Raw genomic sequence first — 56,307 nt, 5'->3', positions numbered from 1 at the left:
CGACCTTTAGGTCGACCCCAAAGGGAGAGGGGAGCTGCGCCCCTTGACCCCCCAGCTTGCGCAAAGACAATTGTCGGGCGGCTCTAATGCGAGCGAAGCGAGGCTTAGAGCCGTTCTAAGTGAAAAAAGCCTTCATGTTTGGCTTGACCATGGTGCATTCCAAAGGAATGCACCCTACGCGTCCGCTTAACCGTCCGCCCTCGGATGTCTTGCGGGCAAGGGTGTGGGCAGGACGGTGGATGTGGCGCGCGCGACGAGTTTGCCGTCGGCGTCAAACAAGTCGGCCTCTAAAAAGGCGGCCTTATTGCCCCATTTAACCACGCGGCCTTCGGCTTCCACAGGGCCAGCCGGGCAGGGGCGCAGGAAGGTGGTTTTAAGTTCTAAGGTCGGGACGGCAAAGGCCATTTGCCCCGCAACAATGCCCGCAATCGCCATGGCTTCATCCAGCATGGCCGTGACAAAGCCACCTTGCAGCGCGCCGCGTGGATTGCACCATGCCGCCTGGCCGACCATCTTGATCCGCACGCGGCCTAAAGCCTGATCAATCGACAGGACTTCTAAGCCCAATGTGTCAGAGCAGGCGGGACGGGATTTGGCTTGGGTAAATTTTGCCAGAACTTCCGCATCGCTGCGGGCTGGGCGGGCCTCTTCGCTCACTTCTTACGCCGGAATGCATCGAGGCTGACAACAGCGCCCGTGCTGGGCGCTTTGACGACGGTATCTTCGACTTCGGTTTCTAATACGTCGTCGTCCATATCCGCGTCGGGCGAGAGATCGTCGACCACGTCAAACGGCAAGGCAAAGCGCACCGATGGGTCATAGAAGCGGGTGATGGCTGCAAACGGAATCACAATGCGTTGCGGCACGCCACCAAAGTGCAAGGTGATGGCGAAGAAATCGTCGCGCACTTCCAGACCTTCATATTGGTGCTGGATCACAATGGTCATTTCGTCGGGATATTTCGCCGCCAAATATTGGGCAACTTGCACACCGCGCGCCCGGGTGCGGAAGCTGATGTAGAAATGGTGGTCCGCAGGCAGGCCTGTCAGCGCGACTTTGATCGCGTCGCGCACGACGCCGCGAAGGGCGTCTTGAGTTAGTTTCGCATAGCCGATGAGGTCTTCCGACATCTGGCCCGTCTCCTGCAGTTTGCCACTTTTGGCGTTATGATTATGCGAGTCTTCTTAATCCCGCTTTCGCCCGCGCGCAATCGACTTCGGTGTCCAAGCGAACCCTAGCACCCATGGGGCGAGTGCTCGGCCGCCCGTGTCCGATGCGGTGGATTTTGGTGGCCCAAAAGATCTTTTGACATGTGAGTGGGCCGGTTTAAAAAATCTTTGAAATTATCGATGAAATTCAATGGCCTATAATATTTGAAAAGGAGAGCTTTTTGGTCACCATGGGTAATATTATATTAAATTTACCCTTTGGTTACTGTTTCGGGTAAGTCTGCTTCATTGAGCGTGCGTAATTTTCATGAGCAGAGCGGATTTGGAGATTGCGGGCTCTATGTTGATCCAAGGTGATGCCGGTCCCAATTCGGCTGGACTGACGGCACTCAAAAGAAGGCTTTCGGCGGTCAAATTGCATATGGTGCCCCGACAGCCCCTTGTGTGGGCGCGGCCTGGCCGCTGCTATTGGAATGTGCGCGATTGTCTCGCCCAATCTGGCGGGCGGATTCGATTCGGCTGGTTGGTTATCGAGATCAAGGCCCTGACCTTGCTGGCCTGGCACCATGCCGTCTGGGAACAGGCTGACGGCCAATGGCTAGACATCACCCCCCATAGCTTAACAGGGTGGGAAGCGGGAAAAACGGCCTTCTTAGAGGACCCAAAACAGACCTATGATCTGTCCTGGCCGCCTGCGCAGATTCAACATTTTGAGCCCTTGGTGGCAGACCCGCGCTTGGATGCCTTCATCAAGGCCTATCAAACCCAATTTGGGTTGCAACGCGCCTATCTTGAGAAACAGCGCGAAATCGCGGGGCTCACGTTTGACGTGGTGCACATGCGTTTACATGCCCTAGACCCCGTAAGTGGGGCGATGCTGCAAGAGCTTGAAGGGATTTGGAAGCCAAGGATCCGGGCCGCCGATCAGCGCCGCACGGATTTGCTAGAAGCCCTACAGGCCTGCCAGAGCGAGCTGACACGCCAAGCGGCCTGACGCGAAACTTAGCTTATCCTCGTGTCCTGTTTGAAAGTGGAGGGGGTTGCTGTTGCCGGGCCCCCCTCCGTGCCCCGCCTTCGGCCGAAGCCTTAGGACTTAGTCGGATGTCAATCAGACCGCATTACGCAGCCAAACGGACTTCCTGTGCAAAGTTATCGTTTGCATTTGTGAAAATGGGCGGTTGACGAAGCCCACGCGGGTAAAAGTAACGTCTTTACACATCCGTCGATCCTGATCGGCCCCACACTCGCGTCGATACACGCTGAGAGTTTGGTGGAGCCGCGGGGAATCGCACCCCGGTCCGGCCTGCTTATTTCACGCACGTTTATCACCATAGTCCGGCGAACCGGACCCCACTACTATAGGCCCTCTTTCTGGCAATGGGAAGGGTGAGGTTCAATCCACCTTCTCGCCGCGTTTAAGCCAAGCCAGAAGGTCCCGACACACGCGCTCTGGATCTTCCAATTCTGGCGTATGGCCAAGGTCTGGATAGAGGATGTAATCAACGCGGTCGGCCAAGCGGCGCGGTCCTTCGGCATTTTCTTTGGGATGGCTGCGATCAGCCCCGCCCCAAAAGGCCAAGAGGGGCTGCTTTGGTTGATCCAGCCGAATGCTTGGGTCCATATAGAGCTGATAGGCGCTGGCCAGCGACCACATGGCCCCATGATCAAACGAGCGACACGCGCAGGCGACAAGCTGGTCCAACATCTCCTTGCGGCCGACCGACAGGCGATACCACTCGGGCATGCGCTTGGGGGCCAGTTGTTTCATCACCATTTGGCCGAGGAAAGGGCGGGCCAAGATACCTTTCGGGTCACGCCCGGCTTTCCATACCGCAAACGCGGCCACATCACCCGCTTGTAACAAGGCGAGGCGGGAGACCAGTTCCGGTCGTCGGCACGCCAAATCAATCGCGCACAGGCTGGCCACGCAGGAAAAGGCCAGGATAGCGCCTTCACCGGCCACATCCTTCAAAAAGCGGGCGACATCGTCATTGGTCTGATAAAAATCAAACCGATAGGATGGATCAACCGCGCTGAACCCCATGGCCGGTAGTTCGAAAATCACGACGCGAAAATGCGGGCTGAACGCGTCTAGCAGCGCGTCGTAATTCTCCAATGTCATCGGCGGGTCGGCTGAGAAGACGAGCGTCGGCCCACTCCCCCGGACCCGATAGCGATATTGGGTGAGCGGGGTTCTATAAAAGCCGATCTCAGGCGAGGTGTGGGCCGCCCAACCAGAGCGAAAAGTGGCCATCTTGCGACGGCCACCCCAGGTATCGAGCTTGGTTCCAAGTTCGCGCAACACCTTCATGCTAGTGCTTCTTTGCTTTGGCAGGTTGGATCAGGGTGACGGGGGCCTTCAAAAAGGTAACAACCCCGTCATGGCCATATTTTTTGGTCACGCGGGCGTGCCAAGCCGGGCCGAAATGGGCCTCTGCACTGGCCTGATTTTCCCACAAATAAATGCCGCCAAAACTACGCTCAGCCCCTTGGGTGAAGTATTTGTAGATCAGATGCGGTGTTGCGGCATAGGTTGGGACCGCGTCCTTCAAGCCCTTTTTGATCCGCGCATCGCTGGCATACCAAGGCGCTTTGACTTCCACGATGGTCGCGACATTGGCTTCAGATGGGGCTGCTTGAGACGCCCCAGCGGTGACGGCGGGGACGGAGAAATAGACGGGGCTTGCTTTCACGCCATAGGTCTTTTGGACCCGTTCCAACCAAGCCGCGTTGAAATGGGCCTTTGCGGCAGCTTCCGTCTCAAACAGATAAAGGCCGCCAAAGCCTGTTTGCGTATAGGTGAAATATTTGCGCTCAAGGCCCGGCACTTGGGCATAAATTGGAATCGCGCGGGTGAATTCGGCGTTTAGTCGCGCATCGGTGACCCCTGCGGGGCGGGGAATGGAGACATAGACAGCGACCTTGCCTTTGGCTTCTTCTGCAAGCGCCTTTTGGGGGGCCATGCCAAATAAGCTGCCGAGGGCCAATAAAGAGACGATCAGTTTCATCTTGAGCTTCCTTTCAACGCGGCGGCTAGCGCCCGTTGGCCTCAGATAGACCTTGACCGATCGGTCTAGCTAGGCCTAAACTTGAAAAATGGATTTTCAAAAATGATAAGTGAGCAGGCGATAGACTGGGAGGCGATCCGGTGTTTTGTGGCCGTTGCGCGCCGTGGTTCGCTGTCGGAGGCCGCCGAAGACTTGGCACTATCGATCCCGACGCTTAGTCGGCGTATCGATCAGTTGGAGGTGCAGCTTGGCCTACGTCTCATGCACCGTGGACCACGCGGCGCGCGCCTCACAGAGGCGGGGCAGGCGATTTTGCAGGTGGCAGAGCCCGGTGCCCGCCAATTGAGCCAGATTGCGCGGCGTGCCCGCGCGCTGCAGGAAGGGCCCAATCTGCCCGCCGTGCGTATTTCGGCGACCGAGTCTGTTATTGCCGATGTTCTGGCCCCGCGCTTGGCAGGGTTGCGGGCGTTGGACCCCTCCATCTCGATTGACCTCGAAGTCTCAAACGACATCGCTAATCTGAATGCAGGGCGCACGGATATGGCGATCCGCATGGTGCGCCCGGTGGCAGAGACGCTGATGGCGCGCCGCTTACCCATGATCCGGCTGGGCCTGTTTGCCTCGCAAAGCTATCTTCAGGGCCGCGACCCAGACCGCTTGGTCTTGTCTGATGAGCATCTGATCTGGTTGGACCGCCACTATGGCGAGATTGCGGAAAATGTCTGGCTGAAGGGGCAGGGCTTGGAGGCAAGCATTCGCTTTTCCTCCTCCAGTGTGCGCGCCCTCCTCAATGCGGCAGTCGAGAGTGTGGGCATTGCGCCCTTGCCCGTCCATGCCGCGCGCAAGGCGGGGCTGATTGAAGTGGCCCACCGCCCGATGCCAGAGCGGCAACCCTGGCTGGTCTTCCACCGCGACACCAAGGCCAATGCCCGCTTGCAATTGGTCCGCGACTGGATTGTCGCCTGCTTCAAGCACGAGATTGCAGCGTCTTAGGCCTCAAAGCGGATGACAGGGGGTGGCTTGATCTCTTGGTGCAGCAAGCCGTCATAAATGTGGGCGGCCATAGACAAAAAGGCATTGGCCGTTTCACTGCCGGGGGCCGCTACGACATAAGGCACACCGCCGTCGCCACTTTGGCGGATACCTACTTCTAAGGGGATTTCGCCTAGGAACGGTAGGCTTAGGGTTTCTGCCGTCCGCTTGGCACCGCCTTCGCCAAAGACATAAAGGCGGCTGCCATCTTGCTGGGTCAGCCACGCCATATTCTCAATCACGCCCAAAACAGGCACATGGGTTTTGGCAAACATGCCGGCACCGCGCCGCACATCGGCTAAAGCCACTTCTTGTGGCGTGGAAACGATGACAGCCCCATTCAAGGGCACGCGTTGGGCCAGCGCCAATTGCGCATCGCCCGTGCCCGGCGGGGTATCCATCACCAAAACGTCTAACGGCTCATCGGCTGTGCCCCAGGTCACATCTTCCAGCAATTGCCGGATCGCACTGGTAACGATGGGGCCACGCCAGATCATGGGCGAATCCCCATCTACCAAATAGCCAATCGACATGGTTTTGAGGCCATAGGCCAAGACGGGCAACAGCCTCTTGTCCTCCCCCACCTCGGGTTCGGCGTCGACTGTTCCCAACATGGTTGGAATGGAGGGGCCGTAAATATCGACATCGAGGAGGCCGACCCGCAAGCCAAGCGCTGACAGGGCTGCGGCCAAATTAACCGCCACGGTAGACTTTCCGACCCCGCCTTTTGCGGATGCGACAGCCAGAATGGAGGTGATGCCCACAATGCCCGCTTTGACCGGTGGGGCTTGCGCACTGCCTTGGGCAAGCGCCGCGTCGGTTAGGCGTGCGCCCTTGCGAACGCGTTGTTGGCCTGCAGCTGGGGCCTCTGTTTCGGGTGGGTTTTGCGCAGGCCCGACATGGGCGGTTAACACCACAGTGACCTTTCCAGCGCCGGGCAGACCCTGGATGGCCGCACTTGCAGCCTGTTGCCACTGACTAGCTGCACTTTCTTCACCTTTTGGCACTGAAATTGTTGCGAGCACGTCCCCCCCATCCGAGACGCGGACATCCTCAATAAGCCCTTTATAAACAATGCTTAAGCCGTCTGAAGCGCGGATGGTGTCGAGAATTTTTAACACATCCTCGCGTTTGAGTGATCGTTTGATTCCAAACACCTTCTTGATCCCTTTAGCTGAGCACGCACATAAGGGACTGTAACGCCCGCTTGCAAGTCTTTGGCATGTGCCTTTGCCTAGGTTTAGCGGCTTTGGAATGGAAACACGTCTATATGCCTTGGAATGATAACTCGTCTGGCGGCGGTGGTGGCCCGTGGGGTCCCAGTGGTGGATCGAATGGTAATCAGCAGGGCGGTGGCTCTGGCCCAAAAAATCCTTGGGGCAGCGGTCCTAACCAGCCCCCACGTCGTCCGGGCTCATCCGGCGAAAGTGGCAATCTGGATGAATTGGCCAAGCGCGTCGAAGATCGCTTGAAAAGCGTTCTGGGCGGCGGCGGTGGCGGCGGCGGCCTAAAAGGCGGCGGCGGTGGCGGCGGTGAGCCCATCCAGTTTGATAAGCGCACCATTGGTGCCATTGCCCTTGTTGCCGTATTGGGCTGGGCTGCAACCGGCGTCTATGTGGTGGATGCGGGTGAAGAGGCCGTGATCCAGCGCTTTGGCAAATATGTTTACACCGTCGAGCAGGGCCTGCAGTTCCATTTGCCAGCACCGATTGAGACGCGTCAGATCGTCGATGTACAAAATGCGCGCTCTTTGACCGTTGGCGGTGGCTCAGAAGCCGGGGCCAATGACGGCTTGATGCTGACGGCGGACGAAAACATCGTCGATGTTGGCTTCCAAGTTTGGTGGCGCGTTGAAAACTCGCGCGATTATTTGTTCCAAGTCGCCCATGGGCCTGAAGGCCGGGGCAGTGCGGAGGAGACCGTCCGCGCAGTTGCCGAATCTGCCATGCGCGAAGTTGCTGGTAAGTCGCAGCGCGAGCAAGTGCTCTCAACCGGCCGTGCGCAAGTGGAAGCCCAGACGCGCGACCTGATTCAGCGTACCTTGAACGAATATAAGGCGGGCATCCGCATCACGCAGGTCAATTTGACCAAGGCTGAACCCCCGGCGGCCGTGAATGACGCGTTCCGGGAAGTGGCTGCAGCCAGCCAAGAAGCGGAAACCAAGATCAACCAAGCCCGCGCCTACCGAAATGCGGTGGTTCCCCAAGCGCAAGGTGAGGCGGCACGCTTCAACCAATTGTATCAGGAATATAAGCTCGCCCCAGATGTGACGCGTCAGCGGCTCTATCTTGAAACCATGGAGCGGGTTTATGAGCGGGCCAACAAAGTCTTGCTCGACTCCGGCCGCGCCGGGGCCAGCCCCATGGTGGTCCTGCCACCTGAACTCTTGCGGGGTGCGGCCGGCACGGCTGCTGCTCCTGCTGCGCCAGCTGCGCAAAATGCAAATCCACAGGGAGTTGTCCGATGAACGCGCGTACCCTTCCAATTCTGGGTGGTTTAGCCTTTGGCGCCTTTGTCTTGGCCAATGCGTCCTTGTTCACCGTTAGCGAGACGCAACAAGCCATTACCTTGCAATTTGGTCAGCCCAAGAATTTCTTCAATGTCGATGGAACAAGCCCAGGCTTGAAGGTCATGATCCCCTTTGTTCAACAGCGGGAGATTTATGATCGTCGTATCCTCGATCTGGCACCCTCGGGCAAAAGCGAAGTTGTGACTGCCGACCAAGAGCGTCTGGAAGTGGATAGTTTTGCGCGCTGGCGCATCGTTGATCCGCTGCGCTTCTATCAGGCTGTGCGCACCGAAGGCCGTGCCCGGGATCGCTTGACCAGCTTGCTGGAAGCGTCTCTGCGGCGCGTTTTGGGTTCGGCCCAATCGACCGACATTATTTCGGGCCGCCGTTCGGCCTTGATGAACTCCATTCGGGCTGAGATGAACCGGGAAGCCGCTGCTTTGGGTATTCAGGTCGTGGACGTGAAGATTCGCGCAGCAGACTTGCCGCCCGCGAACCAAGAGCGTGTGTTTGAACGCATGCGGTCAGAACGTCAGCAGGCCGCCGCCAGTGTGCGGGCTGCCGGTGATCGTCAAGCTCAAGAGATTCGCGGTGGTGCAGACCGGGAACGGGCAAAGATTATTGCCGACAGCTATAATCAAGACCCAGGCTTTGCGGCCTTCTATCGCTCCATGCAGGCTTATGAGAAGGCTTTGCCAGCTGGCACCACAATTGTGACCACGCCAGACAGCGACTTCTTCCGCTTCTTCAAGAGCCGCGGTGGCGAAGGCGGCCAGTAATAGCTAGGTAGGGTGCATTCCAGCAATGGAATGCACCATCTTACCGCGACCGCAAACGGTGCATTCCTGTCGGAATGCACCATCTTACCGCCAACGCAAACGGTGCATTCCTTGCGGAATGCACCCTACGGCTTAAAGCGCATTGCTCAAGCATCTTGCGAAAATAGGTAAAGCAAAAGCTGGCCGTCGGGATCCTCTAATTCAACGTCAAGTTTGCCGCCCGCCGAAGCATAAAGTGCTCTAGCTGGGGCATTTCCGGCCTCTGTGACAACCCACGCGGTTCGACAGCCAATCGATACGCCATGCTCAAGAAGACAGGCAATTATCCGCTTGCCAATTCCACGCCCTAGGTGGGTTGGCGCAACCCCGACCTCATTGATCCAAAGCTCTGCGGGCTTATCGGGATGAATATAGTCGACGCCCGATGCAAAGCCGACCACAACTCCGTCGTCGATCGCCACGGCAATATGATGCCGCGGATCGGCTAAGAATGCCGAGGCAAGTTCTGGGTTGATAGGGTTGTCGAATACCTCGTCTGCGACCTTATCGAAGAGCGCAATATCTCGGGACGTCAAAATTCGAACTTCAACCATTTCTTGGCCACTTCGCACCCGCTTTTCGTAAAATGTAGAATGCGCTTTGCCCTGTAGGGTGCATTCCATCTATGGAATGCACCATCTTACCGCGAACGCAAACGGTGCATTCCTTGTGGAATGCCGCCGACGATCTACTTAAGCCGCGGCGCGGATGGCTTCGAGGCGGGCGAGCTTACGCTCTGCTGCTGCCTTTACGTCGGCATCCTTGGCGTCGCGCACGTCTTCGCGCGCATTCTGCAGGTCCTTTTCAAGGCCAGCTGCATCCAATTGCGCCAAGTCCACGGCATCTTCTGCCAAAATGGTCAGGCCTTGCGGCGTGACGTCGGCAAAGCCACCGCCGACGAAAATCTTACGCTCACTCGCCCCATCAAGAATGCGAATGGCACCTTGCTGGATCACCGTCATGAACGGGGCATGCTGGCTCAACACGCCAAACTGTCCATCCACGCCGGGCACCACAACTTGATCGACTTCACCCGAATACAGGGCGCGCTCAGGGGAGACCAAAGAGAAGTGAAGTTTGCCGGTGGTGGCCATGGATATGCTCGCTGATTGCGGGAAGGAATTTGTTGCGCAGCGTTTAGCATTTGAGCGCCCAGCATGCAAAGCACTGCAACAGTCGGTGTATCACCTCCGCGTGATCAAAAATGTTCCGTGCAGTCGATCACATTTTTCTGTTACCCAAGCGTTATTGGGGCGCGTCGCACGCATGGTCGACACCGAGCGCACCTGATGCAGGAGAGGGAACAAGAGATGCTCAAAGAAATCATGATTGGACTGGGTGCGTTAGCGGCTTCAGGTGCCGCTATGGCGCAAACCGCGCCGACAGCAGATGCCTTATGCGCAAAGGGCCAGGTTGTTACGGTGCGCTTTAATGAGATCAAGCCGACTGGCACCATTGAAGGCTTCAATGCGGCAGCCGTGGCGAACCAGAAATTCTATCGCGACAAGGGAATCAAGGGGAATGTGCAATTGGTTGGTCGCGCCATGGTGCGCGATGCCGCGACAGGCACGTGGTCCTTCTCGGATAAGCGGGCTTCCACCGCCCATGTGAATCCCCCCGGTGGTGGACGCGGCGACCCGAATGACCCCGCTTGGAAAGCGTTTGTCGCCCAATATGACGCCAATTCCACGGTCACAGCCCAGCAGACGTTCTGCTACATGCCCGCAATTGATGAAACTGCAACCATCACCGCAGAAATCAAAAAGTTTGAGCAAGTGTGGGCCGATAAAGCCGCCGCAGGCGATGCCGCTGGCTTGGGGGCGCTCCTGGATGACAGCTATATGAGCTATGGCAAAGCCAAGCCGGAGACGAAGGCCGATATCTTGGCCAATACGGCTGACCCGAAAAAGCGCCCAGCCTCTGTCAAAATCAGCGATGTCACCGTGAAGGTTGATGGCGGCTATGCCTTCGCACAGGGCGTTTGGACCGAGACTGCCAAGGACGGCAAGGTGACGTCTCTGTCCTTCCAGGACATCTGGAAGCAAGACCGCGAAGGCAATTGGAAAGCCATGATGAGCCAAGTTGGGCCCGTCGGCTCCTGATTTAGGACAACCTCCAAAGTCCTAAAACTAAAAGGCCCCGTAGCAGCGCTACGGGGCCTTATTTTGTTTGACGTCAGAAGCGCTTAGGCGGCTTCAGCGGCCATCTTTTGGGCCTTGGCAATCGCTTCATCGATATTGCCGACCATGTAGAAGGCTTGCTCTGGCAGGTGGTCATAGTCACCGTTCACGAGGCCTTTGAAGCCACGGATGGTGTCTTCCAACGACACGAGCTTACCGGGCGAACCGGTGAACACTTCTGCCACGTGGAAGGGCTGCGACAAGAAGCGCTCGACCTTACGGGCGCGCGACACGACCAATTTGTCGTCTTCGGACAATTCGTCCATGCCCAAGATCGCGATGATGTCTTGCAGGGCTTTGTATTGCTGCAGGATTTCTTGAACCTTACGAGCGGTTTGATAGTGGTCTTCACCCACGATGCGTGGTTCCAAGATCCGCGAGGTGGAGTCCAGTGGGTCCACAGCAGGATAGATACCTTTTTCAGCGATCGAGCGGTTCAACACCGTCGTTGCGTCCAAGTGGGCGAACGAGGCGGCTGGCGCAGGGTCGGTCAAGTCGTCGGCAGGAACGTAGATGGCCTGAACCGAGGTGATGGAGCCCTTAACCGTCGAGGTGATGCGCTCTTGCAAGCCACCCATGTCGGTTGCCAAGGTTGGCTGATAGCCCACGGCCGAAGGAATACGGCCCAGAAGTGCCGACACTTCCGAACCAGCTTGGGTGAAGCGGAAGATGTTGTCCACGAAGAACAACACGTCTTTGCCTTCTTCGTCGCGGAAATATTCGCACTGGGCGAGGCCGGTCAAAGCCACACGGGCACGGGCACCTGGGGGCTCGTTCATCTGACCATAAACCAGCGTACAACGCGAACCTTCGGACGAACCATTGTTCTCCTTTGGATCGACGTTCACTTTGGATTCGATCATTTCGTAATAAAGGTCGTTGCCTTCGCGGGTACGCTCACCCACACCGGCCAACACCGAATAACCGCCATAGGCCTTTGCGATATTGTTGATCAGCTCTTGGATCAAAACGGTTTTGCCCACGCCGGCACCGCCGAACAGACCAATCTTACCACCCTTGGCGTAAGGGCAGAGCAAGTCCACAACCTTGATGCCGGTGGCCAGAACTTCTGGTGCAGGCTTTTGGTCGACGAAAGCGGGCGCTGCTTGGTGGATCGAGCGCTTGCCTTGAGCCGACACGATTGGGCCAGCTTCGTCGATGGGCTCACCAATCACGTTGATGATGCGGCCGAGGGTTGCAGGACCAACGGGCACCATGATGGGGTTGCCGGTGTCGGTGACTTCTTGGCCACGAACCAAGCCTTCGGTTGCGTCCATCGCGATGGTGCGGACGGTCTTTTCACCCAAATGCTGGGCGACTTCCAACACAAGGCGCTTGCCATTGTTGTCGGTTTCCAAGGCGTTGAGGATGCTTGGCAATTCGCCATCAAACTCAACGTCGACAACGGCGCCAATTACTTGGGCGATCTTGCCTTTAACATGGATGCTCATCTGATTTGCCCTTCGTAGTCTCTTGCTGCGCGATCTGTGCGTGGCTTAAACCGCCTGCGCACCCGCGATAATTTCTGTCAATTCGGTGGTAATCATGGCCTGACGCTTACGGTTCATTTGCAAGGTCAGTTTCTTGATCAGGTCGCCTGCGTTGCGGGTTGCGTTATCCATGGCACCCATTTGGGCCCCATAGAAACCAGCCGCATTTTCCAGCAAAGCGCCCAAAATCTGGCTGTCGAGATAGCGTGGCAGCAAAGCTTCCAAAATCGCTTCTTCGCCCGGTTCATAGCTATAGACGCCACCGCCCGTGTCCGAGGTGGCAACCCCTTCGGGCGCCACAACTGGGATCAATTGCTGGACAGTCGCCACTTGGCTGATGACCGATTTAAAGCGCGAAAACACCAAATGCGCGACGTCAAACTCACCCGCGTCGAACATTTCAACCAGTTTATGGCTGACTTGTGCGCTCTGGGCCGAACCCAGGGTGCGAACGCCGGCAAATTCAATATGGCCAACTGACAAAGACGCATAAATGCGCTTTAATTGGTCGCGACCCTTCTTGCCCACGGTCAAGATTTTGACGGTCTTGCCTTGTGCTTGCAGGCCGACGATCAGGTCACGTGCCTTTTTGACGATATTGGTGTTGAACCCGCCGCACAGGCCGCGCTCTGAGGTAGCAACCACCACCAGATGGACCTGATCATTGCCAGAACCCCGCAACAGCTTCGGCGCTGCGTCAGAGCCCTGCACCGAACTTGCCAGATTGGCCACGGTCCCGGCGACTTTTTCACTATAGGGGCGCGCTGCTTCGGCGGCCTCTTGCGCACGCTTCAGCTTTGCCGCCGCCACCATCTGCATGGCTTTGGTGATCTTCTGCGTCGACTTCACCGAAGCGATGCGCGTGCGAAAGTCCTTTAAGCTGGCCATGGATTGCTTCCTTCAGCCCCGCTCTTAAGCAAACGTCTTGGCGAAATCATCAAGCGCTTCTTTGATGCGCGCTTCGATGTTGTCGGCCTTGATGTCCAGCTTGGTTTTGATCGCGTCAGACAGGTCCTTATACTTGCCGCGCAACGCTGCCTTCAATTCGGCTTCATAGCGCTTGATGTCGCTGACGGCGACATTGTCCAAATAGCCTTTGGTACCTGCATAGATCAGAACAACCTGATCTTCGACGGCCACGGGCGAGAACTGGTCTTGCTTCAGCATTTCGGTCAAGCGGGCACCGCGGGCCAGCAAGCGCTGGGTCGAGGCATCCAAGTCCGAACCGAACTTCGCAAAGGCGGCCATTTCGCGGTACTGGGCCAATTCACCCTTAATCGGACCGGCCACTTGCTTCATCGCCTTGACTTGAGCCGACGAGCCCACGCGCGACACCGACAGACCGACGTTCACCGCTGGACGCACGCCTTGATAGAACAAGTCGGTTTCCAAGAAGATCTGACCGTCGGTGATCGAGATCACGTTGGTTGGAATATAGGCCGACACGTCGTTAGCTTGGGTTTCGATGATGGGCAGTGCCGTCAAGGAACCCGAACCATTGTCTTCGTTCAGCTTTGCAGCGCGCTCCAGCAAGCGCGAGTGCAGATAGAATACGTCCCCTGGATAGGCTTCGCGACCTGGTGGACGACGCAGCAACAAAGACATTTGGCGATAAGCCACAGCTTGCTTGGACAAATCGTCATAGATCATCAAAGCATGCATGCCGTTGTCGCGGAAATATTCGCCCATGGCGCAAGCCGAAAACGGTGCCAAGAATTGCAGTGGTGCAGGCTCAGAAGCGGTTGCGGCCACGATGATCGAATACTTCAACGCGCCCGATTCTTCGAGGGTTTTCACCAATTGGGCAACGGTCGAACGCTTTTGGCCGATCACGACATAGACGCAATAAAGCTTTTGGCTTTCTAGTGCGTTGTTGTCATGGGCTTCGCGCTGATACAAGATCGCGTCGATGGCGATGGCGGTTTTACCGGTTTGACGGTCGCCAATGATCAATTCGCGTTGGCCGCGGCCGATTGGGATCAGCGCGTCGATCGACTTAATCCCGGTCTGCATCGGCTCATGCACCGACTTACGGGGGATAATGCCGGGGGCCTTCACGTCCACCTGCTTGCGCTCGGCTTCGATGTCTACCAATGGGCCTTTGCCGTCGATGGGCTCACCCAAGGGGTTCAGCACGCGACCGAGCAGACCTTTGCCGACCGGAACCGACACGATTTCGCCAAGGCGCTTTACGGTGTCGCCTTCCTTGATCGCGCGGTCTTCGCCGAAGATCACGACGCCGACATTGTCGCGCTCAAGGTTCAAGGCCATGCCTTTGATGCCGCCTGGGAACTCAACCATTTCGCCCGCTTGGACGCTGTCGAGGCCATAGACCCGGGCGATACCGTCACCAACGGACAACACGGTGCCGACGTCAGCAACAGCTGCCTCAGCGCCGAAGTTTTTGATTTGATCCTTCAGGATCGCGGAAATTTCTGCGGCGCGGATGTCCATGCCTCAGGCCCCCTTCATCGCAATTTTGAGTGCGTCGAGTTTAGATTTGACAGAATCGTCGAACAGCCTGGAACCAACCTTGACGACGAGGCCGCCAAGAAGTTCAGGCTTTAGCGTGGTTTCTACATCAACCGGTGCCTTAAAGGCCCGGCCGAGTGCTTCAGTCAGGCTCTTGAGTTGGTCATCACTCAAGGGCTCTGCAGTCGAGACTTCGGCCAGAACAGCGCCACGTGCTTGGGCTGCTAGGCCCAAGAATGCCGCCAGCATGCCGCCCAGATCCGCCGAACGACGGTTTTGGGCCACAAGGCCGAGAAAGTTTTGCGTGATGGCGTTTGCCTTCATCTTTTTGGCGATGGCACCAAGAGCTGCGGCCTTTTGCTCCACCGGGAACAACGGGCTGGTCAAGGCAGCGCGCAGGTCCGCGCTGTTCTGCCAAGCGGCCAAGAGCGCCTTCGCGTCTTGCTCCACAGCAGCAACCTTCTTGGATTCAGTCGCCAGGTCGAACAGCGCCGCGCCATAGCGCTGGGCTGCTTCACTGATGGCGCTGCGATTTGATCCACTCAAAGGGTCTACTCACGTGCATGACAGGCCCCGCGCTTTGACTGCGGCAGACGGTGCCCGTTCGATTAATGAAAGCAAAAACAGATCGTTCTCAGTTGGGAAACAAGAACCTCGTCTCGCGTGACGGGGCCTCTAGCATGGGCCTCTCGCGACCGCAACATGAGGGCCGCACACGCAGTGCAGGAAGTTACCGTTCTCATGGCTATTCCGCGCACAAGATCGGCCTCTTCTGTGCGTCTTTGGTTGCAAAACTTGGGGCGATGGACGGCTTGCCAGCCGAAACTAGGCCAACAATCAACCCTATGGCGTCACTTTGCGACCGAAACGGCAGGTCACGCGCGCTTCAAAGCCAGAAAGCCCGCCCGTTCCAATCCATGTCCGTCGCCTGATCAAACTGACGTGAGCGGGGTCCAGCAGCGCTTAAGATGACGAATCATAGCAGCCCTGTAGGGTGGGTTCCGGCGGGCATGCACAGGGGTTAAGGCAGACTTGAAGGCTTTTTGACTTGGAACGGCTTCAAGCCGCACTCCGCTTGCCTTGAAGCCGCCGAACAATTGTCTTTGCGCAAGCTGGGGTGTCAAGGGGTGAAATCGACTTCGTCGACGCGCGAAGCGCGCCCCTTGACACCCCATCTTGCGCGCCCAAACTCGAACACGGCCTTTGCCTAGGCATAGCCTGCGGCAAAGGCCTTCCAAGTGGAAACAAAATCCAAGATTGCCGCGAACGCAAACGGTGCATTCCTTGCGGAATGCACCCTACGGCGCGACGCGCATTGCTTTAAAATTTCATCGCCGATCCACAAGCCCCGTCTTTGATGACAAACTCGAACTTTTGCTCCATTCCGGGCGTAACATATCCAATATGACAGCTTGTAACTGAGCCGTCCTTTAGTCGAGCTATGATTTTGCCAGAACCTTCGCAGCTGATAGCCATTTGTCCTTTGAAGCTGGCCCCACTCTGAATCAATGACTGATTTTTTCGACAAAGCTGAAGTTGAGCCGAAACAACTTCACCTGAAGGCGAGCGTAAAATGAAGTCGTTATTCACTCTCTGACAACCGGTTAGCAGGATTGCGAAACCGATCATACATAAAGGCGCATGGCCCTTCCAAATTATGCTCCGTTTAGTTGGCATCGCGTAGTCACTAGGGTCCATTTTTACCCAGCCCCGTAGGGTGCATTCCATGTATGGAATGCACCATCTTACCGCGAACGCAAACGGTGCATTCCTGTCGGAATGCACCCTACGGCGCGACGCGCATGTCTGGCACGGTAAGGTTGACGGCACACATCGACGGTCAATTCTTTTAAATCATGCAATAATGTCGGATGATATCGCCCTCAAATAATCCCAGCAAGCCCTTTGCGACTGACGATGGAGAGCAGGCGCAAAGCCGGGCCGCCGGGCTTTTTTACGCCGCGCTCCCAATCGGAAACCAAATTGCGCGATACATTGAGGTAGCGAGCAAATACGGGCTGAGAAACTGCTTCCCGCTCCCGGATGGATTTAATGGCTTCCGGCGTGATGTCCGCCACAGGTACAAGGCAGGCATCATCAAAGCTGCGCATCGTCACCTTATCGATGGCGCCAATCTCATACACGCCCTCCATCAGGTCGTGCACTGAGGCCAAAGCCTCGCTCCGATAGACTTTAGTGTCCAAACCTGATCTCCTTCAGTTTTTCAAGCCTCACCAGTTGGTCGATTTGATCTTGCGAAAGGTGAAGCATTTCTCGCGAAGCACGTTTCATTTCCAAGAGCTCTTCCTGTGTCAGGTTCTTCTTTGCGTTTTTGGCAAAGCCGAACACGAAAATGGCGCGATGTCTCGCCTTAAAGAAGATAATGGTCCGAAATCCGCCTGACTTACCTGCACCTTGTCGAGAGACGCGCTGCTTGATCACGCCAGCGCCTAAATCCGCGTCTATGAGGCCGATATTTGCACGCACGACAGCTTCAACCAACTGGAAGTCTTCAATTCCCTCTTGCCGAGCAAACTTTGCGAACCATGCGTTGATATAGACGCGCATGGCTAAGTATCCTGTGGGGGCTATCTATCACACAATGTATGATAGATCAATCGCTTTCGATAAAAATGCTCTATCCGCCGAAGGGGGCTTTCCTGCAGGAATGCACCATGGTCAAGCAACCCTAAAGATTGTCGACGCTGAACCTCAACCAAATGGCTTGGAACGGCTTCAAGGCTGCACTCCGCTTGCCTTGAAGCCGCCGGACAATCGTCTTTGCGCAAGTTGGGGTGTCAAGGGGTGAAATCGGCTTCGCCGACGCGCGAAGCGCGCCCCTTGACACCCCATCTTGCGCGCCCAAACTCGAACACGGCCTTTGCCTAGGCATAGCCTGCGGCAAAGGCCTTCCAAGTGGAAAGAACCAAAGCCAAGACCGCGGCCCACATCCATCCTGCCCTGCCGCACAAATCCCCATCTATCCCACCCTTTAAAAACGGCCACCAAAATTCGGTGATGTCGTTTTCTCTCACCCCCTTTGTTTTTGCGCTGTCGCAAGCCGCCTACCTCCGCGACCGCGTGCTTGGGCTAAGCGAATTATTGGGCAGGCCGGCGTTTGTGCGTAAGGCGGTGGCGGCGCGTTTGGTCAAAGGGGTGCGGGCGTTAGAGGCTTTCTTGCGGCGTATTCTGATTTTAATGGCGCTGGATATGGAGCCGGATCTGATTGCCAAAGATCCGTGCGAAAATCTGGCGCGCGTGAAAGAGAGGAAGTTGCGCGCCAGAAAACCGTTTCTGCGGATTTTTCCGCCCCCGATTGGGGCCCACACGTTTGACTTTAGGGAAAAGCTTGGCGCGCTCCGCCCGTCAGAGCAGTCCCCACACGCTGCCACCTTGCCACCCGTAAATGTACCGATTGGCCGTTGGTGGCGGCAGCTGGATTATCTTCAAACCATCATCCAGGATCCGGTAAAAAAGGCGCGGCGCTTGGCTTTCAGCTTGGCGCGGCGCCATCCTGGCCTGTTGATGGCGCCCGATCAAAACCGCCGCGTCATGCGCGGCTGTGGCACAGAACCCACCAGCCTGTTTGACGCCATGGCGTTTCAAATCCTGCAGAAAAGCCGATCACGGCCACCACCCTTGCCCCCGCCACGCCGTTGGCCAAAGCCCATGATCACCTGTTTATGACCATGCCCCCGCTGTGGCGATCAAGCGGGGTCGCGAACCGCTGCGCGCGCCCAACCGCCCAAGCTTTTTGCCCCCTAAATCCCTTCGCCATCCTGGCCTTCGCGTTCATTCTTGCGTTTCACCACAATATTGAGGGTCTCCACCATAACGGAAAAGGCGATGGCGGCATAAAGATAGGTGCGATCAATATGTTGACCAAAGCCATCGGCGACCAAAACCATGCCGACAATCAAGAGGAAAGCGAGCGCCAGCATTTTGGTGGTTTCATATTTGTCGATAAAGGCCGAGACGGCTTCGCTGGCAAACATCATGACCGCAATGGCGATGACGACCGCCGTGACCATAATGGCCAGATTGTTGGACATGCCAATCGCGGTGACAATGGAGTCGATGGCAAAGATCACATCAATCACGGCAATTTGTGCCACCACGACCATGAGCTTGGACGACTTGTTTTTGGGGCCGGCATGCTCTTCCACGCCTTTGGACCGCACGATTTCGCCGATCTCGAGGGTTGCTTTGTAGAGGAGATAGCCGCCGCCAGCGATTAGGATCAAATCTCGGGCTGAGAAACTATGGCCCATCAAGGCAAACAAAGGCTTGGTAAGCCCTGCTAACCAAACCAACATGGACAGGAGGATAATGCGGAGAATGAGGGCGAGCGCCAAGCCCATGCGACGCGCGGTGGCTTGTTGTTCCTTGGGCAGTTTCGAGGCGGCAATCGAAATGAAGATCACATTGTCGATGCCAAGCACGATCTCCAACAAGGTTAATGTTGCCAGCGACGCCCAACCATCTGCTGTCGCCATCCATGCAAACCAATCTGCCAAGTCTCGATCTCCCCACGCCGCACAACAGCCGCGCTCTTCTGTCTTGGTTGCCCGCCACGCCAAGGGCGGTCAAGCGATGACAAGGGTTCTAGCTCACAAATTCGTGACTCGCACCATGCCGCAGCACGTGAAGGCATTCGTTAACCACGTTTGTTTATCTTACCTGAGGAAATTGCGTTGTAGGATTGCGTCATGCCGACGTTATCCCCTCAGCGCCTTAGGCACGCAGGAGCTTGAAATGCCGCTGAAACTATCCCTGAAGCCGAACGAGAAGATCGTGCTGAATGGTGCCGTTGTCCAAAACGGAGATCGTCGAACCACACTTTTGCTGCAAAACAAGGCATCGGTCCTGCGCGAAAAAGACATTATGCAATTGGAAGAGGCCAACACGCCTGTCCGTCGCATCTATCTGCCGATTATGTTGATGTATTTGCAGGGCCAAGAATCACCGGACCAATACAATGAATTTGCGCTGCGCATGACAGAGTTCATGAGCGTTGTGCGTGTTCCCGCGGTTCTGGAAGAATGCGTGAATGTGTCTCGCGAAGTCATGACCGGTGAATATTACAAGGCATTGTCCAGATGCCGGAAACTCATGGATTATGAAGCCGAACGGCTGAATATGGAGGGGATTGAGCATGTCGCTCAGAGCGTATCAGAAGGCGCAACAACGAGTCGAAACGCCGCGTGAGATTGAGTATCGGCTGTTCGGGCAAGTGACCCGCGCGCTGATGGATATTCAAGATCTGCCGCGACACGAGATTGCCCGCCGTATGGACGCGCTGGATTGGAACCGGCGTGTCTGGTCCTTTATGGCGGCCGATTGCGCAAACCCTGACAATGCTTTGCCCGAGAATTTGCGTGCGTCCATTATTTCGTTGAGCCTGTGGGTCAGCCGCTATTCCAGCGAAGTGATGCAAAAGGGCGAAGATGTTGAGCCTTTGATCGATATCAACCGCACCATTATGCAAGGCTTGGCCAGCCAGATTGAACGGCAAAATGAAGCAACCCTGCAGGGCGCTGAACAAGCCTAATTCCCTTGGGCCGCGCTCAATCAGCGTTGGTTGATATGAAGTGCGGCCAAAGTCACCGAGCGAATCAACAGATCACTTGAGCGTGCCATGCGGGCAAGGCTGATGCCGCCTTCAAGGCTTGCCAGCGCCAGACAGGCTTTGTCATGGGCATCTTCTGTTCCGCCCAAAGCTGTTTCAAAGCGGGCTAGCCAGCGTTTTTGCGCATCACAAACTGCTTGGGTGAGGGCGCTTTCCCCCGGACTGGCCGCTAACAGGCCCAGAAGGGGTGTTTGGGTAAAGTCGGTGCGTCGCAACCACATGACGCATTCGTTCGCCAATTCCAACAAGACCGCTCCGGCCCGCTTGTTCTTGGCAAATTCTGCGGCGAGCTTGGCGTCAACCTCATCGGCAATGAATGCAACCGCCGCGATCGCCAATTCTTCTTTGCCACCTGGAAAGTGATGATACAGCGAGCCTTTGGGCAGGTCGGTCGCGTCCAAAATATCGGAGATCGAAACCCCGTGATAGCCCTTAGCTTGGAAGAGAGACAGGGAAGCAGCGATCAGTCGCTCTTTCGTGCCCATGGGCGATGCGGGCGTGGGCAGATGTGTTTCTGGAACTTCAATCGTCATGTGTCTGTTTCTGAAATGAGGACTTTAAAGCTGGCATGTGCCCGAGCAATGAGGATGTTATCGGCATAAATCAATGCATCTGTAAGGCCTGTTCTTCGTGAGGCAGTTACCACACGCGGCACAATGGAGATCCACTGGCCGATTTGTGCTCTTTCGATATAGTCAACCTGCAGCGATGTCGTCACGATACCTGAAACAGCTTGTGCTTTACCTGCTTCAGCCTGACCCTGTTGAAGACGCGCCATGCCCAGCGATAGGCCCATCGCATTATCCGCTAAAGCGGCAATCACCCCGCCATGAAGCAGACCGCGGCCATTACAATGGCATGTATCCAGAATAAAGCCTAATTCATAAACGCCCTGATCGGTTCGGGCATAAAGCGGCTGCCATGGATCGGTGACGGGGCTTTTGCGGGCATGCGGGCTAAAGCCAGAAGGAATGTTTGTCATGCGCAGGTGCTATCAGCCCTAGACCATGTGGTCTATAGCCGAAGTGCACGGACGGGCAGTGGCTATTTGGCCTTTTTCTCTTTCTTCTTTTTCTTCTTCTTGTCTTTCTTCTTTTTGCCGCCTTCCTTGGTTTCATCCACAGCGGCGGAGGGGATTGCCAAGCGGGTCAGAAGGTCCACGAAGCTCGCGCGTTTGCTGGCGGGAAGCCGCGCGAGGACTAAGGCGTCCACCTCTGCAAGCTTTGGCAGCGCTTCTTCATACATGGCCCGGCCAGTCGAGGTCAGCGTCACCGAATTGGCGCGGCTGTCTGTCACCGATTTGGTCCGCTGCGTCAGGCCCTTGGCCTCCATCCGCGCTACCATCTCTGCGAGGGTTGAGCGATCAATGCCGGTTCGCACCACCAGTTCGCTTTGTGAAACACCATCTTGCTCGGCCAATACGGCCAAGACCGCGAACTGGCGTTGGGTTAGCCCGTTGGCCCCAAGGGCGGCGGCGTGCAGATCGGCTGCCGCCTGTTGCGCGCGATGCAGCAAGTGGCTGGGCGAACTATTCAGCAAGAAGGCTTTCGCCTCGACTTGTTGATTTGGCAGGTTCGGGCTCGCTTCTTGATCTTGATCGCTCATCTCGCTACTCGCCTCTAAGCCCAGACATGGGATGATTTCACTCCGTTCGCGTCCTATCATTGATTTTTGACGACTGCGCGACACCTCACAACCAATACATGGTCCTTTCAAGGAATAAGTCACCCGATGCCAGCCAATTTTTCGTTACAAATCCCTGCCGGTGAAGATCGCATGCGGCAAGTCTGCGATACGTGTGGCTTCATAAACTACGTCAATCCGAAGATTGTTGCGGGTGTCGTGATTGACGATGGACAGGGGCGCATCTTGCTCTGTCGCCGCGCGATTGAGCCGCGCTATGGCTTTTGGACTGTTCCGGCGGGCTTTATGGAAGAGCGCGAGACGACCGCTCAAGGTGCCGCCCGCGAAGCTTGGGAAGAAGCGCAGGCCAAAGTGACGATCAATGCGCTTTTGGGAATTTATGAAGTTCCCCGTATCAGCCAGGTCCACTTCATGTATCGCGGCACCCTCAGCGATGAGAAGTTCGCGCCCGGGCCAGAAAGCCTTGAGGTTGCGTGGTTTGCCTATGCCGATATTCCTTGGGACCAAATGGCTTTCCCAACCGGGGTTTGGGCGCTGAAGGATTGGGCGAAGGTGCAGGATCAGACGAGCTTCGTGCCATTCTCAAACCCACCGGGCACAGAACATATGACCCATCCTAAAGCGGCCGACATCGGATAGCTCGACGGCAAAGTCCAGATACAGCAAAGGCCCGAACCGGACAGGAGGCCGAGGGCAACTCAAGTCAGGTCGGGCCTTTTTGGGCTCTTTAGCGTAAAGGTCTGGTCTCTACGGACTGATCGACCAAACCCAGAGCTAATTTTAGTTCAACGCATCTTTCAATGCTTTGGAAGCTTGGAACTTCGCAACGGTCGCAGCTTTGATTTCGACAGTCTCGCCGGTCGATGGGTTGCGGCCTTGGCGTGCGTCGCGCTTCGAAACTTTAAACTTGCCGAGTGGGGCCAAGGTGACTTCGCCACCGGCCTTCAAGCTCTTCACAATCGCTGCGGTCAGCGCGTCGATCGCGGTGTTGGCTTTGTCCTTGGTGATGTCTGCAGCTTCTGCGACGGCGTCGATCAAATCTTTTTTGCTCATTGTCGTTTCCTTAGTCATTGGCTGCCCAAACCTAAGTGGCTTGTGGCAGCGTTGCACATCCGTCCGTAAACAAAGGGATGCAATGGGCGCAAGCAATGGCGCCTCGGGTTGAAAGGTCAAGGCCACCATGAGGTAACAAACCCCAGATTCTGCTGAGAATCATGGGGTTTAGCTGACAATTATCGGTGATCAGGCCGCACAAGCCCGGAATCCGGCCTCGATTTCCGCCCGAATTATGGGGTCATGGAGGTTCCGTCCGATCAAGACGAATCGGCTTTCTGGAACCGAATCAGCGGCCCAAGGCCCTTGATAATCGCCTTCCAGCATCATGTGGACGCCGTGAATAATATAGCGACGTGGGTCGTCGCCCATCTGCAGAACCCCTTTTAGGCGCAAGATATCCATGCCACGCGTGCCCACCAGTTCAGAGAGCCAGGCATCGAAACGTTCCTCGGATAAGGGTGCACTCACCCGCATCGCGAGTGAGTCGATCCCCTCATAATGGCTGTGCTCATGATGGTGATGATCATGGTCATGATCGTGGTGATGGTGATCATGCTCATGCTCGTGGTGATGATGAGACGGCAGGAAGTGGGGGTCGAGGCTGATGGCGCGGTCGAGCGAGAAGGCACCGAGATCGAGGATCGCTGCAAGATCGACATGTGAGCGCGAGGTGGTGACAACTTTCGCCCCGCGATTAAGCCGTTGGATGATGGCTTGGGCGTTTGCCAGTTGGTCGGGCGTGGCAGCATCCATCTTGTTCAGCACAATGACGTCTGCAAAGGCGATCTGCTCCACCGCTTCTTGGCTTTGCTGAATTTGGCCCGCAATATGGACGGCATCGACCACGCTTACCACCGCGTCGAGATAGGCGCGGTTCTTGATTTCATCGTCAGCGAAAAAGGTTTGAGCCACAGGTGCAGGATCGGCGAGCCCGGTTGTCTCAATAATGACACCATCAAAAGTCTGCCCGCGACGGAATAGGGCACCCAGAATTCGGATCAGATCGCCACGGACTGAGCAACAGACACAGCCATTGTTAAGCTCAAAGATTTCCTCGTCCACATCGACAATTAAATCATGATCAATCCCGATCTCGCCAAACTCATTGACGATCACGGCATAACGCTTTCCATGCGGCGATGTCAGAATATGGTTCAAAAGGGTCGTTTTGCCGGCTCCCAAATAACCGGTCAGCACGGTTACCGGAACTTTAGCCGTCGAATCACTTTGCATGTGTCAGGTCGCCTTACGTCTCAGGTTCAGGGTGTCGTTCCAGCCATTTATAGCCAGAAAGGTGTATGTAGTCTCGGGTAACGCACTTAAAAAGACTTCTGCGGTGGACAGAAAGCTATGGTTAACCTATTCAGCCGCCGTAAGATCGCAATGAAGCGGCGTTTCGGCGAGGGCACCATCTATTTATACACAGGTTGCAAAGACTTGTGCCTTTCGAAAGCCAAATAATGCTGTTCCCAAGCACAAACTTTATTTCAAGGCCCATGGATTGCATTGAGACAGCAAACGCGTCTCAATTTGGGGCAAGAGTAAGATAAATGAACAATGTTACTGCAAGGCTCAATGCCGATCTTGCACAGATCAATTTGTACAGGCCCGTCCCTGCCAAAGAACTTTCGGACTCCGCAAGTAGTGTCACCAAGAGGCTATTTGATGTGGGTTGTTCATTGGTGGGTTTGATCTTCCTTGCGCCCCTATTAATCACCATAGCGATCCTGATTAAAGCGACCAGTCGTGGCCCTGTCCTGTTTGCACAACGCCGTACGGGCCTCGGTGGGAAGACCTTTGTCATCTATAAGTTTCGCACCATGACTACGCTGGAAAATGGCGATGACGTCGTCCAAGCTTGCCGCAATGACTGCCGCATTACGCGCATCGGTTCTTTTCTGCGCCGCTCAAGCTTGGATGAATTGCCGCAATTGTGGAATGTCTTGATTGGCGACATGTCGATTGTTGGCCCCCGTCCCCATGCCGTGGCCCATGACCATTATTATGGTGCGCTTCTGCCAGATTATCGTGATCGGTTTCGCGCAAAGCCGGGCATCACTGGCCTAGCCCAGTGCAATGGTGCGCGTGGTCCTACAGAGACGCTCGACAAAATGAGCCGCCGCATCCGCTTAGATCTCGCCTATATTGAGCGGTGGTCTCTGGCGATGGAGGCCCGGATTCTGGTCAAAACGGCCAAAGTCATTATCGCGGGCGATGACTGCGCCTTTTAAGGCTGCACAATCTCTGTTTACCCCTGCAAAGGGTCTCGCCAGATCGCCTGTGTGCACTATGATAGAGAGATCGTCATAGGAGACTTGGCTTGATTTCGCGTCGCACCCTTCTTGCTGCCAGTTTGGCCACACCCATTGCGCTTTCTGCCTGCGGTCCAGAAAAACCAGCTGATAAGGGCGGACGGGTCCGCATTCGGTTCGCGACAGACTGGCGGGCGCAAGCCGAGCAGGGTGGCTTTTACCAAGCGGTGGCTAAAGGTTTTTACGCCGATAAAGGCTTGGACGTTACCTTGATCCAAGGTGGGCCCAGCGTGAATGTGCCCCAGTTGTTGGCTGCGAACGCGATTGAAATGGGTTTGGGCTCTAATGCGCCCATCGTGCTCAGCATGGTTCAGGCCGGTGCGAAAGCCAAAGCCGTCATGGCGTCCTTCCAAAAGGACCCGCAAGTCCTGATCACGCACCCACGCCCCGATATCAAGTCACTGGCAGATATGAAGGGCAAACCCATCATGCTGGCCGATGCGTCGATCAATGCGTTCTGGCCGTGGTTGAAAGCCAAATATGGCTTCACCGATGATCAAGTGCGCAAATATACATTTAATTCCGCACCCTTCTTGGCAGATCCGTCTTCGATCCAGCAAGGCTATGTAACCAGCGAACCATATACGCTGAAAACCCAAGGCAAGATTGACCCGCAAGTCTATCTGCTCGCCGATTCAGGCTATCCCGGCTATGCCGCCATGACCTTGGTTTCCGACGCCTTTATTGCAGCCCACCCGGAAGCGGTGAAAGGCTTTGTCGAGGCCACAATTGCAGGCTGGAAAGATTATCTGCGCGGCGATCCTGCCCCCGGTGATGCACTCATCACCAAAGACAATCCTGACATGACCGCTGATCTCTTGGCGCAAGCGCGCGAGAAGCTTTTGTCCTACGGCATTGTTGAGACCCCGACCGGCGAGATTGGCACGATGACGATGGACCGCTGGAAAACCTTCTTCGATATTATGGCCACGGCGGGCGTCTATCCAGCGGATTTGAATTGGGCCGCCGGTATTGATCTTAGCTTCTTGCCACCAAAGTCCTGATGGCTGCTTCATCCCCCATTCGCTTGAGCGCGCAGCAAGCCTGTGTGCGGTTTGGTCGTTTAGAGGCCCTCGGTCCCATCGACCTGCAGGTGCAGGCAGGCGAATGCGTGGTGCTACTCGGCCCGTCTGGCTGCGGGAAAAGCACGCTTCTGGCAGCCCTTGCCGGCTTGCAGGGGGTGGCGAGTGGCTCGGTGCAGGCAGATACAGCCGGTGGGGCCGATGTTCCTGGCGTCGTGTTTCAAGAGCCTAATCTGATGAATTGGGCCACGGCCGAAGATAATGTCGCGTTGCCGCTGGCGCTTTCGGGTGTTGATAAGGCTGAGCGTTTAGGCCGCGCACAAGCGGCTTTGGCACGCGTGGGTTTGGCCAATTTTGCCTCTGCCTATCCACGCACCCTCTCAGGCGGGATGCGCATGCGGGTGGCCTTGGCACGGGCCTTGGTCAACGATCCCTCGGCTTTATTGTTGGATGAGCCTTTTGCCGCGATTGATGAATTGGGACGCCGTGCCTTGGATGATCTGGTGCTTGAGGCCAAACGAGACCGTCATCTGGCTGTCCTGTTTGTGACCCATTCGGTTGATGAAGCCGTCTATCTGGCTGATCGCATTTTGGTGTTAAGCCCGCGCCCTGGCCGCATTATGGCCGAGATTGCGGTTCCCGCTGTGCCGCGTGATCCCGCGTTTCTGACGTCACCCGCCTTCGCTGAAGCCGCTGCGGCGGCCCGTCGCGTGCTCAGCGCGCAGAGGGCGGCGGCATGAAGAATATCGATTTCGCCCCCGTCCTTGCTGGCCTCGTGCTACTTGCCCTGTGGGAGGGCCTGACGCGGCTTCTCCAAGTCCCACCTGTCATTTTGCCGCCACCCAGCGCGATTGGCGCGGCTTTGGTTGAGCGTGGGCCCCTGCTGCTACCTGCTGCCGGGGTCACCATGGGTTTGGCCTTGACGGCTTTGGCCATCTCTATCGGCCTCGGCACCTTGGTCGCGCTCATCTTTGCCAGGGTACCCTTGTTGGAACGCAGTCTGGGCCCTTATGCCTTGGTGCTGCAGGCTACCCCCATTGTTGCCATCGCGCCTTTGGTGATTATCTGGACGGGTATTGAAAACCCGCGTCGGGCTATCCTGATCCTAGCCGTTATCGTGGCAGTCTTCCCCGTGCTGACGTCGGCTTTGGCGGGTCTCAAAGCCGTCGACCCGGGGCTGGATCGCTTGTTTCGTTTGCACAAAGCCAGCAGTACGCAGCGCTTTTTGCACTTGGAATTGCCAACGGCTGCGCCCTTTCTGTTGGCTGGGATTAAGACCGCGGCAGGTCTCTCATTGGTCGGCGTTGTGGTGGCTGAGTTTGTCGCGGGCACGGGCGCAACCGGTGGCCTCTCGTGGCGCTTGGTGGAGGCCGGCAATCGGCTAGAGACCGCAACCATGTTTGCGGCGCTCTTCCTATTGGCTTTGATGGGGCTTGCACTCCATGCCATCCTGAGCCTGATTGAAAAGCAAGTGCGTACCTAGTCAGCCTGCTTGGCGCGCCTCGAGATGGGCATAGCAATCGGCCAGTCCTTCGACAAAAGTCGGAAAGGCCAGTTTCCAGCCCAATTCTTCCTTCGCGCGCACATTCGAAACCCGTTTGCATTCGCTATAAAAGCGCTTGCCCATTTCAGACAGGCCTGCAGCCTCAAACGGAACCAAGGGCGGTGGCTCTCGCCCCAGCAATCGGCAGGCCTCAACTATAACCTCCCCAGAGGCGCAAGGATGGTCGTCGCAGATATTATAGATGCGCCCCGGATTGGGTTTAGCAATGCTGGCCGTGAGAGCTGAAACAATATCGGTTCGGTGGGCCCGCGAAAACACCTGGCCCGGCTTATCGATCCGCCGTGCCGTTCCCGATAGAACTTGTTCTAGCGCGCTGCGGCCCGGGCCATAGATTCCGGGTAGTCGAAAGACATGGGCTGGGCTTGGCAAAGCGCGCCAAGCAGCTTCGGCCTCGGCGCGCCGTTTGGCCTCACTGGAAAGGGGCGTTGGCGCATCATCCTCAAACGCCCAGCCGCCAGCCCGGTCGCCATAGACACCGGTGGTCGAAAGATAGCCAATCCAAGCCCCAGTCCTTGGTGTCCAAACAGGCGAGAGGGCCAAAAGGGCAGGGTCACCCTCAGGTCCGGGTGGGATGGAAGCAAGGATATGAGTGGCAAGCTGCGCGGCTTCCACCAATTCGGCAGATGCCGTCCCATCAAATAGAATTGGCGCGATGCCGACTTGGCGTAAGGTTTCTGCGCTGGTTGCACCTCGACAAGTGCCTTGCACAAAGGCCCCTTGATCGGCCAAAGTCTGGGCGAAAGCGGTGCCGACATAGCCACAGCCCAAAACTAAAACGCGCATCTCTTCCAACTCTTTGCCTCAGTTTTGCCTTTTAAGCGCATAAGAAGGTCAGCATGATCCGTCCACTGCCCCATCGCTTCGCCCAGTTTACGACCCTGATCCCTTTTGCGCTATTGGCCGTGGCGTTTGGCACGCAGGCGCAGGCTAGCCCTGACCCGCGTGACCAAGCCCGTCTTCAAGCCTGCATAACCAAGGCAGAAACCAAGCCGGAAGAAGCGCTGGAGGATGGTTTTGTGTGGCGCAGCCAAAGCGGCGGCACGTTTGCCGAGCAATGCATTGCCATTGCCCGCATAGAAGGCGGTGATATTGGCGGTGGGGCAGAGCGTTTGACCGCCTTGGCTTCGGCACCCGATGCGGGGGACCTGGATCAGCGCGTCTTGATCATGGCGCGTGCCGCTAATGCTTGGCTGATGATTGAAGACTTTATCGCCGCACAAAAAGTGCTCGATGCTGCCCTGAAGTTAAAGCCCGGAGAGCCTGATCTCTTGCTCGACCGGGCGCGCGCCAAGGCTGGGCAAGGCAAATGGGCGGAAGCCCAAGCCGATCTAACCGCCTGTCTGTCGACCCGCCCTTTGGATGTTTTGGCGCTGCGCTTGCGGGCTGAAACCTTGCTTCAGCAAAAATCCTATGAGGCCGCCGAACTCGACATTGCCCAAGCGCTACGCCTCGCACCCAAAGACGTCGATAATTGGTTGGTGCGTGGGCGCATACAAGAAGCGCGCCGACTAGGGCGTGCGCCCGACTAAGGCCAGCCTGCAAGCGCTAGCGATTGCTTACTTGATCGCAGCTTGAACTAAGTCCAAGGATGGTCCGCTAAACCATGATTTAGGGGCTAATCATGACACAAACTGCTGCTGGCTCACCTGTTGAACCACAAAAATTAAAGACCGTCGTGGCCGCTTCGGCCGCTGGGACCGTTTTTGAGTGGTATGACTTCTTTATCTTCGGCCTTTTGGCTTCGGTGATGGGCCAGCACTTTTTTGCAGGATCCCCGCCTGCGGCTCAATTTATCTTCGCGCTCTTGACCTTTGGTGTTGGCTTTGCCGCGCGCCCGCTTGGGGCAATTGTCTTTGGCGCGATTGGCGACACCAAGGGCCGCAAAGGGGCCTTTTTGGTCACCATAGTAATGATGGGGGCTTCAACCTTCGCGGTCGGCCTTTTGCCAGATTATGACCAGATCGGCATTTGGGCCCCGATCCTGTTGGTCGCGCTGCGGATCGCACAAGGCTTTGCACTGGGCGGCGAATATGGCGGTGCAGTCATTTATGTGGCTGAACATTCGCCTGCCCATAAGCGAGGCTGGAATACGTCGTGGGTGCAGACCTCGGCCGCCGGCGGCTTACTCTTGGCGCTCATGGTTGTGTTCTTGACCCGTGTGATTTTGGGCGAGGAGGCTTTCCAATCCTGGGGCTGGCGCTTGCCTTTCCTGTTGTCGGTTTTCTTGTTGGCGATTGCTTTGTGGATCCGGTTGCAATTGGAAGAAAGCCCAATGTTCAAGCAGCTGAAGGAAGAGGGGGCAGCCTCGAAAGCGCCTTTGTCTGATGCCTTTGGCAAGTGGGATAATCTCAAGCTGATCCTACTCGCCTTGTTTGGTCTGATGATGGCGCAGGGCGTAGTTTGGTATACGGGCTTCTTCTACGTCCAAGTCTTCTTGGAGCGGCAGTTGAAAGTTGACCCCCAAACCATCAATATCTGGCTGTTGGTCATCACCACCTGTTCAGCCGTGCTTTATGTTTTCTTCGGGTGGCTCTCGGACAAATTGGGCCGCAAGCCCGTCATGCTGGCAGGCATGATCTTGGCGGTGGTGAGTTTCTTCCCGGCCTTCCATCAACTGGCAAAGGCTGCCAATCCCGCGCTAGTGGCCGCCCAGACTGCGACGCCCATTCTTGTGCGGGCCGACCCTGCGACCTGTTCGGTTCAATTCAACCCGGTTGGCAAAACGCCAGACGGGCGGGATGCCTTCTCGTCGAGCTGTGATGTGGCCAAGAGCTATCTGACCAATTCTGGCATCTCCTATGATAATGAGGTGGCCCCTGCAGGTGCCGTCGCGCAAGTCAAAATCGGGACTGTTGTCCTCGACAGCGTGGATATCTCTGCCCTTGATGCCAAGGCACAAAAGGCGGCCAAGGATGCTTTCGGGGCCAAATTGAAAGCGGCTTTGAAGGCGGCAAACTATCCCGATAAGGCAGACCCAGCCAAGATCAATCATCTGGCCGTTCTGGCCTATTTGATGGTGTTTGTGATTGCCGCTACCGCCCTTTATGGGCCTTTGGCCGCCGCCTTGGTGGAGATGTTCCCAACCCGCATCCGCTATACAGCCTTGTCTGTGCCCTATCACGTCGGGACTGGTTTCTTCGGCGGCTTCATGCCGGCAACGGCAGTCGCTATCGTGGCAACGACAGGCAATATGTATTCAGGCCTTTGGTATCCGGTGATTATTACCGCCATCAGCGTCGTGGTGGCTTTAATCTTCCTGCCCGAGACCAAAGATCGTTCCATTCGGGATCTCTAAGATGGGCTTATCACAACCGTTTGATGGGAGAAGCTGACGCACCCGTCATTTTTTGATTGATCCTTTAGAAATTTGTGTCATGCTAGGCTTAGAAGCGATCCATCAAGAGGTCGCTCTAAGCTCATGGACCAAAGCTGGGATGCCAAAGACCCGGTACATAGATAAAATGGGAGTGATTGAAAGCATGACAACGTCGCACATTACCAAAGACGCCCTCTATGACGCGGTCGCGCCAACAGATTTCGCTGCCATGTTGGAGATTGATCGGCACACCAGCCGCTCAACCGCTTTCGACAAAATCATCTCGGCCACCCACGACCACTTCTGGGATCCAACCGACAAACGCTACATCGATTTTGATGAGCCGTTTGACATGGAAAATCAGGCTCTATTGCCAGATCATATGGTTCCCGCTTTGGAGACCCCCTACGTCCAAGAATTTTTCAAGGACAAGCCGAAAGAACTGATCCGCTTCAAGAATGAAATGGCGCGCTGGCAATTGTCGGCCATTTTGCATGGCGAGCAAGGCGCGCTGAACCTGTCGGCTTCGCTGTGCCACGTGCTGCGCGATGCGGGAGCTCAGGAATATGCGGCTAACCAAGCCCGTGAAGAAGCCCGCCACGTGGCAGCCTTTGCGGCCTATATCAAAGCCCGTTGGGGCAGCCCTCTGCCCTGTGGTGAAGTCCTCAAGACCTTGTTGGTCGATATTGTTCATGCGCCCGAAGTTTATAAGAAAATCGTCGGCATGCAGATGCTGATCGAAGGCCTCGCCATGGGTGCCTTTGCCATGATTTATAAGGAATGGAATGACCCGTTAGCCCGCAAGCTGACGCAATTGGTCATGACGGACGAAGCCTTCCACCACAAGTTTGGTAAAATCTGGGCTGACCGCACCATTCCAAAGCTCGATGCGGCAGAGCATGCCATCGTTGAAGACTGGGCCGCGCATTGCTTCCAGACCTTGTTGTTCAACCTTGTGGCGCCACACCAAATGCGCGCCATCTATGACCAGTTTGGTCTCGACCCAGATATCGTCATGGTCCAGTTCCAGGAAATGGCGACTGATGCCGACCGCCGCGAGCGGATGAAAGAAGCCACCAATATCTTCCGTGTTCTGGTGAAGACTTTGTGGAATGCCAACATCATTACCGACCGCACCAAGGCCTTTTATGCGATGTATGTCGACTTCGCCGAGTTTGAAGCCGAAGGTGAGCATATGGTTGGCGATGATATTGCCGAAGATGGCATTCGCTTCCTGCAAGCGGTCAATTTCGGCGTAAATGCCGATGCCTTGAAGCAAGTCAAGATTGCCGCCGAATAGGGCATTCTCCCTCTTGATCCGATTAGGCCCCGCTGTTCCTCAGCGGGGCTTTTTCTTTGGACTGGCCTTGTTAGGAAGACGCAAAACATGAGCTGGACTTCTGCAAAGTCTAGTCAGGTTGAGAAAGATTTGTGGCAAAGGTTTAAGCGCCTCGCAGTGGCTATTAACCCTTATTAACCGCTCATTTACCGTAACACCCTCAAGTCGAGCAGTACGAAGAATGTCGAAACCACAATTTGGACTGTTCAAATTCTGCGAAGCAGTAAATGAACGATCTCGGTAGCTGAATTTCTTCGGAAATTTCTTGTGGGGCCGCAGAACTTGGCGGAAGAGTGATTCGAATGAGCGGACAGTCGCCATGGAGTGTGAAAGGCGTAGAGCCTAAAACACGCGAGGCTGCGAAGGATCTCGCACGCCGCGAAGGTTTGACGCTGGGCGAATTGCTGAACCGATTGATTGCAGAGACTGATGAGCCTGCCGCAAAGCCGATTGCTACCGCAAAATCTGCTTCCAGCTTCGGCCAAGAAGCCAGCCGCTTAACCGCTGCCCTTGAACAATTGACCCGCCGCCTTGAAGCCGGTGGCGTGGAAATGAGTCCCGCGGCGTCTGCTCCGGCGATTGGTGACCGTTTGGTGCAGAAGTTTGAAGCCAAAGCCACTGGCAGCGATACAGCCATCGGGCGGATTGAGACCCATTTAGACGATCTTCGCGAGACCCAAGTTGTTTTGAGTGAGCGCCTGCGCCGCATTGAATCGCAAGACCCATCGCATGCATCGCTCGCGGCCTTGAAGTCGCTCGAGTCAGCATTGGCCCGCTTGTCGACCCAAGTGTTTGAGACCGATACGCGGGTAGGCCAAATCGAGAAAGTCACCCAAGAGGCTATTCAGACCGTTGACCAAAGCTTGGGCTTGGTGGCTGAGCGCTTGGCTTCAACCGAGGCCTTGGCACAAGAAACCAATAGCCGCTTTGCCGAAGCCATGATCGACTTGTCAGCCCGTTTGACCGGGCTTGAAGAAGTTGGTGACCGGCCAGGTGGGTCGGATGTGGCGGCTTTAGAAAGCCGCTTGGGTCAGTTGGAAGAAATTACGACCCAAACCATTGAAGGGGCTAATCACGGCATCAATCTGGTGACCGAGCGGGTCAATACGATTGAGTCCCACGCCCAAGATAATGCCTCCCGCATGGTCGAGGCATTGGTTGAACTGTCAGCCCGCCTGACCCAGCTTGAGGGGGCAGGCAAGACGGGCGATACGCTGACAGCGGTTCAGGCGCTTGAGACCAAGACGACTGAGCTTTCGGCGCAATTGCAAGAATTGAATGCCAAGATTGAGGCAACCCGCGCTGAGTTGCAGGGGCAAGTTGAGGCCGCGCTTTCAGGTGGCGTCGGTAGCCAAATGACGGAAGTGGCCCAAGCCCTCGCCAGCCGTCTCGATGCCAGCGAACAGCGCAGCCATGAGGCTTTTGATCGCGTCAATGCCAAACTAGCTGAAGCCACTCAGACTTTGGATGAGCGCTTAGCTCAACTTGAAAATCGCGAGAGTTCGCCTGATCAAACAGGCTCTATGGCGATGAAGCTGGAGCTTGCGCGCATTACCCGCGCCATTGACGAGAGATTGTCGTCGATTGAGCGGCATGATGCTTCGGTCATGGAGCAAGCAGGGCAACATATTCAGCGCTTGGCGCAGAATCTGGGTGATCGTCTTGATGCGTCCGAGCGTCAATCGGCTGAATCCATTGCCACGATCAGCAAGCAAATGCAGGAATTGGCCGATCGCCTTGCTGCCAATCATGACAGTGCGCTGCAAAGCCTGGCTTCCAGCGTTGGCGGTCATGATCAGAAAACCCGTCAGATGCTCGATGATGCCTTAGGGCAGGTGCGCAGCGAGATTCAGTCCGTCGATGCGCGTGTTCAGGCCCTGATCGCGCCGCTGCAGCGCGACTTTGCCGCCATGGGCGAGCGTTTGGACAAGGCTGAGCAGGGCAGTGTCGCTTCTTTTGCTGAGCCCATTTACGACCCCAATCATGCCGTTGATGTGGGTGGGCCTGCCCGCGAAGACATTGGCTTTGTCAATCCGATCGATTTGCCAAACGACGATGGCTTTAGTTTTGAGTCCAAGCTCGATCCTTTAGCTAAGCCAGAATTTGACGACCCGTTCTTTATGGATCGTCCAGCTCCCACGCCGCCATCGGCACCAACGGGTACGCCGCGCCGCGGTAGTTTTGGCTCGCCCTTCCCAGAGGGTGATGACGGTGAGCCATTGCATGACTTTGCCGATCTGCGCCACGATGTGCCTGACCCGCTTGCTGGCGGGGATGAGCCTTTTGCCGATGCACTGGAGCCGATGGCGCTCGACCCAAAAGGGCCAATGGATGATGACCTAGATGATGGCTTGTCGCTGTTGGACAATGATTGGGATGAGCCCACTTATCCGACCAGTCGAGCACCAGATTATTTGGTCGCGGCCCGCCGTGCGGCTAATCAGGCTGCCGCTGCGCGCGAAGCAGCACAAACCAAAAAGAAGCCCGCCCTTTCACTGAAGATGCCTGCGGGCAAGGACAAGAAAGCCGAGGGTCAAAAGGCCAAGCCAACGGCAAAGGCGAAAACGCCGCCAGTGGGCAAAGAGGTCGCTAAGGACGGCGCAAAGCCTAAGGCACCCCTGTCGCCAGTAGGTATTGCTGCGGCTGCGGCCTTGGTCGCCACCGGCGGCTTTGCCGTCTATAACCAGTTAAAGCCGTCTTCGAATGCCGATGAGAAGCCAGCAGCGCTTAATCAGGAAAATGTGCCGCTGCCGCCAGAACTGGCCGCTCAAGCAGCCCCACCTGCCCCGGTAGAAGGCGCTGTTCCAGCACCGGGGGCGGAGGCAACGGCCACACCTGCCACGCCAGCTGACGCGTCAGCTGTGGCACCCGGTGCGACCCCAGCTGCGCCAACGGCTACGCCGGCTCCAACGGCAGCTGCTGCACCTGCAGCACCTGCAGCGGCAGTAGCAAGCCCGCCGCCGCAATTGCCAAAGGCGCAATTGGTTCCACCGACCGCAAAGACCACCACGCCCGCGGCTCCTGCCGTCACGCCACCTCCGGCTAAACCAGCGCCAGCTAAGCCTGCGCCAACTGCGCAGCAATTAGAGGCTGCTCGGGTTATGGCTTCGGCCGAAGCACAAGCCCGTGCGGCAAAGGCCCGCGCCGATGCCCAGCGTGAACGTGTCCGTACGCCTACCTTCAATGCTGCGCGTTCTGATGCGGCACCTCGCCCAGTCCAGCGCGCTGCTGCTCCACCGGCCACGCGCGTGCCAAGCATTGCGAAAGCGCCCGCCGCAGCCCCTGCAACCCCACCCCGTGTGGCTTCCGTCGCACCCCCCGCTGTCGCAGCGCCTGCAGCTGCAACCGCTGCCGCTGTGCCAGTCGCGCCCGCAGTGGCAGCACCCAGCCAGCCTCGGCCTACGCCACCGGCTGCCGCCGCAACGGGTTCCTTGTTCGACCAAGCCATGTCGCGTGAGCAAGCCGGCGATGCCGCTGGCAGTATCGCGTTGTTACGCCGTGCTGCCGATGGTGGCGACACGCGGGCGATGAACCGTTTGGCCAGAAAATTTGAAAATGGCGATGGGGTTGCGAAGGACTTGGCGCAAGCCCGCGCCCTTACAGAACGCGCTGCTGCGCGGGGCAGTCGCCAAGCTATGCATAACTTGGGCGTCTATTACGCCAATGGTGATGGTGTGCCGCAAAACATGGCGCGCGCCGCTGAAAGCTTCCGTCGTGCTGCCCAGCGTGGGGTTACCGATTCTCAGTTCAATCTGGGTGCGATGGCAGAGCAAGGCCTTGGTGGGCCAAAGTCTGATGTACAGGCCTATTATTGGTTTGCTTTGGCAGCCCGTGGCGGCGATCAAGATGCAGCCGCAAAAGTTCGAGAAATTGGTGCGCGTCTGACGCCTGAGCAGCGGGCCGCACAAGATCAATTGGTAGCGCAGTTCCGTCCAGAGACTGGATCCCAAGACTAGGTGCCCCTATGTCGACCCCAAATTTAGGTATTGTTGAAGGCTATTTCGGTCAACCTTGGTCATGGGATGATCGCCGCGCGGTGGTGGAGACCTTAGCCCCCTATGGCTATCGGTTTTTTCATTATGCGCCCAAGGGTGACCCGTTTCTGCGGCGGCGTTGGGTTGAACCCCATCCCCTGCAAGAAGCCGGACAGATTTCGCAATTTGTTGCCTTCTGCCAAGGCTTTGGGGTGCGCGTCGGCATCGGCCTCAGCCCATTTGAGGCGTTTAACGACTTTAATGGCAATGTCCGCAATACCTTCATCAATCGCGTGGAAGACTTGGTCTCTTTGGGTATTCAAGACCTAGGAATTTTCTTCGACGATATGCATTCAAGCCTGCCAGATTTGGCGCAGCGGCAAATCGAGATCATGCATCTGGCGCGCGATACTGCACCGCAGCTAAAGCTGGCCATGACCCCGACCTATTATTCCAATGATCCTGTGCTCGATCGCGTTTTTGGCCGCCGGCCAGACTATTATTTGCGCGAATTGGGCGCAGGCCTTGATCCCAACATCGACATTTATTGGACCGGCGAAGAAGTTTGCGCGCGCGAGATTTCAGTGGGACATCTGCGCCAGATTGGCGGGCTCTTAAATCGTAAGCCACTCTTGTGGGACAATTACCCCGTCAATGATGGTCCGCGCATGAGCCAATATCTTCATCTGCGCGGCTTTACGGGCCGATCGCACCGCTTAGCGGAATGGGTTTCTGGCCACGCCATCAATCCGGCTTTGCAGCCCCATTTGACCTGTATCCCCGCAATTACTTTGGCCAAGGCCTATCAGGACGGCGATGATTACTGTTATGGTGCCAGCGGCTATGCCGCCTCGGTCAAGATATTGGGCCAAGAATTGGCCGATATGGTTCTCGCTGACTTGATGAGCTTTCAGGATCTAGGTCTCATGAAGCTTGCCAAACGGCGCGAAGCTTTGATTGAGCGCTATAGCCCGATCCAGCATCCCGCCGCGCGTGAAATTCTCGCGTGGCTACAGGATGAGTATTCTGCCACGATGGAAATGGTTCAAACCCAATAAGCCTTAGCGGCGGCTACTGGCCCGCGCCCGGGCAAGCTTGCGTCGTGATAAGAGGCTCGGCCCTTCGGTGGTTTCAGCCTCTGCCAGAACCCCGATCAAACGCTCCTTCAAGACCGTGATCCGCCGCGCATCGAGAAGTTTCAAGCCGCCGCGATCGCGCAGATAAAAGGCATCGGTTGCCCGTTCGCCGACGCTATCAATATGGGCGGAAGTTACATTCAGGCCTTCATCTTCAAACACTTGAGCCAAATCTGCCAAGAGGCCAGGGCGGTCACGACCGGACACTTCGACAATGGTGTCAAAGGCTGCGCCCTCATTATCGATCATGATCACAGGCTCAATGGCAAAGGCGGCCGTGCGATTGGTGGGCTTTTTAATGCTTGAAGCTTGTTGCGCGAGTGGCGCTACGGCGTTTTGCTTCCCATCTGACGCAAGGACGGCCCGTAGGCGTATAAACAGCCTGTCGACGGCGTCTTGTCGGCCCTCGCCAAAGGCTGCCCCCGATTGATCCTGCAGGGCAAAGACGTCGAAGGCTTGGCCGCCTTTGGAGGTATGGACTCGCGCATCAATGACATTGGCCCCGGCTTGGGCAAATACGGCGGTGAGGGCTGCAAATAGACCCGGTTGATCTGGGGACAAGACCAAGACTTCGGTGGCACCGCGGCTGGGTGCAGGACGTGAGGCCAACCAGAAGGGGGCTTCTTCATGCAGGGCCTTGGCCACTTCGGCCCCATGCCATTTTTGCTGATCGGTATCAAAGCCCAGCCAATAGGCATCTTCGAGGCTGGTGAAGAACTCGGCCAGAATCGGGTCAATCAAAGCCTGTGCCCGACGCTCGTCGGCTTGGGCTTTCAATTGGCGGCGCACAAAGCCTTCATCCGACCTGCCACCGCGCAGGGTTGCTTCTGTCAGCTTATACAGGTCGCGCAGGAGTTGGGCTTTCCAATCATTCCAGACACCAGGCCCCACGGCCCGAATGTCAGCCACCGTCAGAACCAGAAGCAAGCGCAATCGTTCGAGCGTGCCCACGGTTGCAGCAAAGTCTGTAATGGTTTTCGGGTCGCCAATATCGCGGCGCTGGGCCACTTCGCTCATGATTAAGTGGTGGCCCACAAGCCAAGCTACCAAGTCTACCTCTTCGGCATCGAGGCCCAACCGACGACAGGCAATGGTGGCTGCCTTTGCCCCTTCAATCTGCTGATCGCCTTCCCCCTTGCCCACATCATGGAGAAGCATGGCCAGATACAGCGCGCGGCGATTGGCGATACGGGGGAAGAGCTCGGTTGAGACCGGCAATTCCTTGCTTAGCCTGCCATGCTCAATATCTGAGATATTGGCGATGCCGCGCAGCGTATGTTCGTCCACGGTGAAGTGGTGGTACATATTAAACTGGGTCTGGCCGACAATGCGGCCAAATTCGGGGACGAATTTTCCAAGCAAGCCCGCCTCATTCAAAAGACCCAAGGCGCGGGCTGGGTCTTTCTTGGAGGTGGCGACGGCCAAGAAACTGGCGACAGATTTCGGGTCATCGCGCATGATCCGGCCCTTAGCCGCCATGCTGGTGACGCGCGCCAAGGCTGAGGGGTCCATATCGAGGTCCAGCTCATCGGCCATTTTGAAAATATCGATCAGGGCCGATAAATCATCGGCAATCTGGTCAGGATGGGCAAAGCCGATGCGGCCGTGGTCTTCCACAAAGCGGGGGTCATCGAGAAGCTTGGCCTTTTGCGGGCTGGCAAAGAAGCGTGAAATACCGCGAGGGGCGGCCTTTTGCCGGTCCAGCTCCAGCCGCGCCGACAAGATGCGCGTCAAGGACCCAACTTGTTTGGTGACAAGGAAATAGCGCTTCATAAAGCGCTCTACCGCGGGATTATCGGCCCGGTCGCCATAGCCCATGCGGCGGGCCATTTCGGGTTGCAAGTCAAAGGTCAAGCGCTCCTCGGCCCGCCCGGTCAAGAAGTGCAAGTGGCAGCGCACGGTCCACAGGAATTCAGCGGCCTGATTGAAGTGCTTCATATCTTCGCGGCTGAAAATGCCCTTTTCGACAAATTGGCTGACATCATCGGTGCCGTGAATATATTTGGCGATCCAGAACAAGGTATGCAGGTCGCGCAGGCCGCCTTTACCATCCTTGATATTGGGCTCAACCATATAGCGGCTTTCACCCGTACGACGGTGACGATTATCGCGCTCGGCCAGTTTTGCGGCGACAAAGTCTGCCGCTGTGCCGTCAAACAAATCCTTGCGTAGCCTTATTTCCAACTCGCGGAACAACAGCTTATCGCCACAGACAAAGCGGGTTTCCAGCACCGAGGTTCGGATTGTCATGTCTTCGCGGGCGGCGCGCAGACATTCAGAGATGGTGCGCGAGGCATGGCCAACTTTCAGCCCCATGTCCCACAACATATAGAGCATATATTCAATCACGCTCTCAGCCCACGACGCATCCTTGATGGGTCGCACAAACATCAAATCGACATCGGAAGACGGGGCCATGGAATTGCGGCCATAGCCGCCCGTGGCACACACGCTTAGCCGCTCTGCCGCGGTTGGGTTGCGGGCGCGGAACACGTGGGTTGTGGTGAAATCATAGAGCGCTGAGATCACTTGATCCTGCACCGCCGCCAACAGATGAGAGCAATCAAGGCCGCCCGCGCCACTCTCCAAGCGCTCTTGCGCAATCAAGCGCCCGCGAAACAAAGCGCCCTTCAGCAAGTCCAAAGCGCGCGCCCGGGCCGCCTTTTCATCGCCCAAATGGTCCAGCGCTGCGGCAGATAATTGCACGCGGAGACGGTTGCCATCGACAACGGCTTCAATCGACCAGGGCTTTAAGGGGGTGCGCTTTGGTTTGTTCATGCAACTTCATGCACGCACAGGGGTTGATTTGTCATTAGGAAGCGTGCGGTCGAACTGCCAATCCCGCGCTTTCATTTAGTCTGATACTGGCTCTGGGGCCCAAAATTGTTTGAGCTTGAAGCCAGAGCTGGCATGTGGATCGGCACAAAACCACGCCACGCCGCTGGTGGGTAAATGCTCTCGCAAGGAAGCTTGGCCAGCCTTTTGCTCGCCATCACCCTTCATCAGGCTGCGCGCCAGATCATGTAAGCCCGGATCATGGGCGATAACCATGACCCTTTTGGCCTTCGCCGTCTTGGCCGCATTCAGATAGATGCTGGGCGCGGCCAAATAGAGATGGCGCGACAAATGAACCTGCGCATCTGGAAACGCGGGCTGACAGGCATCCCATGTCTCTGCGGCGCGCAATGCGGTGGAGACCAAAGCCAAATCCAACTCGCACCCCGCCTCTCGCAAGCGTCGTGCTTGAGCTGCCGCCTGAACCCGCCCGCGCGGGGTTAAGCCACGGCTGAAATCATCGCGTGCTTCATGGGGGCGCACGGCTTTGCCGTGGCGAAACAAGATGAGGTCGGTCAGCATAAGCTTTTGGGCGTCCTTACGGGGATGGCCTAGCCTATAGCCTGCTTTGAAAACTTATTCTGACACGGCGCTGCACTTTTTTCTGCCGCCTGTCGAAATCGTGATCCGCTCAAGTGTCATGCTGGTGAGAACGGGCCTTCGGACCACATTGCGCCCCCCCTCGACCAGACACTGTGTCTGGGTCATAAAACCAATGGAGACTGACTATGCAATTCATGTTGATTATGAACGAAACCGAAGCTGAACGGAATAAGCGCAATGATCCAGCTGAAGCTGGGGCCTATTGGGGCGGTTGGACGGCCTTTGTCCAAGCGATCCAACAAGCCGGTATCGTCATCAATGGCGACGGGCTGCAGCCACCACAGACAGCCACGACCCTGCGTATCCGCGATGGCAAGCGTGTGGTCCAAGACGGCCCCTTTGCCGATACGAAAGAGCAATTAGGCGGCTATTTCGTCATCGAGGTGCCAGACCTCGATGCAGCACTGGAGTGGGCGGCAAAGTCCCCAGCGGCCAGCGGCGGCTCGATTGAAATTCGCCCAATCATGCCACCTCCTCCCCAAGGCTAAACATGGGCGATGCGCGCGTTACGCCGGCCCCGGTTCCCGGCAAGGACAAAATTGTCGAGACGGTGGTTGGCGCGGCGCGCGCCTCCTATGGTCGCCTTGTTGCGCTTTTGGCCGCGCGCGATGGGGATTTGGCTGCCAGCGAAGATGCTTTGTCAGAGGCCTTTGCTGCAGCCCTCAAGGTCTGGCCCACGCGCGGTATTCCCGCCAATCCCGATGCGTGGCTTTTGACCACAGCCCGCAACCGCCTGATCAATGCCCATCGGCATGAGGCCGTCAAAGCGCGCGGTATGGATGAGATTTTACGTCGGATGGATGCCCCCTCAGCGGCCCAAGAGCCGATCCCAGACCAACGCTTGGCCTTGATGTTTGTCTGCGCCCACCCGGCCATTCAAGACGACATCCGCACCCCCTTGATGCTGCAGACCATCCTTGGCCTCGACGCCGCCCAGATTGCCTCTGCCTTTCTGGTCTCACCCACCACCATGGGCCAGCGCTTGGTGCGCGCCAAAGCCAAGATTAAGGCTGCCGGTATCGGCTTTAAAATCCCCGACCTCGACGCCTTGCCAGAGCGATTGGAAGACGTGTTATCGGCGATCTATGCCGCGTTCGGCACGTCCTTTGACGCGGTGGCAGGCTCTGATGACTGTAACATGTCGCTGGCTGAGGAGGCCATCTTTCTCGCCCGCGTGCTCGTGTCCCTGATGCCGCAAGAGCCAGAAGCTTTGGGCCTTTTGGCGCTGATGCTCTATGTCGATGCGCGCAAGGCTGCACGTTGGGGGCCGGATGGGGCCTTTGTGCCCCTCAAGGATCAAGATGCGAGCTTGTGGGAACGCGCCAAGATCGTCGAGGCCGAAGACCTTCTCGTCCGCGCCTCAAAGCTGAACCGGCTCGGCCGATTTCAGATCGAAGCGGCCATCCAGTCCATCCATGTCCAAGCCCCCATCACCGGCACAACCAATTGGGCGGCGTTGCGATCTTTTCATGAACTCCTGCTTACCCATCGCCCAAGCATTGGTGCCTTTGTTAGCTATGCCGCCGTCCTGCAAGCCATGGGGCAGGGCCGCTCTGCCCTTGAGGTTCTCACCAGCCTCGATGCCAGCGATGTTAGCAGCTATCAACCCTTTTGGGTGACCTTGGCTGCCGCCCATCGCGCTTGCGACGAGGTTACTGCCGCAGCAGTCGCGATGGAACGCGCGATAGGCCTAACCGAAAACCCCCAGGTGCGCGCGTTTTTATTGCGCGAGCGGGAGGGGTGAGGGGGCGTTGGTCGAAAGCCGAAGGGCTGGGTTTGGGGGCGAGCGGAGGCGAAAGCAGACGTCTTGAGGTCTTGAGCGTTAACCGCCCCTCATGCTCCTTAGCTGATTTTAGGTTGTTCTGCGTCTGGTCGTCTGATAACCTTAGCGTATGATCCGTCCGCCTGAGCACTTCGAGACGAACCGACTTCGGTTGCGTCCTATACAAGAAAATGATGCTCTAGCTGTATTTGAAGCCTGGGCTGGGAGCCCACTTGCCACCCATTATATGAACTTTCGGCGGCACGAAAGCTTGTCGGCGACAGAAGCGTTTACCGCGCGATGCGCTGATTGCTGGCGGGCGAGTACGGCCTTCCCTTGGGCCGTCGTCGCGAAATCGACCGGGAATTTGTTGGGGTGCATCGAGCTGCGTGTTTCGCCACCCAAGGCGGACTTTGGCTACATTTTTTCTGAGATGGCTTGGGGTCAAGGATTTGGCACGGAAGTCGCCACAGCAGTTGTAAATTGGGCTATCGCTCAGCCTCAGATTTTTCGGGTATGGGCGACTTGCCACCCCGACAACATGGCGTCAGTTAGGGTCTTAGAGAAAGCGGGCCTCTCATATGAGGCGACACTTACCAACTGGGAAGCTCGCCCACAAATAGATGAGCCCGCAGGCCCGAGCGCCGTATATGCCATCACCAAGTCAGCAAATCGCTCCCCGCCGTAGCGTCCATTCCATCAATGGGATGCACCGTGGCCAAGGAATTTCTGAGATCGTCGATGCTTGGCAGCAGCCAAATGACTCGGAACGGTTCAAGGCCGCACTTCGCTTGCCTTGAAGCCGCCGGACAATTGTCTCTGCGCAATCTGAGGTGTCAATGGGTAAGATCGACTTCGTCGACGCGCGAAGCGCGCCCATTGACACCTCAGATTGCGCGCACAAACTCGACTTGAGCCTTTGCGGAGGCATAGCCTGCGGCAAAGGCGATCTAGATAGAAAAAGCCAGAACTTGCGGCCAAAGGAGCCATTGAGCGGTCGACTTATCGGGCGACGGGTAGAGGGAGGCACCCTTGCGAAAAGCAGGCAGTAATTCGCCTATTTGAGCGCTTGGCTTCCGACACATAAATTTGCGGAAGAGAAGCCCTCACCCCCGCCCCCTCTCCCAGAGGGAGAGGGGAGTTCGAATCCCCCTAATGCAGCTTAAACTTGGGCCGGATGATGTGGTTGACGTGGCCGATGACGATCAGGGTGACGCCGCGCCACCAGCCGTGGATGGCGATGAGGTGCATGCGGTAGAGCGACTGATAGACCATGCGGGCGACCCAGCCTTCCACGCGCATCCGGCCGCCCACCAGATTGCCCATCAGGCTGCCCACGGTAGAAAAGCGGCTGAGTGACACGAGCGACCCATGGTCGTGATAGACAAAATCCTGCTGTGGTTGGCCTGCTTGGGCGCGGACCAAATTATGGAAGACTTGGGCGGCCATTTGGTGAGCGGATTGGGCGCGCGGCGGGATCGGGCGGTCGCGACCCGGCAGCATGCAGGACGCACAATCCCCCAGCGCATAAATGCGGTCGTCTAAGCTGGTCTGCAGGGTAGGGCGCACGACGACTTGATTGCCCCGCGTGAGTTCTAGGTCGCCCATGGTGCGGATCTCGTCGGCGCCCTTAACCCCGGCAGCCCACACAATCAGATTGGCCTCAATGACCGCCCCGGCGCTGGTATGGACTTCGTTTTTCGCCAGACGCACCACCTGGGTATTATCCAGCACTTTGACACCCAGTTTTTCGAGCTCATGCTTGGCGCTTTCCGCAAGCTTTTCATCGAGCGCGGGCAGGATACGGGGGCCTGCCTCAATCAGCGACACTTCGAGCTTGGATTCATCAAATACTTCGAGGCCATAATGGCGCAGGGCTTTGGCGGCACTATAAAGTTCGGCCGCAAGCTCTACCCCCGTAGCACCGCCCCCTACGATACAAATGCGCACAGCCGCTTCGGTATCGCCGGTCTGATGGGCGTGGTTGGTGCGCAGGCAGGCGTTCAGAAGCTTTTGGCGGAAGCGGTCGGCCTGTGGGCGGTCTTCCAGAAACATGGCATGTTCGCGCACGCCCGGCACGCCAAAGTCGTTTGAAATGCCGCCCATGGCCAGGACTAGATAATCATAACGGATCGTATGCCTGCCAATAATCTCTTCACCGCGCTCGTCCAGCAATGGCGCGGTGGTGACGGTGCGGCCGACCCGGTCAATGCTTTCAAGACTGCCGTTAAAGAACCGATAGCCCCAGCGCACGGCATGGCCGCCATAGCCCACTTCATCGAGATTGGCGTCAAGGGAACCAGCCGCCACTTCATGCAGCAAGGGCTTCCACACATGGGTTAAGTTGCGGTCGATCAGAATGATGTCATGGGCCTTGCGGCCATAGCGAGAGCCGAGCAAGCGAACGAGTTCGAGGCCGCCAGCACCCCCGCCGACGACCACAATTTGTGTCTTTTTCTGACCCACTCGATTCCCCTGCGACCGCCACATTGCGCCCTTTGGCCTTATCAGTGAACGGACGGCGGACTCAAGCCAGAACTTGCCAGCCGCGCCACGCGTTCGCGGCTGGCCACGAGATGAACAGTCACAGGGGTAATAAAGCCAGTTTTTGGGCGTTTAGCGGTAAAGCAGATTGGGCAACCATGTAGCCAAGCCCGGCATCAGCCAAATCAAACCGACAGCGACAAGCTGCAAGCCAATAAAGGGCACGACACCGCGATAAATGTCGACGGTTCTCACACCCGGTGGGGCCACCCCGCGCAGATAGAAGAGCGCAAAGCCAAATGGCGGGGTTAAAAACGAAGTCTGTAACACCATGGCCATCATCACGGCCAACCAAACAGGGTCTGCCCCCATCACGATCAAAGGCACGGCGACCAAGGGCACGACGACAAAGCAAATCTCGATGAAGTCCAAGAAAAAGCCCAACAGGAACATCACCGCGAAGGTAAACAAAAGTGCCCCTGTTAAGCCGCCGGGGACGGCCTCAAGCATGCCGGCAACCCATTCATCACCGCCTAGGCCGCGGAATACCAAGGTGAAGAGCGCAGCCCCAATTAGGATTGTAAACACCATGGCATTGATGTCGGCGGTGGATTTCAATGCGGGGGCGAGAGACTTGGCCCCATGCAGCGCCCAAAGCCCTGCGATCACACCTGCTCCCGTCACGAGGCTGAGGGCAATCGAGATGAAGAGGACAAGCTGCCCCGGCAAAGTGGCTTGCCCGGCTAGGCTTGGGATGTCGATAAACAAGCGGAACGCCACCAATAGGACCAGCGCAGCACCGCCGCCCAAAATGATCCGGCTTAGGGTACTGCGTGTCCTGCCTGCGTCTTGCTCAATACGTTGACCGGCCAAAAGGGCTGCCCCGGCAGCACCCACCGCTGCCCCTTCGGTGGCGGTTGCAATGCCCGCGAGGATAGAGCCTAACACAGCCAAGATCAGCAATAGGGGCGCAAGCAGGGCTTGAACCACGCGCGAAAGCTTGGGGTAATCCCCGCCTGCCGCCGGGGCCGCCTTCGGCTGACTCCACGCGATAAAGATTTGATAGAGCAAATAAAGCCCGACCAGCACAAGGCCCGGGATAATCGCGCCAGCAAACAAATCGCCAACCGAAACAGCCTCGCCCCCCGACTTGCCCATTTCAAGCTGGGCACGCTGGTTCGCATTGCCAATCACATCGCCCAATAGGATCAGCACGATCGAGGGCGGGATGATTTGACCCAAAGTGCCAGCGGCGGCGATTGAGCCCGTCGCGATCTTCACATCATAGCCGCGCGCCAACATGGCCGGCAAAGCCAACAGCCCCATGGTGACAACAGTGGCCCCAACCACCCCTGTCGAGGCTGCCAGAAGGGCGCCTACAAGGGTGGTGGAATATAAAAGCCCACCCCGAAACCGGCCAAACAAATCGCCCATCGTGGTCAATAGGTCTTCGGCGATCCGGGAACGCTCTAGGATAACGCCCATTAAAACAAAGAGGGGCACAGCCGTCAGCGTGGCATTCCCCATTGTGCCGAACACGCGTTGGGGAAAGGCGGCAAAATAGGAGGGTTGAAACACACCCACGGCCATGCCCAACAGGCCAAAAACCAAGGCAACACCAGCCAAGGTGAAGGCAACCGGATAGCCCATCATCAACACCACGATGAGGGACAGGAACATTGCGATGTCTAAAATGCCATGCAGGTCCATCTTTATGATCCTACAGGTTCGGTTGGGGATTGGGGGGTGGGCGTTTGTGGTGCGGCGGGCGGGGCTTCTGAGCCTTCCAACCCGCGCCAGCGCAAGGCAGCCCGTCCAGCATGGGCCACACCAGCCATCAGCATGGTGACCGCAAAGAGCGGCATGGCCGTTTTCAACAGATAGACAAAGGGTAGACCGTCTGTTTCAGGGCTTTTTTCGCCAATGCGCCAGGCAAGCTCTACCACAGGGCCGCTATAGATCAGCAGCAGCACCATTACCGGTGCCAAAAGCACGCAGAACCCAATCAGATCGAGCGCAGCCTTGGTGCGTTCGCTCACATGTTCATAAACCACATCCACGCGGACATGGGCATTGGTGATCAAGGCAGCGGGGGCCGCCATCAAAAACCCAAGCGCGTGCGCATACATCACTGTTTCATTGAGGCGGGTGAAGCTTTCGCCAAAAATATAGCGCAACAGCACGGTGCTGAGCATGCCAAAGGCCAACACCAATAAGCAAGCTTGGGCGAACTTGCCGAGCCAAAAGGCAATATCCTCTGCGATCGCGTTCAAGGTGCGCTGGACGCCTGCGATACGCTCACCCCAGATCACAACCCCCAGCGGGGTTAGAAGGAATGGCGCTAAACCGCCGAGAATAATGACGGCAATGGCCCCCAAAGGCTCACCGAGTAGTTGCGGGCTCATGGGGCACCCAAGCTTAGGGTGCGCTGCCGCTCTGCCAGATAAATGCCTTCGGCCTCTTCACTCCAAGGCCGCATGGCACGATAGGCCTTTAGCCAGCTTTGATAGATGCGGCCTGCCAAGGGGTCTGCTGCCCCGGCTTCGGCCCACATGACTTGGGCAATTTTGGCGGCTTCCTTGATAACGTCATCGGGCAAGCGACGCAAAGTTACCCCATATTGGGCTTTCATCGCTTCCATCGCCACCCCATTCTGATAGGTGAATTCGCCGACGGAAATGGCATAGCTTTCGCGGCAAGCTGCCCGCAGAATTTCCTGATGCACCTTGGATAATTTATCAAACTTACCCTTATTGACCCCGACCGCCAAAATCGCGCCGGGTTCATGCAGGCCAGGGGCGTAATAATAGGGGGCCTCGCGATAAAAGCCCAAGCCGATGTCGTTCCAAGGCCCTACGAACTCTGCCGCGTCGATCACGCCCGATTGCAAGGCCTGATAGATTTCGCCGCCGGGCATGGCAACGGCTGCGCCACCCAAGCGGCGGATCATCTCCCCGCCAATGCCGGGAATACGCATTTTTAGGCCCTTTAGGTCGGCCAGGCTTTTGATTTCACGCTTGAACCAGCCGCCTGCCTGATGGCATGTATTGGCCGCTGCCATCGGTACAATGCCAAAGCCTGCGGCTAATTCTTCCCACAGTGCTTGGCCGCCACCATGATCTAGCCAACCCATTTGCTCCATCGCCGTCATGCCAAAGGGCACAGCGGTAAAGAAGGGATAGGCAGCATTCTTGCCCTGCCAATAATAATCGGCGGAATGATAAAGATCGGCCGAACCCGTGGCCACGGCGTCAAATACTTCAAAGGCGCCGACCAATTCGCCTGCCGCATAGACTTTGATGTCTAAAGTGCCGCCTGATAGGGCAAGGGCACGCTGTGCAATGCGCTCCGCGCTCATGCCCAAACCCGGCATGCCTTTGGGCCAAGAGGTGACCATATTCAGCCTAACGGCCCCGGCCACAGCGCTTTGAGTGGCCGCTTGGCCCTGTGCACCGACGCCTGCACCGGCACCAGCCACACGTGCTGCCGCAATGCCTGCTCCCGCACCAGACAACGTGCCAATCGCAACCGCAGTTACCAGAGTTCTCCGATCCATCCTGTGCACTTCCCCTAAACTGGCCCTCAACGGGTTATGGCAAGGTCGATCAAGGTGCCCAAGATCGCCTCTGTCCACCCGACTGCGCCATCCGCGCGTGATTTTCCAACCGTCGTTAACCGCGTTAGCATGACTACAGACGGTTCCGCGGTCAATTTTGCGTTAGGCATGGGTCAAATGAAGCTAAAAGTCGGATCGGGGCACTTATCTGTCCGCGCCGGCGGCAGGCGAAGCATTGGTCTTGGAAATCAGGCGGGGGGCAACAGCGGTGACGGATCTAAAGGCAAAACCATCAGCCTACTGAATAAATCTTATTCTTGGGTCTGATTTTGTTTGTCAAAGCCATTCCCGCTGGCTAGCCTTCCAATAATCCAGAGTTGGTGTGTTTGATTGGATGGTTTGACGTGAAGACGTGTTTGAATTGGTTCGTCGCCTGTTTGATTTCAGGCCTGATTGTCACCACCGCGCCCATCGCCCATGCGCAGGAGCCGATTATTGACATGCATCTGCATGCCTCTGCCGCCAATGAGCAGGGTCCAGCCCCTTTGGCGATGTGTAGCCCCATGGACCCGATGCCAGCTTGGGATCAGACCACCGATTATGAAACCTTCCTGATGGCTTGGTTCAAAAATCCAAAGTGCGCCAATCCGATCTGGTCGCCCATGACCGATGATGAGATCCGCACCAAGACCTTGGAGATTATGAATCGTCGCAATATTTTCGGCGTCGTCAGCGACAAATATGCGCGCTTGAAAGTGTGGAAGGCTGCCGCCCCAGACCGGATCATGAATGGGCTTTTGCCCGAACTTCCGCCAAAGGGTAATTTAACCAAGGAATTTGCCGAAGCTAAAGCGGCTGGCATCATCACCATGATTGGCGAGCTTGGCACCCAATATATCGGCATTGCGCCCAATGATCCGAGGATGGAGCCTATTTGGGCGGCGGCAGAGGCCAATGATTTGCCCGTGGCATTACATGTGGGCCCGGGCCCTCCAGGGGTCGCCTATATGCCGGGCTCTGGCTATCGCGCGCGTTTAAGCAGCCCGCTTTTGTTGGAAGATGTGCTGGTGAAGCACCCAAAGCTGCGCATCAATGTGATGCATGCGGGCTATCCCATGTTGGATGACACGCTGGCCCTGATGTATGCGCACCCTCAAGTCTATCTCGATACAGGCGTGATTGTTTACACCCAGCCTCGACCAGCCTTTTATCGCTATTTGCAGGCCTTGGTTGAGGCTGGCTTTGGTGAGCGCATCATGTTTGGTTCTGACCAAATGGTATGGCCGGAAACCATTGAAGTCGCCATCAAAGTGATTGAGGACGCACCCTTCTTAAGCGCGCAGCAAAAGCGCGATATCCTCTATAATAATGCGGCCCGCTTCTTACGTCTGGACGAGGCCACGCGCGCCAAACATCGCGCCATGGGGGCTAAGTAGGCTGGCTGGTTGAAAAGAAGGCCTTATCGAACCCTTCAACCAAGGGCAGGGCCTGTTTGACCTTGTCTAGGCCCAGCTCTGTCAGCCGCACTCCCTTCCGGCGACGGTCGTCTGCGGCGAGTTTGCGCGTCACAAGCCCATCCCGGTCCAAACGGCTGATGATCTGGGATACCAGCATCCGGTCGAGGCGCAAGAAGTCGGCCAATTGTTGTTGCGATAGATTACTGCCGTCTTGGGTTTTCCACCCGATGGTGGCCAAGAGCGCAAATTGCGGCTGGGTGAGCGATAATGGACGCAAGATATGATTGAGGCCGCGCTGCCACGCCATAAAGCGTACCCAATATTGAAAGCCCGGACTGGCCTGAGGGCCGGTAAAGTCCGAAAGTTTCGCCCAATCCAAGCAGCAATCTCCCCTTCGTGCGTATTTAGGGTCCGGCGGCCTCGGCAAGATTTTTGAGACCTTGCAAGGTCACAGGCAGGCCGCGACGGAGCGACGGACCAATCAATCTTTTGAACAGAAAGCTTGTTGGGCCTTTGAAGTAAACCCCGTGGGTTACGCGTGTCCCCAGAGTGGTCGCTTCGAGGTGATGGTCAAAGCCCATGGTGCAACCGGGCAGACCTGATTCTACACGAAATTGAGTTGGTTGGGTTACAGAGACCACCTTAATCTGCGCTTTTGGCCCTGAGCGGGGCTTAAGCCAACCCCGGGTATTGGGGGTCAATCCCTCCGGCAGAGAAACCTCGAGAACTTCTTCATCCCACTGCGGCCAATTGCGAACGTCTTGATAGAGGGCAAACACGGTTTCGGGTTTGGCTTGGATCAAAACTTCATGGGTGATCATGGCTGGCGCTCCGCCGCTATTAATAAACACATTTACAAATAAACCTACGGGTTAGGCCTGTCAAGCGGGCATCCAAAGCAGCGCTTTGTGCGGGCAGGGGCAGGGCTGGGATTTGACCTCACGGCGTGATTCCGCCACAAGGCGTGGCAACAACCTCCCACTCCAAGTAAAGAATGAGACGTGAATGGCGAACCGTGCACTTTTGGCAATTGAAGCCAAGGCTTGGCCTTTTGAACAAGCCCGTTTGCTGTTGGACCGGGTCAAGAAAATCGGCAAGCAAGGACCCGTCATTTTCGAAACTGGTTATGGCCCGTCGGGGCTTCCCCATATCGGCACTTTTGGCGAAGTGGTGCGCACAACCATGGTGCGCCAAGCCTTTATCGCGCTGACCAATGGCACGATAGAAACCCAATTAATCTGTGTCAGCGACGATATGGATGGCATGCGCAAAGTGCCTGATAATGTGCCTAATCCAGCCGCCTTAGAGCCCTTTCTGCAAAAGCCTTTGACCGATGTGCCCGACCCATTTGGCACCCATGAAGGCTTTGCCCAGCACAATAATGCCCGCCTGCGCGGCTTCCTCGACAGTTTCGGCTTTGACTATCAGTTCAAGTCTGCGACCGAGCTTTATCGTTCCGGCGCTTTTGATGCGACGCTTTTGCGTGCGCTTGAAAAGTTTGACGAGATTATGGGCGTCATGTTGCCGACTTTGGGCGAAGAGCGGCGCGCCACGTACAGCCCTTTCCTGCCCATCTCGCCCACCACGGGCCGCGTCCTTTATGTGCCGATGAAGGCCACGGACGCCAAAGCAGGCACGGTCACCTTTGCCGATGAAGATGGCACAGATATCACGCTCCCCGTCACGGGCGGGCATGTCAAAATGCAATGGAAGCCAGACTTTGGCATGCGTTGGGCAGCCCTAGGTGTCGACTTTGAGATGTATGGTAAGGACCATCAGACCAATGGCCCGATCTATTCCAAAATCTGCCGCATCTTGGGCGCAGAGCCACCCTTGCAATATTGCTATGAACTCTTCCTCGACCAAAATGGCGAGAAGATTAGTAAGTCCAAAGGCAATGGTATCTCGGTCGAGCAATGGTTGACCTATGCGCCGCCCGAAAGCCTGTCTTTGTATAACTTCCAAAAGCCGCGGGCGGCCAAGAAGCTCTATTTCGACGTCATTCCCCGCGCAGTGGACGAATATGTCCAGTTTCTCGATGCCTTTCAGCGGGAAGAGCCTGCCAAGCAGCTCGAAAACCCGGTCTGGCATATTCATAATGGCCAGCCGCCGCACTCTGGCTCGCCCATCAGCTTTGCGCTGCTCCTCAATCTGGTCTCAGCCGCCAATGCAGAAACCAAAGAGGTGCTGTGGGGCTTTATCAAGCGCTATGCGCCAGACGCGACACCCGCCGAACAGCCCTTGCTGGATCAACTCGCAGGCTTTGCCTTAGCCTATTATCGCGACTTCATTCAGCCGACCAAGAAGTTCCGTGCACCGACGGAGGCAGAGCGTGCCGCCATCTTGGACCTCAAAGCCCGCCTTGAGGCTATGGGGCCTGATATGCGCGACGGCGATGAAATCCAGAATATGGTGTTTGATGTCGGCAAGACCCACCAGTTTGAAAACCTGCGTGACTGGTTCAAAGCGCTCTATGAAGTTTTGCTCGGCCAGGAACAAGGCCCTCGCTTTGGCGGCTTTGTCGCCTTGTTTGGCGTGACAGAAACCATGGCTCTGATTGAGGAAAGGCTGGCTGCATGGTCTTAAAACTGCGTGTCGCGACCTTTGCTGATATGCCCGAAATGAAGGCCTTGATGGCCTTGGCGATCGGGCAATTGATGAATGATTTTCTGACGCCCGAACAAGTTGAGGGTAGTCATGAGACCATGGGGATCGACACCCAGTTGATCGAGGACGGCACCTATTTTGTCGTTCAGGAAGAGGACGGCAAAATCGTCGGCTGTGGCGGCTGGAGCCGGCGCGGAACGCTCTATGGCGGCGATCACAGTGCAGGGCGCGATAACCGCTTGCTAGACCCCGCAACCGAACCTGCCCGAATTCGCGCCATGTATACCCATCCAGAGCATGTGCGCCGTGGTATTGGCCAAATGATTATTGATGCGGGCGAGGCTGCTGCCCGTGCTGAAGGCTTTAAAAGTGCACAAATGGGGGCCACTTTGGCGGGAGAGCCGCTCTATCGCCGCTGCGGCTATGAGCTGATCGAAGTGATTGAGAAGCATGCCAAAAATGGCGCCGTCATCCCCCTTAAGATCATGGGCAAAGCGCTTTAGACAAACAAGAAAGGTCGCTGGTTGCCCAGCGACCTTTCCATTGCCAGACCGGTGAAACGGCCCAGTCTCAATTCGAAGAAACGCTTCTAATCGCTAAGCGTTCGCCTCCGAAGGGATCCTGACAGACATTTCACTCAGGCGCAGACAATGAGACATAGGATCACCTCCTTTCAGTTGCTAATGGGACCCCCATAGCGCCTTAGTTTGACGCATCTGTCTAGGGGGGTGGGAGAAACTTTGCGATTTGACGCTGGGCATCCCCAGACCCAAACGATGTCATCCCCGATGGCGTCAGCCAATCGGGGACCTTGATCCGCAAAGCCCCACGGGGTCCCCGCTCTCCACTTCGTTCCGGCGGGGATGACCTTGTTGGGAACCCCCATCTACCCTTAACCCCCCAACACGCCACGCCACAGGACCGCCATCTGATACACTGTCGGCACGCCGATGATCAGCATGAAGGGGAAGGTGATGCCGAGTGAGGAGGTAAGGTAGATGGCAGGATTTGCGGTCGGAAAGGTGGCGCGCACGGCGGCGGGCGCATCAATGTAAGAGGCAGAAGCTGCAACCGCCCCGATAACAAAGGCTGAGCCCAAGGGCAGGCCTGCCCAGGTTGCAAGGCCGGAGGCGAGCGCCCCATGCACCATCGGCATCACCACGCCAAATACCGCCATAGCCGGGCCCACTTTGGCAAATTCCTTTAAGTGACGGGCCGCCGTCATGCCCATTTCCAGCAGGAACAGGACCAAAACTCCCCGGAACAGATCGACAAAGAAAGGCTCGATCTTGGTGAAATTCTTCTCGCCAATCAGGCCACCGATCAGAAGGCCGCCACCCAATAAGACAAGGCCGCGCCCGCGCAGGGTCTCCATCAAAATCTCGGTCAGCTTGCCCGGATCACCATTAGAGCGGCTCATGGCAAAGCGGCCGTAAAACAGGGCGACCAAAATCGCGAGTTCCATCAGGGCGACAAGCCCCGTCACATAGCCGTCCATCGGCGTGCCCTTGCTCTCAGCATAGGTGCGGGCGACCACGAAGGTCACCGAGGAGACTGAGCCATAGAGGGCCGCAACGCCTGCCGCATTGGGCGTGTCAAAGCGCAGAACGAATTTGGCAACCAAAAACGCCATCAGGGGTAAAAGGAAGATCAGGGCGGCAGTTACCCCAAGGCCATTGGCAATGTCCTTAAAGGCCACGCTGGCAAGCTCTTGCCCGCCTTGCAGACCAATCGAAAACAACAGAAATATCGCAAAAATCTTGATGACGGCTTCGGGGATTTCCAAATCCGACTTGATCAAAGTGGCGATCATGCCCAGCAAAAATGCCAACGTGATCGGCGATACGAGGTTTTCAAGCAAGACTTCCACTGGCATGTTTGGCTCCTGTCCCGGGGGGTGCGGGGCCGCTGCATAGGGGGTTGCTCAACAAACGAGAAACCTGAAAAGCTGATTAGATTTATCGGAAAAACCGTGGCCAGATGGCCTCCGTCACCGGAACTGACGTTGACGGCGCGCAGCCAGCGTCGCATGAGGGAAGCCATGTATGACGTCGATACCGCCTTTTTGCGCACCTTTGTAACGCTGGCTGATACCCGCAGTTTCTCGCGGACCGGTATCCTGGTGGGCCGGTCGCAATCGGCTGTGTCGGGCCAAATCAAGAAGCTCGAAGAAATCTTCGACCGCCAATTGATTGAGCGCGATACCCGCAATGTTCGGCTCACCCAAGATGGCGAAAAGCTTCTGGGCTATGCGCGGGACATGATTGCTTCGGCCGATGCGATGTTGGCGCGTTTTCGCTCACAAGAGATTGCGGGCGAGGTGCGGTTTGGCTCGCCCGAGGATTTCACAACCGCCCATTTGCCCGACGTTCTGGCCGCCTTCATGAATGCGCACCCACAAGTGATGCTGCATGTATCATGTGCGCTGACGCGGACCTTGATTGATGAGTTTGAGGCAGGCTTGCATGACCTTGTGCTGATCAAACAATCAACCGAACGCGTTCATCCAGGGGCGCGTGCGATCTGGCGGGAAGAATTGGTCTGGGTTGGCCCGTCGAGTGACGCCCTGCCCAAAGCGTTTGAGGAAGCAAGGGCTGTTTTTGACAAGCGCGCTCGGCCCTTGCCCTTGGTCTTGTCGCCTTCAGCCTGTGTATACCGCGAGCGCGCACTGGCAGCTTTGGACCGCGCTAAAGCGCCTTGGACAAGTGCCTTTACCAGCCCCTCTCATGCAGGATGTGCGGCGGCTGTGCGGGCCGGTCTTGGCTATGCGGTGATGCCGCGCGGGCTTATTCAAGACGGCATCGATGTTTTGGGCGATTGGCCGCCCTTGGAAGCCGCCGACATGTGCTTGCTTGAGCCTTCCCGCCAAAGCCCCGCAGCCCAAGCCCTCGCCCACTTCATCGAAGCCCGCATGGCCGAACGCAAAGACGCCGCGAAAGCGTTTTGAGGAATTGGCTTTGCACGGGTGATGGTGTCATGGCGGGTGAAGGGGTGTGTCACAAAAACTTGGAAGCGGTTTGATGATCCATTTTGGTGAAACAGGGTTTTCACCAAAATGGGTCCAGATGGAAACTCCCCCTTCAGTCCGCTTCGCGGCCAGCTTCCCCATGAATGGGGAAGCGGCATGTCCCAGCTATTGCCACATGCCGCTTCCCCGCTCGCGGGGAAGCTCTGGCGAAGCCAGTGAAGGGGTGTTTCAGAAAGCTTTGAAGCGGTTTGGTGACCCTTCCGGCCCACGAAACCGCAAACGAAATTGTTTCTGCGACATCTGGATAGTCAAGTGCGCAGCTTCGCTGCGTCGCAAGCGATCCGTTTTCGAAGAAAACGGACACT

55 protein-coding genes and 1 other RNA gene are annotated in these 56,307 nt (G+C 56.8%); 26 read left to right on the top strand and 30 right to left on the bottom strand.

The genetic code is table 11. The annotated features are described in order from the left end of the window. Window positions 1-186 precede the first annotated feature (186 nt). Together IOB61_RS11910 and IOB61_RS11905 are read right to left on the bottom strand one after the other, a co-directional pair. Window positions 187-657 (bottom strand): PaaI family thioesterase, encoded by a 471-nt coding sequence (locus tag IOB61_RS11910; protein ID WP_290816893.1) that lies wholly within the window; start codon window positions 655-657, stop codon window positions 187-189. Continuing rightward, window positions 654-1,130 carry an SspB family protein gene (locus tag IOB61_RS11905; RefSeq protein ID WP_290816891.1) on the bottom strand — a complete coding sequence of 159 codons (477 nt, stop codon included), beginning with the start codon at window positions 1,128-1,130 and terminating at the stop codon, window positions 654-656. The genes IOB61_RS11910 and IOB61_RS11905 overlap by 4 nt, the downstream gene beginning before the upstream one ends. A gap of 346 nt (window positions 1,131-1,476) precedes the next feature. Here IOB61_RS11905 and IOB61_RS11900 point away from each other — a divergent pair, with 346 nt between their 5' ends. Next, window positions 1,477-2,163, top strand: coding sequence for a hypothetical protein (locus IOB61_RS11900; protein WP_290816889.1), 687 nt, complete (start codon window positions 1,477-1,479; stop codon window positions 2,161-2,163). A gap of 37 nt (window positions 2,164-2,200) precedes the next feature. Here the strand turns inward: IOB61_RS11900 and ssrA are convergent. The 3 genes from ssrA to IOB61_RS11885 all read right to left on the bottom strand — a co-directional run bounded on the left by ssrA (window position 2,201) and on the right by IOB61_RS11885 (window position 4,177). Further along, window positions 2,201-2,557, bottom strand: a transfer-messenger RNA (tmRNA) gene (gene ssrA, locus IOB61_RS11895). A gap of 5 nt (window positions 2,558-2,562) precedes the next feature. Continuing rightward, window positions 2,563-3,480: an alpha/beta hydrolase gene (locus IOB61_RS11890; protein ID WP_290816887.1), complete on the bottom strand. Its 918-nt coding sequence runs from the start codon at window positions 3,478-3,480 to the stop codon at window positions 2,563-2,565. Between the two features lies 1 nt (window position 3,481). Further along, entirely contained in the window at window positions 3,482-4,177 is a 696-nt protein-coding gene (locus IOB61_RS11885; RefSeq protein ID WP_290816884.1) for a YdhR family protein, read from the bottom strand. A gap of 102 nt (window positions 4,178-4,279) precedes the next feature. Between IOB61_RS11885 and IOB61_RS11880 the strand changes: the two genes are divergently transcribed. Beyond that, entirely contained in the window at window positions 4,280-5,170 is an 891-nt protein-coding gene (locus IOB61_RS11880; protein WP_290816881.1) for a LysR family transcriptional regulator, read from the top strand. Here IOB61_RS11880 and IOB61_RS11875 read toward each other — a convergent pair. Next, window positions 5,167-6,366: an Mrp/NBP35 family ATP-binding protein gene (locus IOB61_RS11875; protein WP_290816878.1), complete on the bottom strand. Its 1,200-nt coding sequence runs from the start codon at window positions 6,364-6,366 to the stop codon at window positions 5,167-5,169. The two genes, IOB61_RS11880 and IOB61_RS11875, sit on opposite strands and share 4 nt — an antisense overlap. A 113-nt stretch (window positions 6,367-6,479) precedes the next feature. Between IOB61_RS11875 and hflK the strand changes: the two genes are divergently transcribed. Both hflK and hflC read left to right on the top strand, forming a co-directional pair. Continuing rightward, a complete protein-coding gene (gene hflK / locus IOB61_RS11870) occupies window positions 6,480-7,676 on the top strand; it encodes an FtsH protease activity modulator HflK (RefSeq protein ID WP_290816876.1) in 1,197 nt (398 codons plus the stop codon). Continuing rightward, window positions 7,673-8,497: a protease modulator HflC gene (gene hflC, locus IOB61_RS11865; protein ID WP_290816873.1), complete on the top strand. Its 825-nt coding sequence runs from the start codon at window positions 7,673-7,675 to the stop codon at window positions 8,495-8,497. Before hflK ends, hflC begins: the two co-directional genes overlap by 4 nt. A gap of 146 nt (window positions 8,498-8,643) precedes the next feature. Here the strand turns inward: hflC and IOB61_RS11860 are convergent, their stop codons facing one another. Both IOB61_RS11860 and IOB61_RS11855 read right to left on the bottom strand, forming a co-directional pair. Further along, entirely contained in the window at window positions 8,644-9,090 is a 447-nt protein-coding gene (locus IOB61_RS11860; RefSeq protein ID WP_290816871.1) for a GNAT family N-acetyltransferase, read from the bottom strand. Window positions 9,091-9,228: 138 nt separating this feature from the next. Next, window positions 9,229-9,630, bottom strand: coding sequence for a F0F1 ATP synthase subunit epsilon (locus tag IOB61_RS11855; protein WP_290816868.1), 402 nt, complete (start codon window positions 9,628-9,630; stop codon window positions 9,229-9,231). 216 nt (window positions 9,631-9,846) lie between these two features. Between IOB61_RS11855 and IOB61_RS11850 the strand changes: the two genes are divergently transcribed. Further along, on the top strand, window positions 9,847-10,638 hold the full coding sequence (locus tag IOB61_RS11850; RefSeq protein ID WP_290816865.1) for a DUF4440 domain-containing protein: 792 nt from the start codon (window positions 9,847-9,849) through the stop codon (window positions 10,636-10,638). Window positions 10,639-10,721: 83 nt separating this feature from the next. On the opposite strand, the gene atpD is transcribed toward IOB61_RS11850, so the two are convergent. The 6 genes from atpD to IOB61_RS11820 all read right to left on the bottom strand — a co-directional run bounded on the left by atpD (window position 10,722) and on the right by IOB61_RS11820 (window position 17,246). After that, the gene (atpD, locus tag IOB61_RS11845; protein WP_085340264.1) at window positions 10,722-12,167 is read right to left on the bottom strand and encodes a F0F1 ATP synthase subunit beta; all 1,446 of its coding nucleotides are present in this window, start codon (window positions 12,165-12,167) and stop codon (window positions 10,722-10,724) included. 45 nt (window positions 12,168-12,212) lie between these two features. Next, entirely contained in the window at window positions 12,213-13,094 is an 882-nt protein-coding gene (locus IOB61_RS11840) for a F0F1 ATP synthase subunit gamma (RefSeq protein ID WP_290816862.1), read from the bottom strand. A gap of 24 nt (window positions 13,095-13,118) precedes the next feature. Further along, on the bottom strand, window positions 13,119-14,660 hold the full coding sequence (gene atpA, locus IOB61_RS11835; RefSeq protein WP_290816859.1) for a F0F1 ATP synthase subunit alpha: 1,542 nt from the start codon (window positions 14,658-14,660) through the stop codon (window positions 13,119-13,121). A 3-nt stretch (window positions 14,661-14,663) separates the two neighbouring features. Then, window positions 14,664-15,224, bottom strand: a complete 561-nt coding sequence (locus tag IOB61_RS11830; protein WP_290816856.1) for a F0F1 ATP synthase subunit delta — start codon at window positions 15,222-15,224, stop codon at window positions 14,664-14,666. A gap of 1,337 nt (window positions 15,225-16,561) precedes the next feature. Beyond that, window positions 16,562-16,882 (bottom strand): DNA-binding transcriptional regulator, encoded by a 321-nt coding sequence (locus IOB61_RS11825; protein ID WP_290816853.1) that lies wholly within the window; start codon window positions 16,880-16,882, stop codon window positions 16,562-16,564. After that, on the bottom strand, window positions 16,872-17,246 hold the full coding sequence (locus IOB61_RS11820) for a type II toxin-antitoxin system RelE/ParE family toxin (RefSeq protein ID WP_290816852.1): 375 nt from the start codon (window positions 17,244-17,246) through the stop codon (window positions 16,872-16,874). The genes IOB61_RS11825 and IOB61_RS11820 overlap by 11 nt, the downstream gene beginning before the upstream one ends. Window positions 17,247-17,696: 450 nt before the next feature. Between IOB61_RS11820 and IOB61_RS11815 the strand changes: the two genes are divergently transcribed. Further along, a complete protein-coding gene (locus IOB61_RS11815) occupies window positions 17,697-18,365 on the top strand; it encodes a hypothetical protein (protein ID WP_290816849.1) in 669 nt (222 codons plus the stop codon). A gap of 74 nt (window positions 18,366-18,439) precedes the next feature. Here IOB61_RS11815 and IOB61_RS11810 read toward each other — a convergent pair whose 3' ends face one another. Then, a complete protein-coding gene (locus IOB61_RS11810; RefSeq protein WP_290816846.1) occupies window positions 18,440-19,120 on the bottom strand; it encodes a TerC family protein in 681 nt (226 codons plus the stop codon). 313 nt (window positions 19,121-19,433) lie between these two features. Here IOB61_RS11810 and flbT point away from each other — a divergent pair, with 313 nt between their 5' ends. Both flbT and flaF read left to right on the top strand, forming a co-directional pair. Next, window positions 19,434-19,886, top strand: coding sequence for a flagellar biosynthesis repressor FlbT (gene flbT / locus IOB61_RS11805; protein ID WP_085338564.1), 453 nt, complete (start codon window positions 19,434-19,436; stop codon window positions 19,884-19,886). After that, window positions 19,834-20,229 carry a flagellar biosynthesis regulator FlaF gene (gene flaF, locus IOB61_RS11800; protein WP_290816844.1) on the top strand — a complete coding sequence of 132 codons (396 nt, stop codon included), beginning with the start codon at window positions 19,834-19,836 and terminating at the stop codon, window positions 20,227-20,229. The genes flbT and flaF overlap by 53 nt, the downstream gene beginning before the upstream one ends. A gap of 20 nt (window positions 20,230-20,249) precedes the next feature. Here flaF and IOB61_RS11795 read toward each other — a convergent pair whose 3' ends face one another. The 3 genes from IOB61_RS11795 to IOB61_RS11785 all read right to left on the bottom strand — a co-directional run bounded on the left by IOB61_RS11795 (window position 20,250) and on the right by IOB61_RS11785 (window position 21,912). Further along, window positions 20,250-20,840: a TetR/AcrR family transcriptional regulator gene (locus IOB61_RS11795; protein ID WP_290816842.1), complete on the bottom strand. Its 591-nt coding sequence runs from the start codon at window positions 20,838-20,840 to the stop codon at window positions 20,250-20,252. Further along, window positions 20,837-21,289, bottom strand: a complete 453-nt coding sequence (locus IOB61_RS11790; RefSeq protein WP_290816840.1) for a PaaI family thioesterase — start codon at window positions 21,287-21,289, stop codon at window positions 20,837-20,839. The genes IOB61_RS11795 and IOB61_RS11790 overlap by 4 nt, the downstream gene beginning before the upstream one ends. 62 nt (window positions 21,290-21,351) lie before the next feature. Next, complete coding sequence (locus tag IOB61_RS11785) at window positions 21,352-21,912, bottom strand: MarR family winged helix-turn-helix transcriptional regulator (RefSeq protein ID WP_290816837.1); 561 nt, start codon at window positions 21,910-21,912, stop codon at window positions 21,352-21,354. A 126-nt stretch (window positions 21,913-22,038) separates the two neighbouring features. Between IOB61_RS11785 and IOB61_RS11780 the strand changes: the two genes are divergently transcribed. Then, the gene (locus IOB61_RS11780; RefSeq protein ID WP_290816835.1) at window positions 22,039-22,590 is read left to right on the top strand and encodes an NUDIX hydrolase; all 552 of its coding nucleotides are present in this window, start codon (window positions 22,039-22,041) and stop codon (window positions 22,588-22,590) included. Window positions 22,591-22,731: 141 nt separating this feature from the next. On the opposite strand, the gene IOB61_RS11775 is transcribed toward IOB61_RS11780, so the two are convergent. Beyond that, window positions 22,732-23,022 (bottom strand): HU family DNA-binding protein, encoded by a 291-nt coding sequence (locus IOB61_RS11775; RefSeq protein ID WP_269798755.1) that lies wholly within the window; start codon window positions 23,020-23,022, stop codon window positions 22,732-22,734. Between the two features lie 171 nt (window positions 23,023-23,193). Further along, entirely contained in the window at window positions 23,194-24,240 is a 1,047-nt protein-coding gene (locus tag IOB61_RS11770) for a GTP-binding protein (protein WP_290816833.1), read from the bottom strand. A 317-nt stretch (window positions 24,241-24,557) separates the two neighbouring features. Between IOB61_RS11770 and IOB61_RS11765 the strand changes: the two genes are divergently transcribed. The 4 genes from IOB61_RS11765 to IOB61_RS11750 all read left to right on the top strand — a co-directional run bounded on the left by IOB61_RS11765 (window position 24,558) and on the right by IOB61_RS11750 (window position 27,824). Next, complete coding sequence (locus IOB61_RS11765; RefSeq protein WP_290816831.1) at window positions 24,558-25,238, top strand: sugar transferase; 681 nt, start codon at window positions 24,558-24,560, stop codon at window positions 25,236-25,238. Between the two features lie 89 nt (window positions 25,239-25,327). After that, complete coding sequence (locus IOB61_RS11760; protein WP_290816829.1) at window positions 25,328-26,323, top strand: ABC transporter substrate-binding protein; 996 nt, start codon at window positions 25,328-25,330, stop codon at window positions 26,321-26,323. Then, entirely contained in the window at window positions 26,323-27,081 is a 759-nt protein-coding gene (locus tag IOB61_RS11755) for an ABC transporter ATP-binding protein (protein ID WP_290816826.1), read from the top strand. Before IOB61_RS11760 ends, IOB61_RS11755 begins: the two co-directional genes overlap by 1 nt. Continuing rightward, complete coding sequence (locus IOB61_RS11750) at window positions 27,078-27,824, top strand: ABC transporter permease (protein WP_290816823.1); 747 nt, start codon at window positions 27,078-27,080, stop codon at window positions 27,822-27,824. Before IOB61_RS11755 ends, IOB61_RS11750 begins: the two co-directional genes overlap by 4 nt. On the opposite strand, the gene IOB61_RS11745 is transcribed toward IOB61_RS11750, so the two are convergent. After that, on the bottom strand, window positions 27,825-28,688 hold the full coding sequence (locus IOB61_RS11745) for an SDR family oxidoreductase (RefSeq protein WP_290816820.1): 864 nt from the start codon (window positions 28,686-28,688) through the stop codon (window positions 27,825-27,827). Between the two features lie 53 nt (window positions 28,689-28,741). On the opposite strand from IOB61_RS11745, the gene IOB61_RS11740 reads away from it, so the two are divergent. The 5 genes from IOB61_RS11740 (at window position 28,742) to IOB61_RS11720 (ending at window position 37,592) form a co-directional block, all read left to right on the top strand. Continuing rightward, complete coding sequence (locus tag IOB61_RS11740; RefSeq protein WP_290816817.1) at window positions 28,742-29,434, top strand: tetratricopeptide repeat protein; 693 nt, start codon at window positions 28,742-28,744, stop codon at window positions 29,432-29,434. A gap of 92 nt (window positions 29,435-29,526) precedes the next feature. Further along, the gene (locus IOB61_RS11735) at window positions 29,527-31,200 is read left to right on the top strand and encodes an MFS transporter (protein WP_290816814.1); all 1,674 of its coding nucleotides are present in this window, start codon (window positions 29,527-29,529) and stop codon (window positions 31,198-31,200) included. Window positions 31,201-31,384: 184 nt separating this feature from the next. Next, entirely contained in the window at window positions 31,385-32,521 is a 1,137-nt protein-coding gene (locus tag IOB61_RS11730) for a ferritin-like domain-containing protein (RefSeq protein WP_290816811.1), read from the top strand. 341 nt (window positions 32,522-32,862) lie between these two features. Next, a complete protein-coding gene (locus IOB61_RS11725) occupies window positions 32,863-36,516 on the top strand; it encodes a hypothetical protein (protein ID WP_290816808.1) in 3,654 nt (1,217 codons plus the stop codon). A gap of 8 nt (window positions 36,517-36,524) precedes the next feature. Next, window positions 36,525-37,592, top strand: a complete 1,068-nt coding sequence (locus IOB61_RS11720; protein WP_290816806.1) for a beta-N-acetylglucosaminidase domain-containing protein — start codon at window positions 36,525-36,527, stop codon at window positions 37,590-37,592. Window positions 37,593-37,595: 3 nt separating this feature from the next. Here IOB61_RS11720 and IOB61_RS11715 read toward each other — a convergent pair whose 3' ends face one another. Next, on the bottom strand, window positions 37,596-40,448 hold the full coding sequence (locus tag IOB61_RS11715; RefSeq protein WP_290816802.1) for a [protein-PII] uridylyltransferase: 2,853 nt from the start codon (window positions 40,446-40,448) through the stop codon (window positions 37,596-37,598). Window positions 40,449-40,523: 75 nt separating this feature from the next. Then, window positions 40,524-41,027, bottom strand: a complete 504-nt coding sequence (locus tag IOB61_RS11710) for a histidine phosphatase family protein (RefSeq protein ID WP_290816799.1) — start codon at window positions 41,025-41,027, stop codon at window positions 40,524-40,526. A gap of 206 nt (window positions 41,028-41,233) precedes the next feature. On the opposite strand from IOB61_RS11710, the gene IOB61_RS11705 reads away from it, so the two are divergent. The 3 genes from IOB61_RS11705 to IOB61_RS16855 all read left to right on the top strand — a co-directional run bounded on the left by IOB61_RS11705 (window position 41,234) and on the right by IOB61_RS16855 (window position 43,558). Beyond that, complete coding sequence (locus tag IOB61_RS11705) at window positions 41,234-41,596, top strand: YciI family protein (RefSeq protein WP_290801075.1); 363 nt, start codon at window positions 41,234-41,236, stop codon at window positions 41,594-41,596. A gap of 2 nt (window positions 41,597-41,598) precedes the next feature. After that, window positions 41,599-42,852, top strand: coding sequence for a DUF6596 domain-containing protein (locus tag IOB61_RS11700; RefSeq protein WP_290816796.1), 1,254 nt, complete (start codon window positions 41,599-41,601; stop codon window positions 42,850-42,852). A gap of 148 nt (window positions 42,853-43,000) precedes the next feature. Further along, window positions 43,001-43,558 carry a GNAT family N-acetyltransferase gene (locus tag IOB61_RS16855; protein ID WP_367272846.1) on the top strand — a complete coding sequence of 186 codons (558 nt, stop codon included), beginning with the start codon at window positions 43,001-43,003 and terminating at the stop codon, window positions 43,556-43,558. 464 nt (window positions 43,559-44,022) lie between these two features. Here the strand turns inward: IOB61_RS16855 and IOB61_RS11695 are convergent, their stop codons facing one another. From IOB61_RS11695 to IOB61_RS11680, 4 genes are all read right to left on the bottom strand, one after another. Then, window positions 44,023-45,336 (bottom strand): NAD(P)/FAD-dependent oxidoreductase, encoded by a 1,314-nt coding sequence (locus IOB61_RS11695; protein WP_290816794.1) that lies wholly within the window; start codon window positions 45,334-45,336, stop codon window positions 44,023-44,025. 150 nt (window positions 45,337-45,486) lie between these two features. Beyond that, on the bottom strand, window positions 45,487-47,064 hold the full coding sequence (locus IOB61_RS11690; RefSeq protein ID WP_290816791.1) for a TRAP transporter large permease subunit: 1,578 nt from the start codon (window positions 47,062-47,064) through the stop codon (window positions 45,487-45,489). Between the two features lie 2 nt (window positions 47,065-47,066). After that, window positions 47,067-47,759 carry a TRAP transporter small permease subunit gene (locus tag IOB61_RS11685; RefSeq protein ID WP_290816788.1) on the bottom strand — a complete coding sequence of 231 codons (693 nt, stop codon included), beginning with the start codon at window positions 47,757-47,759 and terminating at the stop codon, window positions 47,067-47,069. Continuing rightward, window positions 47,756-48,910: a TRAP transporter substrate-binding protein gene (locus tag IOB61_RS11680; RefSeq protein WP_290816785.1), complete on the bottom strand. Its 1,155-nt coding sequence runs from the start codon at window positions 48,908-48,910 to the stop codon at window positions 47,756-47,758. The genes IOB61_RS11685 and IOB61_RS11680 overlap by 4 nt, the downstream gene beginning before the upstream one ends. A gap of 404 nt (window positions 48,911-49,314) precedes the next feature. Here IOB61_RS11680 and IOB61_RS11675 point away from each other — a divergent pair, with 404 nt between their 5' ends. Further along, window positions 49,315-50,346 carry an amidohydrolase family protein gene (locus IOB61_RS11675; RefSeq protein WP_290816783.1) on the top strand — a complete coding sequence of 344 codons (1,032 nt, stop codon included), beginning with the start codon at window positions 49,315-49,317 and terminating at the stop codon, window positions 50,344-50,346. Here IOB61_RS11675 and IOB61_RS11670 read toward each other — a convergent pair. Beyond that, window positions 50,339-50,746, bottom strand: a complete 408-nt coding sequence (locus IOB61_RS11670) for a MarR family transcriptional regulator (protein WP_290816780.1) — start codon at window positions 50,744-50,746, stop codon at window positions 50,339-50,341. The two genes, IOB61_RS11675 and IOB61_RS11670, sit on opposite strands and share 8 nt — an antisense overlap. 25 nt (window positions 50,747-50,771) lie before the next feature. After that, window positions 50,772-51,188, bottom strand: a complete 417-nt coding sequence (locus tag IOB61_RS11665) for an SRPBCC family protein (protein ID WP_290816777.1) — start codon at window positions 51,186-51,188, stop codon at window positions 50,772-50,774. 184 nt (window positions 51,189-51,372) lie between these two features. On the opposite strand from IOB61_RS11665, the gene IOB61_RS11660 reads away from it, so the two are divergent. Together IOB61_RS11660 and IOB61_RS11655 are read left to right on the top strand one after the other, a co-directional pair. After that, a complete protein-coding gene (locus tag IOB61_RS11660) occupies window positions 51,373-52,953 on the top strand; it encodes a lysine--tRNA ligase (RefSeq protein ID WP_290816776.1) in 1,581 nt (526 codons plus the stop codon). Then, on the top strand, window positions 52,944-53,477 hold the full coding sequence (locus tag IOB61_RS11655; protein ID WP_290816774.1) for a GNAT family N-acetyltransferase: 534 nt from the start codon (window positions 52,944-52,946) through the stop codon (window positions 53,475-53,477). Before IOB61_RS11660 ends, IOB61_RS11655 begins: the two co-directional genes overlap by 10 nt. Before the next feature lie 389 nt (window positions 53,478-53,866). On the opposite strand, the gene IOB61_RS11650 is transcribed toward IOB61_RS11655, so the two are convergent. After that, the gene (locus IOB61_RS11650) at window positions 53,867-54,850 is read right to left on the bottom strand and encodes a sodium-dependent bicarbonate transport family permease (protein WP_290816772.1); all 984 of its coding nucleotides are present in this window, start codon (window positions 54,848-54,850) and stop codon (window positions 53,867-53,869) included. A gap of 96 nt (window positions 54,851-54,946) precedes the next feature. On the opposite strand from IOB61_RS11650, the gene IOB61_RS11645 reads away from it, so the two are divergent. Further along, a complete protein-coding gene (locus IOB61_RS11645) occupies window positions 54,947-55,921 on the top strand; it encodes a LysR family transcriptional regulator (RefSeq protein ID WP_290816771.1) in 975 nt (324 codons plus the stop codon). A 46-nt stretch (window positions 55,922-55,967) separates the two neighbouring features. Further along, the coding region (locus IOB61_RS11640; protein ID WP_290816769.1) for a hypothetical protein at window positions 55,968-56,307 on the top strand (340 nt) is incomplete at its 3' end.

Source organism: Aquidulcibacter sp., from assembly GCF_020253525.1.
Classification (GTDB): Bacteria; Pseudomonadota; Alphaproteobacteria; order Caulobacterales; family Aquidulcibacteraceae; genus Aquidulcibacter.
The sequence above is the reverse complement of the archived record's forward strand: the minus strand, read 5'-3'. Positions and strand labels throughout refer to the sequence as shown.

Bases quoted from the DNA above. Each gene is read 5' to 3' on its own strand.
- IOB61_RS11850 (WP_290816865.1), top strand. From the start codon at position 9,847: ATGCTCAAAGAAATCATGATTGGACTGGGTGCGTTAGCGGCTTCAGGT.
- IOB61_RS11780 (WP_290816835.1), top strand. From the start codon at position 22,039: ATGCCAGCCAATTTTTCGTTACAAATCCCTGCCGGTGAAGATCGCATG.
- IOB61_RS11665 (WP_290816777.1), bottom strand. From the start codon at position 51,188: ATGATCACCCATGAAGTTTTGATCCAAGCCAAACCCGAAACCGTGTTT.
- IOB61_RS11820 (WP_290816852.1), bottom strand. From the start codon at position 17,246: ATGCGCGTCTATATCAACGCATGGTTCGCAAAGTTTGCTCGGCAAGAG.
- IOB61_RS11905 (WP_290816891.1), bottom strand. From the start codon at position 1,130: ATGTCGGAAGACCTCATCGGCTATGCGAAACTAACTCAAGACGCCCTT.
- atpA (WP_290816859.1), bottom strand. From the start codon at position 14,660: ATGGACATCCGCGCCGCAGAAATTTCCGCGATCCTGAAGGATCAAATC.
- IOB61_RS11680 (WP_290816785.1), bottom strand. From the start codon at position 48,910: ATGGATCGGAGAACTCTGGTAACTGCGGTTGCGATTGGCACGTTGTCT.
- IOB61_RS11880 (WP_290816881.1), top strand. From the start codon at position 4,280: ATGATAAGTGAGCAGGCGATAGACTGGGAGGCGATCCGGTGTTTTGTG.
- IOB61_RS11755 (WP_290816826.1), top strand. From the start codon at position 26,323: ATGGCTGCTTCATCCCCCATTCGCTTGAGCGCGCAGCAAGCCTGTGTG.
- IOB61_RS11860 (WP_290816871.1), bottom strand. From the start codon at position 9,090: ATGGTTGAAGTTCGAATTTTGACGTCCCGAGATATTGCGCTCTTCGAT.
- IOB61_RS11685 (WP_290816788.1), bottom strand. From the start codon at position 47,759: ATGAGCCCGCAACTACTCGGTGAGCCTTTGGGGGCCATTGCCGTCATT.
- IOB61_RS11765 (WP_290816831.1), top strand. From the start codon at position 24,558: ATGAACAATGTTACTGCAAGGCTCAATGCCGATCTTGCACAGATCAAT.
- hflK (WP_290816876.1), top strand. From the start codon at position 6,480: ATGCCTTGGAATGATAACTCGTCTGGCGGCGGTGGTGGCCCGTGGGGT.
- IOB61_RS11650 (WP_290816772.1), bottom strand. From the start codon at position 54,850: ATGCCAGTGGAAGTCTTGCTTGAAAACCTCGTATCGCCGATCACGTTG.
- IOB61_RS11785 (WP_290816837.1), bottom strand. From the start codon at position 21,912: ATGAGCGATCAAGATCAAGAAGCGAGCCCGAACCTGCCAAATCAACAA.
- IOB61_RS11715 (WP_290816802.1), bottom strand. From the start codon at position 40,448: ATGAACAAACCAAAGCGCACCCCCTTAAAGCCCTGGTCGATTGAAGCC.
- IOB61_RS11840 (WP_290816862.1), bottom strand. From the start codon at position 13,094: ATGGCCAGCTTAAAGGACTTTCGCACGCGCATCGCTTCGGTGAAGTCG.
- IOB61_RS11720 (WP_290816806.1), top strand. From the start codon at position 36,525: ATGTCGACCCCAAATTTAGGTATTGTTGAAGGCTATTTCGGTCAACCT.
- IOB61_RS11750 (WP_290816823.1), top strand. From the start codon at position 27,078: ATGAAGAATATCGATTTCGCCCCCGTCCTTGCTGGCCTCGTGCTACTT.
- IOB61_RS11690 (WP_290816791.1), bottom strand. From the start codon at position 47,064: ATGGACCTGCATGGCATTTTAGACATCGCAATGTTCCTGTCCCTCATC.
- IOB61_RS11660 (WP_290816776.1), top strand. From the start codon at position 51,373: ATGGCGAACCGTGCACTTTTGGCAATTGAAGCCAAGGCTTGGCCTTTT.
- flaF (WP_290816844.1), top strand. From the start codon at position 19,834: ATGTCGCTCAGAGCGTATCAGAAGGCGCAACAACGAGTCGAAACGCCG.
- IOB61_RS11885 (WP_290816884.1), bottom strand. From the start codon at position 4,177: ATGAAACTGATCGTCTCTTTATTGGCCCTCGGCAGCTTATTTGGCATG.
- IOB61_RS11770 (WP_290816833.1), bottom strand. From the start codon at position 24,240: ATGCAAAGTGATTCGACGGCTAAAGTTCCGGTAACCGTGCTGACCGGT.
- IOB61_RS11710 (WP_290816799.1), bottom strand. From the start codon at position 41,027: ATGCTGACCGACCTCATCTTGTTTCGCCACGGCAAAGCCGTGCGCCCC.
- IOB61_RS11790 (WP_290816840.1), bottom strand. From the start codon at position 21,289: ATGACAAACATTCCTTCTGGCTTTAGCCCGCATGCCCGCAAAAGCCCC.
- IOB61_RS11775 (WP_269798755.1), bottom strand. From the start codon at position 23,022: ATGACTAAGGAAACGACAATGAGCAAAAAAGATTTGATCGACGCCGTC.
- IOB61_RS11700 (WP_290816796.1), top strand. From the start codon at position 41,599: ATGGGCGATGCGCGCGTTACGCCGGCCCCGGTTCCCGGCAAGGACAAA.
- hflC (WP_290816873.1), top strand. From the start codon at position 7,673: ATGAACGCGCGTACCCTTCCAATTCTGGGTGGTTTAGCCTTTGGCGCC.
- IOB61_RS11655 (WP_290816774.1), top strand. From the start codon at position 52,944: ATGGTCTTAAAACTGCGTGTCGCGACCTTTGCTGATATGCCCGAAATG.
- flbT (WP_085338564.1), top strand. From the start codon at position 19,434: ATGCCGCTGAAACTATCCCTGAAGCCGAACGAGAAGATCGTGCTGAAT.
- IOB61_RS16855 (WP_367272846.1), top strand. From the start codon at position 43,001: ATGATCCGTCCGCCTGAGCACTTCGAGACGAACCGACTTCGGTTGCGT.
- IOB61_RS11725 (WP_290816808.1), top strand. From the start codon at position 32,863: ATGAGCGGACAGTCGCCATGGAGTGTGAAAGGCGTAGAGCCTAAAACA.
- IOB61_RS11795 (WP_290816842.1), bottom strand. From the start codon at position 20,840: ATGACGATTGAAGTTCCAGAAACACATCTGCCCACGCCCGCATCGCCC.
- IOB61_RS11730 (WP_290816811.1), top strand. From the start codon at position 31,385: ATGACAACGTCGCACATTACCAAAGACGCCCTCTATGACGCGGTCGCG.
- atpD (WP_085340264.1), bottom strand. From the start codon at position 12,167: ATGAGCATCCATGTTAAAGGCAAGATCGCCCAAGTAATTGGCGCCGTT.
- IOB61_RS11855 (WP_290816868.1), bottom strand. From the start codon at position 9,630: ATGGCCACCACCGGCAAACTTCACTTCTCTTTGGTCTCCCCTGAGCGC.
- IOB61_RS11740 (WP_290816817.1), top strand. From the start codon at position 28,742: ATGATCCGTCCACTGCCCCATCGCTTCGCCCAGTTTACGACCCTGATC.
- IOB61_RS11900 (WP_290816889.1), top strand. From the start codon at position 1,477: ATGAGCAGAGCGGATTTGGAGATTGCGGGCTCTATGTTGATCCAAGGT.
- IOB61_RS11705 (WP_290801075.1), top strand. From the start codon at position 41,234: ATGCAATTCATGTTGATTATGAACGAAACCGAAGCTGAACGGAATAAG.
- IOB61_RS11745 (WP_290816820.1), bottom strand. From the start codon at position 28,688: ATGCGCGTTTTAGTTTTGGGCTGTGGCTATGTCGGCACCGCTTTCGCC.
- IOB61_RS11890 (WP_290816887.1), bottom strand. From the start codon at position 3,480: ATGAAGGTGTTGCGCGAACTTGGAACCAAGCTCGATACCTGGGGTGGC.
- IOB61_RS11815 (WP_290816849.1), top strand. From the start codon at position 17,697: ATGTCGTTTTCTCTCACCCCCTTTGTTTTTGCGCTGTCGCAAGCCGCC.
- IOB61_RS11735 (WP_290816814.1), top strand. From the start codon at position 29,527: ATGACACAAACTGCTGCTGGCTCACCTGTTGAACCACAAAAATTAAAG.